The sequence below is a fragment of the Kitasatospora sp. NPDC051702 genome, from assembly GCF_040681575.1.
Taxonomy (GTDB): Bacteria; Actinomycetota; Actinomycetes; order Streptomycetales; family Streptomycetaceae; genus Kitasatospora.
Map to the genome: position 1 here is coordinate 1 of NZ_JBFAZB010000021.1, position 56,138 is coordinate 56,138.

At 74.4% G+C, this 56,138-nt stretch carries 49 protein-coding genes, 2 tRNA genes and 1 pseudogene (1 of these 52 running past the window's edge); 28 read left to right on the top strand and 24 right to left on the bottom strand.

The window, feature by feature from the left end:
• Positions 1-129: 129 nt before the first annotated feature.
• The 3 genes and pseudogenes from AB0N04_RS18945 to AB0N04_RS18955 form a co-directional block, all read right to left on the bottom strand.
• Entirely contained in the window at positions 130-846 is a 717-nt protein-coding gene (locus AB0N04_RS18945; protein WP_360213499.1) for a hypothetical protein, read from the bottom strand.
• Positions 847-1,019: 173 nt separating this feature from the next.
• Positions 1,020-1,538: a GNAT family protein gene (locus tag AB0N04_RS18950; RefSeq protein ID WP_360213501.1), complete on the bottom strand. Its 519-nt coding sequence runs from the start codon at positions 1,536-1,538 to the stop codon at positions 1,020-1,022.
• Positions 1,539-3,188: 1,650 nt separating this feature from the next.
• A pseudogene (locus AB0N04_RS18955) lies at positions 3,189-3,584 on the bottom strand (DUF4157 domain-containing protein); the annotation flags it as partial.
• A 456-nt stretch (positions 3,585-4,040) separates the two neighbouring features.
• Between AB0N04_RS18955 and AB0N04_RS18960 the strand changes: the two are divergent.
• Positions 4,041-4,454, top strand: a complete 414-nt coding sequence (locus AB0N04_RS18960) for a DUF3052 domain-containing protein (RefSeq protein ID WP_360213503.1) — start codon at positions 4,041-4,043, stop codon at positions 4,452-4,454.
• A gap of 73 nt (positions 4,455-4,527) precedes the next feature.
• Here AB0N04_RS18960 and AB0N04_RS18965 read toward each other — a convergent pair whose 3' ends face one another.
• Positions 4,528-5,250 carry a DsbA family oxidoreductase gene (locus tag AB0N04_RS18965; RefSeq protein WP_360213505.1) on the bottom strand — a complete coding sequence of 241 codons (723 nt, stop codon included), beginning with the start codon at positions 5,248-5,250 and terminating at the stop codon, positions 4,528-4,530.
• A gap of 216 nt (positions 5,251-5,466) precedes the next feature.
• On the opposite strand from AB0N04_RS18965, the gene gcvH reads away from it, so the two are divergent.
• Complete coding sequence (gene gcvH / locus AB0N04_RS18970; RefSeq protein WP_360213507.1) at positions 5,467-5,850, top strand: glycine cleavage system protein GcvH; 384 nt, start codon at positions 5,467-5,469, stop codon at positions 5,848-5,850.
• A 54-nt stretch (positions 5,851-5,904) separates the two neighbouring features.
• Here the strand turns inward: gcvH and AB0N04_RS18975 are convergent, their stop codons facing one another.
• Positions 5,905-6,381 (bottom strand): hypothetical protein, encoded by a 477-nt coding sequence (locus AB0N04_RS18975; protein ID WP_360213509.1) that lies wholly within the window; start codon positions 6,379-6,381, stop codon positions 5,905-5,907.
• 312 nt (positions 6,382-6,693) lie between these two features.
• Between AB0N04_RS18975 and AB0N04_RS18980 the strand changes: the two genes are divergently transcribed.
• Entirely contained in the window at positions 6,694-8,673 is a 1,980-nt protein-coding gene (locus AB0N04_RS18980) for a hypothetical protein (RefSeq protein ID WP_360213511.1), read from the top strand.
• Positions 8,674-8,750: 77 nt separating this feature from the next.
• On the opposite strand, the gene AB0N04_RS18985 is transcribed toward AB0N04_RS18980, so the two are convergent.
• Positions 8,751-8,960 (bottom strand): DUF6011 domain-containing protein, encoded by a 210-nt coding sequence (locus AB0N04_RS18985; RefSeq protein WP_360213513.1) that lies wholly within the window; start codon positions 8,958-8,960, stop codon positions 8,751-8,753.
• A gap of 63 nt (positions 8,961-9,023) precedes the next feature.
• Here AB0N04_RS18985 and AB0N04_RS18990 point away from each other — a divergent pair, with 63 nt between their 5' ends.
• On the top strand, positions 9,024-9,794 hold the full coding sequence (locus AB0N04_RS18990; protein ID WP_360213515.1) for a TetR/AcrR family transcriptional regulator: 771 nt from the start codon (positions 9,024-9,026) through the stop codon (positions 9,792-9,794).
• An 86-nt stretch (positions 9,795-9,880) separates the two neighbouring features.
• Here the strand turns inward: AB0N04_RS18990 and AB0N04_RS18995 are convergent, their stop codons facing one another.
• Entirely contained in the window at positions 9,881-10,273 is a 393-nt protein-coding gene (locus AB0N04_RS18995) for a helix-turn-helix domain-containing protein (protein WP_360213627.1), read from the bottom strand.
• Between the two features lie 121 nt (positions 10,274-10,394).
• On the opposite strand from AB0N04_RS18995, the gene AB0N04_RS19000 reads away from it, so the two are divergent.
• Positions 10,395-11,249, top strand: a complete 855-nt coding sequence (locus AB0N04_RS19000; RefSeq protein ID WP_360213517.1) for an NAD(P)H-binding protein — start codon at positions 10,395-10,397, stop codon at positions 11,247-11,249.
• Positions 11,250-11,382: 133 nt separating this feature from the next.
• Positions 11,383-12,348, top strand: coding sequence for an EamA family transporter RarD (gene rarD, locus AB0N04_RS19005; protein ID WP_360213519.1), 966 nt, complete (start codon positions 11,383-11,385; stop codon positions 12,346-12,348).
• 156 nt (positions 12,349-12,504) lie between these two features.
• Here rarD and AB0N04_RS19010 read toward each other — a convergent pair whose 3' ends face one another.
• The 3 genes from AB0N04_RS19010 to AB0N04_RS19020 all read right to left on the bottom strand — a co-directional run bounded on the left by AB0N04_RS19010 (position 12,505) and on the right by AB0N04_RS19020 (position 15,835).
• The gene (locus AB0N04_RS19010) at positions 12,505-13,440 is read right to left on the bottom strand and encodes an ABC transporter permease (RefSeq protein ID WP_360213521.1); all 936 of its coding nucleotides are present in this window, start codon (positions 13,438-13,440) and stop codon (positions 12,505-12,507) included.
• Positions 13,427-14,377: an ABC transporter ATP-binding protein gene (locus tag AB0N04_RS19015; protein WP_360213525.1), complete on the bottom strand. Its 951-nt coding sequence runs from the start codon at positions 14,375-14,377 to the stop codon at positions 13,427-13,429. The genes AB0N04_RS19010 and AB0N04_RS19015 overlap by 14 nt, the downstream gene beginning before the upstream one ends.
• Positions 14,378-14,536: 159 nt before the next feature.
• Positions 14,537-15,835 (bottom strand): DUF2092 domain-containing protein, encoded by a 1,299-nt coding sequence (locus tag AB0N04_RS19020; protein ID WP_360213527.1) that lies wholly within the window; start codon positions 15,833-15,835, stop codon positions 14,537-14,539.
• 182 nt (positions 15,836-16,017) lie between these two features.
• Between AB0N04_RS19020 and AB0N04_RS19025 the strand changes: the two genes are divergently transcribed.
• From AB0N04_RS19025 to AB0N04_RS19035, 3 genes are all read left to right on the top strand, one after another.
• Positions 16,018-18,606 carry a bifunctional FO biosynthesis protein CofGH gene (locus AB0N04_RS19025; protein WP_360213529.1) on the top strand — a complete coding sequence of 863 codons (2,589 nt, stop codon included), beginning with the start codon at positions 16,018-16,020 and terminating at the stop codon, positions 18,604-18,606.
• Between the two features lie 133 nt (positions 18,607-18,739).
• Complete coding sequence (locus AB0N04_RS19030; protein ID WP_360213531.1) at positions 18,740-19,129, top strand: hypothetical protein; 390 nt, start codon at positions 18,740-18,742, stop codon at positions 19,127-19,129.
• A gap of 234 nt (positions 19,130-19,363) precedes the next feature.
• Entirely contained in the window at positions 19,364-20,479 is a 1,116-nt protein-coding gene (locus AB0N04_RS19035; protein ID WP_360213533.1) for an ADP-ribosylglycohydrolase family protein, read from the top strand.
• A gap of 129 nt (positions 20,480-20,608) precedes the next feature.
• Here the strand turns inward: AB0N04_RS19035 and AB0N04_RS19040 are convergent, their stop codons facing one another.
• The 3 genes from AB0N04_RS19040 to AB0N04_RS19050 all read right to left on the bottom strand — a co-directional run bounded on the left by AB0N04_RS19040 (position 20,609) and on the right by AB0N04_RS19050 (position 23,017).
• The gene (locus AB0N04_RS19040) at positions 20,609-20,815 is read right to left on the bottom strand and encodes a DUF397 domain-containing protein (RefSeq protein WP_360213535.1); all 207 of its coding nucleotides are present in this window, start codon (positions 20,813-20,815) and stop codon (positions 20,609-20,611) included.
• Entirely contained in the window at positions 20,815-21,675 is an 861-nt protein-coding gene (locus tag AB0N04_RS19045) for a helix-turn-helix transcriptional regulator (protein WP_360213537.1), read from the bottom strand. The genes AB0N04_RS19040 and AB0N04_RS19045 overlap by 1 nt, the downstream gene beginning before the upstream one ends.
• Before the next feature lie 601 nt (positions 21,676-22,276).
• Entirely contained in the window at positions 22,277-23,017 is a 741-nt protein-coding gene (locus tag AB0N04_RS19050) for a GPP34 family phosphoprotein (RefSeq protein WP_360213539.1), read from the bottom strand.
• 298 nt (positions 23,018-23,315) lie between these two features.
• On the opposite strand from AB0N04_RS19050, the gene AB0N04_RS19055 reads away from it, so the two are divergent.
• The gene (locus tag AB0N04_RS19055) at positions 23,316-25,628 is read left to right on the top strand and encodes a serine hydrolase (protein ID WP_360213541.1); all 2,313 of its coding nucleotides are present in this window, start codon (positions 23,316-23,318) and stop codon (positions 25,626-25,628) included.
• Positions 25,629-25,803: 175 nt separating this feature from the next.
• Here AB0N04_RS19055 and AB0N04_RS19060 read toward each other — a convergent pair whose 3' ends face one another.
• Positions 25,804-27,336 (bottom strand): glycosyltransferase family 39 protein, encoded by a 1,533-nt coding sequence (locus AB0N04_RS19060; RefSeq protein ID WP_360213543.1) that lies wholly within the window; start codon positions 27,334-27,336, stop codon positions 25,804-25,806.
• A gap of 373 nt (positions 27,337-27,709) precedes the next feature.
• Here AB0N04_RS19060 and AB0N04_RS19065 point away from each other — a divergent pair, with 373 nt between their 5' ends.
• The 4 genes from AB0N04_RS19065 (at position 27,710) to AB0N04_RS19080 (ending at position 31,505) form a co-directional block, all read left to right on the top strand.
• A complete protein-coding gene (locus AB0N04_RS19065; RefSeq protein ID WP_360213545.1) occupies positions 27,710-27,847 on the top strand; it encodes a hypothetical protein in 138 nt (45 codons plus the stop codon).
• A gap of 421 nt (positions 27,848-28,268) precedes the next feature.
• Complete coding sequence (locus AB0N04_RS19070; protein ID WP_360213547.1) at positions 28,269-29,714, top strand: hypothetical protein; 1,446 nt, start codon at positions 28,269-28,271, stop codon at positions 29,712-29,714.
• Between the two features lie 202 nt (positions 29,715-29,916).
• Positions 29,917-31,203 (top strand): transglycosylase family protein, encoded by a 1,287-nt coding sequence (locus tag AB0N04_RS19075; protein ID WP_360213549.1) that lies wholly within the window; start codon positions 29,917-29,919, stop codon positions 31,201-31,203.
• A 229-nt stretch (positions 31,204-31,432) separates the two neighbouring features.
• Positions 31,433-31,505 (top strand) — tRNA-Arg (locus AB0N04_RS19080).
• A gap of 131 nt (positions 31,506-31,636) precedes the next feature.
• Here the strand turns inward: AB0N04_RS19080 and AB0N04_RS19085 are convergent.
• Positions 31,637-32,521 carry a carbon-nitrogen hydrolase family protein gene (locus AB0N04_RS19085; protein WP_360213551.1) on the bottom strand — a complete coding sequence of 295 codons (885 nt, stop codon included), beginning with the start codon at positions 32,519-32,521 and terminating at the stop codon, positions 31,637-31,639.
• A gap of 244 nt (positions 32,522-32,765) precedes the next feature.
• Entirely contained in the window at positions 32,766-33,575 is an 810-nt protein-coding gene (locus AB0N04_RS19090; RefSeq protein ID WP_360213553.1) for a phosphatase PAP2 family protein, read from the bottom strand.
• 424 nt (positions 33,576-33,999) lie between these two features.
• Between AB0N04_RS19090 and AB0N04_RS19095 the strand changes: the two genes are divergently transcribed.
• Both AB0N04_RS19095 and AB0N04_RS19100 read left to right on the top strand, forming a co-directional pair.
• Complete coding sequence (locus AB0N04_RS19095) at positions 34,000-34,971, top strand: sigma-70 family RNA polymerase sigma factor (protein WP_360213555.1); 972 nt, start codon at positions 34,000-34,002, stop codon at positions 34,969-34,971.
• Between the two features lie 188 nt (positions 34,972-35,159).
• Entirely contained in the window at positions 35,160-35,381 is a 222-nt protein-coding gene (locus AB0N04_RS19100) for a hypothetical protein (protein WP_360213557.1), read from the top strand.
• Positions 35,382-35,470: 89 nt separating this feature from the next.
• On the opposite strand, the gene mscL is transcribed toward AB0N04_RS19100, so the two are convergent.
• From mscL to AB0N04_RS19120, 4 genes are all read right to left on the bottom strand, one after another.
• Entirely contained in the window at positions 35,471-35,890 is a 420-nt protein-coding gene (mscL, locus tag AB0N04_RS19105; RefSeq protein ID WP_360213559.1) for a large conductance mechanosensitive channel protein MscL, read from the bottom strand.
• A gap of 674 nt (positions 35,891-36,564) precedes the next feature.
• On the bottom strand, positions 36,565-36,894 hold the full coding sequence (locus AB0N04_RS19110) for an FmdB family zinc ribbon protein (protein WP_360213563.1): 330 nt from the start codon (positions 36,892-36,894) through the stop codon (positions 36,565-36,567).
• Between the two features lie 157 nt (positions 36,895-37,051).
• Positions 37,052-38,416, bottom strand: a complete 1,365-nt coding sequence (locus AB0N04_RS19115; protein WP_360213565.1) for an MFS transporter — start codon at positions 38,414-38,416, stop codon at positions 37,052-37,054.
• A 388-nt stretch (positions 38,417-38,804) separates the two neighbouring features.
• Positions 38,805-40,289: a potassium/proton antiporter gene (locus tag AB0N04_RS19120; protein WP_360213567.1), complete on the bottom strand. Its 1,485-nt coding sequence runs from the start codon at positions 40,287-40,289 to the stop codon at positions 38,805-38,807.
• A 310-nt stretch (positions 40,290-40,599) separates the two neighbouring features.
• On the opposite strand from AB0N04_RS19120, the gene AB0N04_RS19125 reads away from it, so the two are divergent.
• A complete protein-coding gene (locus tag AB0N04_RS19125) occupies positions 40,600-43,314 on the top strand; it encodes a penicillin acylase family protein (protein ID WP_360213569.1) in 2,715 nt (904 codons plus the stop codon).
• A 132-nt stretch (positions 43,315-43,446) separates the two neighbouring features.
• Here AB0N04_RS19125 and AB0N04_RS19130 read toward each other — a convergent pair whose 3' ends face one another.
• Positions 43,447-44,022 carry a 5-formyltetrahydrofolate cyclo-ligase gene (locus AB0N04_RS19130; protein ID WP_360213571.1) on the bottom strand — a complete coding sequence of 192 codons (576 nt, stop codon included), beginning with the start codon at positions 44,020-44,022 and terminating at the stop codon, positions 43,447-43,449.
• Between the two features lie 75 nt (positions 44,023-44,097).
• Here AB0N04_RS19130 and AB0N04_RS19135 point away from each other — a divergent pair, with 75 nt between their 5' ends.
• The 8 genes from AB0N04_RS19135 (at position 44,098) to AB0N04_RS19170 (ending at position 50,446) form a co-directional block, all read left to right on the top strand.
• Positions 44,098-45,024, top strand: coding sequence for a GGDEF domain-containing protein (locus AB0N04_RS19135; protein ID WP_360213573.1), 927 nt, complete (start codon positions 44,098-44,100; stop codon positions 45,022-45,024).
• 51 nt (positions 45,025-45,075) lie between these two features.
• Entirely contained in the window at positions 45,076-45,996 is a 921-nt protein-coding gene (galU, locus tag AB0N04_RS19140; RefSeq protein WP_360213575.1) for a UTP--glucose-1-phosphate uridylyltransferase GalU, read from the top strand.
• A 25-nt stretch (positions 45,997-46,021) separates the two neighbouring features.
• The gene (glp, locus tag AB0N04_RS19145) at positions 46,022-47,362 is read left to right on the top strand and encodes a gephyrin-like molybdotransferase Glp (protein WP_360213577.1); all 1,341 of its coding nucleotides are present in this window, start codon (positions 46,022-46,024) and stop codon (positions 47,360-47,362) included.
• A 153-nt stretch (positions 47,363-47,515) separates the two neighbouring features.
• Positions 47,516-47,956 (top strand): cyclic pyranopterin monophosphate synthase MoaC, encoded by a 441-nt coding sequence (gene moaC / locus AB0N04_RS19150; RefSeq protein WP_360213629.1) that lies wholly within the window; start codon positions 47,516-47,518, stop codon positions 47,954-47,956.
• Entirely contained in the window at positions 47,953-48,471 is a 519-nt protein-coding gene (locus AB0N04_RS19155) for a MogA/MoaB family molybdenum cofactor biosynthesis protein (RefSeq protein WP_360213579.1), read from the top strand. Before moaC ends, AB0N04_RS19155 begins: the two co-directional genes overlap by 4 nt.
• Complete coding sequence (locus tag AB0N04_RS19160) at positions 48,468-49,094, top strand: GNAT family protein (RefSeq protein WP_360213631.1); 627 nt, start codon at positions 48,468-48,470, stop codon at positions 49,092-49,094. The genes AB0N04_RS19155 and AB0N04_RS19160 overlap by 4 nt, the downstream gene beginning before the upstream one ends.
• A gap of 150 nt (positions 49,095-49,244) precedes the next feature.
• Complete coding sequence (glpR, locus tag AB0N04_RS19165; RefSeq protein ID WP_360213581.1) at positions 49,245-50,291, top strand: gephyrin-like molybdotransferase receptor GlpR; 1,047 nt, start codon at positions 49,245-49,247, stop codon at positions 50,289-50,291.
• Between the two features lie 81 nt (positions 50,292-50,372).
• A tRNA-Ala gene (locus tag AB0N04_RS19170) sits at positions 50,373-50,446 on the top strand.
• A 130-nt stretch (positions 50,447-50,576) separates the two neighbouring features.
• Here the strand turns inward: AB0N04_RS19170 and AB0N04_RS19175 are convergent.
• The 3 genes from AB0N04_RS19175 to AB0N04_RS19185 all read right to left on the bottom strand — a co-directional run bounded on the left by AB0N04_RS19175 (position 50,577) and on the right by AB0N04_RS19185 (position 53,355).
• On the bottom strand, positions 50,577-51,002 hold the full coding sequence (locus AB0N04_RS19175) for a universal stress protein (protein WP_360213583.1): 426 nt from the start codon (positions 51,000-51,002) through the stop codon (positions 50,577-50,579).
• Positions 51,003-51,154: 152 nt separating this feature from the next.
• A complete protein-coding gene (locus AB0N04_RS19180) occupies positions 51,155-52,030 on the bottom strand; it encodes a peptidase (protein ID WP_360213585.1) in 876 nt (291 codons plus the stop codon).
• Positions 52,031-52,032: 2 nt separating this feature from the next.
• A complete protein-coding gene (locus AB0N04_RS19185; RefSeq protein ID WP_360213587.1) occupies positions 52,033-53,355 on the bottom strand; it encodes a VWA domain-containing protein in 1,323 nt (440 codons plus the stop codon).
• Between the two features lie 329 nt (positions 53,356-53,684).
• Here AB0N04_RS19185 and AB0N04_RS19190 point away from each other — a divergent pair, with 329 nt between their 5' ends.
• From AB0N04_RS19190 to AB0N04_RS19200, 3 genes are all read left to right on the top strand, one after another.
• Positions 53,685-54,578 (top strand): ABC transporter ATP-binding protein, encoded by an 894-nt coding sequence (locus AB0N04_RS19190; protein WP_360213589.1) that lies wholly within the window; start codon positions 53,685-53,687, stop codon positions 54,576-54,578.
• On the top strand, positions 54,557-55,240 hold the full coding sequence (locus AB0N04_RS19195) for an ABC transporter (protein ID WP_360213591.1): 684 nt from the start codon (positions 54,557-54,559) through the stop codon (positions 55,238-55,240). The genes AB0N04_RS19190 and AB0N04_RS19195 overlap by 22 nt, the downstream gene beginning before the upstream one ends.
• 216 nt (positions 55,241-55,456) lie before the next feature.
• On the top strand, positions 55,457-56,138 hold the 5' portion of the coding sequence (locus tag AB0N04_RS19200; RefSeq protein WP_360213593.1) for an FtsW/RodA/SpoVE family cell cycle protein. The gene runs 674 nt beyond the window's last position; only the first 682 of its 1,356 coding nucleotides appear in the window; its start codon is at positions 55,457-55,459; its stop codon lies beyond the right edge, outside the window.

A 56,138-nucleotide genomic window follows, 5' to 3' on the forward strand; every position in this document is an offset into this window, starting at 1 on the left:
GACGAGGCGCGGACCCTGCTGGTCGAGGTGTTCGGGGTGGTCTTCGAGGGGGGTCTGACCGCGGAGGACTGGGAGCACGCGCTGGGCGGGATGCATCGTGGCCGGCCCGCCGCCCGGACCCCGGCCGGATCACTTCCAGTTGACGCCCTTGCCGAGGGTGTACGGGTCCCCCCAGTACTCGGCGCCGGCGACCTTGGAGGCCGACGGGGACAGCGCCACCGCGCAGGAGGTGGCGGACTGCCCGGCCGTGAAGCCCGAGGGCAGCGAGCTGCTCGGGCACTTGGCGAAGGTGCCGATGATCATCAGGTCCTGCGCCTCGGTGCCGTCCGCCAGCAGGCCCTTCACGTGGTCCACGCTGGTGAAGGACAGGTCGGTGGAGCCGGCGTTGGTGACCTTGTAGTGGATGTAGTACGGCACCAGGCCCTTGGCCTTGTCGCCGAGCTTGAGGGCGGTCAGGTCGGCCGGGTCACCCTGGTCGATCGAGGTGACCGCCAGCGAGATGGTGCCCTTGGTGCTGCCCGAGGAGAAGGGCAGCGTGACGGCCTCGCCGACCTTGACCGTCGTACCGGGCGCCGCGGTCGCCCCGCCTCCGGCCGCCGGCGGGGCGCTGGCGGCCGGTGTGTTCGCCGGGGCCGCGGCCGTCGCCGCGGAGGTGGCCGGCGCGGCCGGGGTGGTGGCCGGGCCGGTCGGGGCCGCGGCCGGGGTGGTCGGTGCCGCGGCCGCCGGCGGGGTCTTCGCGGTGTCGGACGAGGCGGCGTCGTCGTTGCAGGCCGTCAGGGTCAACGCGCCGACCGCGACGAGTCCGGCCAGGACCGCCGCGTTCCTACTGCTGCCGATGGACTTCATGGGTGTCCCCCGTGTCTCGGGACGGCCGGACGGCCGCCCTTCCGGGGACGTTCATAGCGCAGGGCGCGACCGCTGCACCATCGGTTTGGCGGCGTCTTGACCCGGCCGTGACGAGTCCCGCGCGCAGCCGTGACGGAGGCCGCACCTCCGTGACGGGCCGTCCGCCGGTGCGGTCAGTGCTCCCGTTCGCCGGCGAGCAGGCCGAGCACCGCCTCGTCGGCGAAGGCCCCGTCGGCCCAGCGGGCGGCGCGCAGGGTGCCCTCCAGGGTGAAGCCGGCACTGCGCGCCGCCCGCAGCATCGGTTCGTTGTCGGCCAGGGTCTCCAGCTGGAGCCGCCGGAGGCCGAGCACGCGGAACCCGTAGTGGCAGAGGGTGCACAGGGTGTCGGTGGCGAGCCCGCGCCCGCGGTGCGAGGGCCGCAGCGCGATCCCCAGGTGGGCGCACCGGTTGTGGGCGTCGACGCCCCAGAGCAGCGCCTCGCCCGCGAGTTCGCCGGTGGCCCGCTCGACCACGGAGAAGAGGGCGGCCTCCTCGCTCGGCTCGGTGACGGCGTACGGGGATCGGTCGGGCACGGGCGGGACGGGCCGCCACGGCCGGGAGTCGGCGCGCGAGCGGGTGGGGACGTCGTCGTACAGCTCGGCCTGGAGGACGGGGACGTCGTCGTGGTGCCGGGCGCGGAGGGTGACGTGCAAGCCTTGTAGCATGTCACATTGTCTATCAGGGGGCAGGGGTGGCGCGCCCCCGGGTTTCCGGACCGCGGGCCGGGTCCGGGCCGGGACGGCGGGCGGCCGCCCCGGCCGGGAGGGCCGCCGGGGCTACTCCTCGTACGCCTCGTCGCTCTCGTTGGAGAGCCGGCCGCTGAGGAGGAGCTGGGCCCGCTGCCACGTCCCGCCCTGGTCCTGCCGGCACTCGTGGACCTCGTAGGCCAGCGTGGTCGGCACGCCGTCCATGCCGAACTGCTCGTCACTGCCCAGCATCCGCACCTCGAAGCTCAGCACCCGGCCCTCCTCCAGCACCCACCGCTTGACGGGCGACTCGACCTCGCGCTCGAACTGCTGGTTGAGACTGGCGCTCATCGGGACGAGGTTGCGCGCCTCGGCGGGGCCGTGCAGGTGGTGGTTGAGCAGGTGCCCGCGGATGGCGCCGAGCCCCCAGGCGCCGCCCTCCGGCTCGAATCCGGACTGCCCCGGGGGCGCCAGCAGGGTGAGCGGTTCGGCGAGCATCCGGACGCCCATGACCTCGTCGACCAGGTCGCCGTCCTCGTCGATGGTCTGGAAGTTGCCGGTCTCGAACACGACCTGGGTGCGGGGCAGGTTCGCGAGGCTGGTGCCGCCGTACTGCTGGGTCTCGAAGCTGCCGACGGCCTGGTGGGCCGTCTCCAGCACCTCCCGGACCACGTCGCCGTACTCCCTGGTCCAGGGGAACCTCAACTGGTTCCACAGGATGGCGAGTTCGTCGGGCACGCCGTCCTGCTCGACCCGGCCGAAGTCCAGCGGCTCGCTCCGGTCCGGCCCGTCGGTCGTGCGGTTGACCAGGTAGTTCACCCCGCCCTGCTGGTCCAGTTCGACCTTGAGCTCGTAGCCGCCGGCGATCTGCTGGAGGGTGTCGTCGAGTTCGACGACGTGGCAGGTGATCGAGTAGGGCAGGGGGGAGTTGGGGTCGCCGTTCACGACCACCTCGTAGCCGAAGGTGCCGTTCTCGTTGTAGACCATCTTCTTGAGCGGCTCCTCGACCTCCTTGCTGTGCTTGCTGTTGAGCCTCTTCGAGAAGGGGGCGAGGTTCTCCGGGGTGGCCGGTCCGTGCAGGTGGGCGTTGAGCAGGTGCCCCTCCACGGCCCCGCCGAGCCCGGCGTAGGCGCCGGTCGTGGCGTCCGAGCCGGCCGCGCCGCGCGAGGTCAGGGGGTAGGCGCGCATGGCGGTGCCGCGGAGGACGCCGCCCGCGTTCACCACCGGGCCGAAGGTGACGACGGTCTGCGGCACGTTGTTGAGCTCGCCGTGCCGGTTGCTGAGCGCCTGCTGCACCTCGCCCATGCCGCTGCTCCAGCCGTTCGACAGCTTCTGGTAGGTCAGCAGGATCTGGTGGACGTCCAGCGCGCTCGGCTGCTGGGCGGCGTTGCGCAGGGTGTCCCAGTCCCGCAGCGGCGTGGTGTCGTCGGGGAGGGGGTCGTGGCCCTTGAGGAGTTCGATGCCCGGGCCGGGAGCCCGCTGGACGGCCGTTCCGGCGCCGGCGGTGGCAGGGGCGGCGGGGGCCCGCTGCACCCCCTCCTCCTCCTCCTCGTGGTGGGTGTGCCCGGAGTGGTCGTCGTGGCCAGCGTGCCCGCTGTGCTGCGCGGGCGTCGGACCGGACATCACCCGGTGGGCGTTGGCCTCGGCCTCGCGCTCGAAGCGGTCGGACGGGTCGCTGACGTTCAGTCCGGAGCCGTTGTCGGAGCCCGAGACGGGGCCCTGCCGCTGCTGGATGACATGGGTGAGCTCGTGGGCCAGGGTGTGCTTGTCGCCGCCGCCGTCGCCGATCACCACGTGGCTCCCGGAGGTGTACGCGCGGGCGCCGATGCCGGCGGCGGAGGCCCTGGCGGCACCGTCGTCGTGGATCCGGACGTCGGAGAAGTCGGCCCCCAGGCGGGCCTCCATGTCGGCGCGGACGGCGCCGTCCAGGGGGCGTCCGGGCCGCCGCAGCACGTCCCGCACCGACGACGCCTGCCCGGGCTCCTCCAGCAGCTCGCCGGCCTGACGCAGCATCTGGACGACGGCGGCGTTCCCGGCGGTGGCCTGCAGGCCGAGCAGGGGGGTGGCGGCGGCGCGGGCGGCGACCGGTCGGGCGACCGCCTGGTCCTGGGCGGTCTTCTCGCTGTCACGCGTCCGCATCGGCGTCCCCTCGGGTGTTCGGATCCAACACTCCTGAATACCCCTCGGATCCGCCGCACGGATAGGGCCCTCCGGGCAACGTCCCTGCCCCGGGAGGCAGTCCGGAGGGCCACCCGGTGCTCCGGGGCGGGCGTTCCGGGGCGGGCGTCCCGGTGGATCCGCGGAACGCTCCTCCGCCGGACGCGCCCGGGAGGGGACGGCACGGGTGGGGCTTGCGCCGGTCCTTCCGCGGCCGGCCGCGACGGGCGTGTTCCGGGCCCCACACGCTGCGCGTCTGGTTGGCTACCCGCACGCGGGGCGGCAGGCGCCTCCGGACGAAGGGAGACCGCCATGACGACGTCGGAGGAGGAGCGCACCGGCCCGGCGGCCCGGCTCGGGTTCGAGCCCGGCCAGGTCGTCCAGGAGGTCGGTTACGACGACGACGTCGACCTCGCCCTCCGCGACGGCATCGAGTCGCTGATCGGCCAGGACCTGGTGGACGAGGACTTCGGTGACGTGGCCGACGTCGTCCTGCTCTGGTTCCGCGAGGAGGACGGCGACCTCGCCGACGCGCTGGTGGACGCCGTCGGGGTGCTCGACGAGGGCGGTGCGGTCTGGCTGCTCACCCCGAAGTCCGGCCGGGACGGCCACGTCGATCCCGCGGACCTGCAGGAGGCGGCCCGGACGGCCGGCCTCGTCCAGGTCAGGAGCATCAGCGCCGCCGTGGACTGGTCCGGCACCCGGCTCGTCGCCGCAGGGCGCTGACCGCTTCGGGAGCAGGGGTGGGAGCGGGGCGTCGGCCCGTCCGACGCCCCGCGCCCGCCCGCCGGATCCCGGCTCACCGCTGCGGCAGCTCACAGCCCTCCGGCCCGCAGGCCTCGCCGGACGCGCCGGCCCCTCCGGCCTCGACCAGGAGCGGCACCGCCACCCGGCTCTCCCAGGCCTGCTCCAGCGCCGCCGTGAACGTCGCGGACGGTTGGGCGCCCGAGACGCCGAGCCGTCGGTCGAACACGTAGAACGGCACGCCCGTCGCGCCCATCGCGCTCACCGTCGCCTCGTCCTCGCGGACGGCCTCCGCGTAGGCCGCCGGATCGGCCAGCACGGCCGCCGCGGCTCCGCCGTCCAGCCCGGCCTCGACGGCGATTTCCAGCAGGCGGCCGTCCGCGAAGGCGGAGCCCTCGTCGGCGAAGTTGGCCCGGTACAGGGCGTCCAGGAGCTGGGCCTGGCGCCCGTGCTCGGCGGCGAAGTGCAGCAGGCGGTGCATGTCGAAGGAGTTCGCCGCGTCGCGCCCCTCGCTGAGGTAGTCCAGGCCCTCCGCGCGGGCGTTCGCCGCGATCCCGGCCTCGGCGGCCTCGGCCTGCTCCAGGCTGATCCCGTACTTGGCGGCGATCAGCGGGACGACGGGCCGGGCCTCCGCGGGGGAGCGGGGGTCGAGCTCGAAGGAGCGGTGGACGACCTCGACGTCGGCGCGGTGGGGGAAGCGCTCCAGCGCCTTCTCGAACCGGGCCTTGCCGATGTAGCACCACGGGCAGTTGATGTCGCTCCAGACCTCGACGCGCACGGCGTTGCTCCTGTCATCCGGCCGCGCGGGTCCTTCCCGCACGCACCCCGGGGCCAACGCGGGCGGCGACCTGAATATTTCTCATCATGAAATATTCAGGTCCACCGTCAATGGCGGTCAAGGACCAGCGCCCGTTCGAGGGAACGGAGGCCTGCCCGCAGTCGCTTCTGGGCACGATCGGCGGGCCGGCCGTCCACCACCCCGAACGGAGAAGTCATGACCACCATCCCCGCCGACCTGCGCTACACCGACTCGCACGAATGGGCACGCCTGGAGAGGGACGGCACCGTGACGATCGGCATCACCGACCATGCGCAGAAGACGCTCGGCGACATCGTCTTCGTCGAGCTCGCCAACGTCGGCCGGACCCTCCAGGCCGGGGACCCGGCCGGAGTGGTCGAGTCGGTCAAGGCCGCGTCGGACTTCTACACGCCGATCGGAGGGGAGGTCGTGGCCGTCAACGAGGAGCTGAACGACAGTCCGGAGCTGATCAACGAGGACGCCTACGACTCGTGGATCTTCAAGCTCAAGCCCGCCAAGAAGGCGGAGCTGGACGGGCTCCTCGACGCCGCCGGGTACCGCGCCACCCTCGGCGAGTGAGCTGATCGACGGGGCCCGGTGCCGGAGCCGACCGGCCGCCCGTACCGGGCCCGTTCACAGGCAGATCCAGCAGTACAGCCGCTCCCCGGCCGCCCGGGCCCGCCCGGCCAGGGCGACCAGCTCCTCCGCCACCGGCAGCAGCTCCGCCGGATCGGCGCCGCCCCACTCCTCCGCCACCGCCCACGCGGCGACGGCCGGCGGCAACCGCTCGTCGCCGGCCCCGGCCAGGGCGTCCCGCGCGTCGTCACCGAGTTCCGTCACCCACGGGCCGGTGGCCCACGGGTCGTCCTCGTCCGCCGGCCCCCCGGGGCCGGGGAGCGGGGCCGTCGGCCAGACCGGCGTCTCGGTGACCAGGCCGGCCCGCCACGGCTCCTGCCGGACGGCCGCGACGAGCTGCCCCAGCAGCACGGTCGGGTCGATCCGCTTCGCCCGGACCCCGTCGAACTCCGGCGACCCGCCGTCCGTCCGCTCCAGCTCGCGCACGACCGCCGCCGCGTCCGGCGCCCGGAAGTAGTCCGTCAGCACGCCCATCCCCGCCGTCCTCTCCGCCTCGTCCTCGTCCCGGCCCGTTCTCGTTCCGGTTCGTGATTCCGGTGGCAGCAGACCAGACGCCGCCGACACCGGCGCCGGGGGGCGGCCCGCGGCGGCACGAGGGCGGCACGGGAGGTCGGGCCCGCCGGCTTCCCGTGCCACCTCCGGGTGCGTCCCGGGTGCGTCCCGCGCGGGCGAAGGCCTCGCGCCACCCCGCCTGACGGGCCATCGGGGTGATCATGCGGTCGTCATATGCACGGGATACCCTCTTCGCCGCACATCGGAGAACGGCACGACCAGGGGGGACGGCACATGGACCACGCGGACGGCGAGGGAGACGCACGACTCGCGGCCGAGGGCGAGGTGGCGGTGGCCCGGCTGGCGATCGACTCCGGGGACCTCGCGCACGCCGCGGACCACCTGGCCGACGCGATCCTCTCCGACCCGCAACTGCCGGAACTGCACGAGGCGTTGGCCGAGCTGTGCGCGGCCGCGGGCGGCCCGGCGGCCGCGCGGGAGCTGTTCCCGCTGGACGGCCAGGTGTTCCTGGGCACCGTCGTCTGCCGCGCCCACGTCGAGGCCGCGGCCGGGGACTGGGACACCGCCGTCGGGCTGCTCGCCTCCGCGATCCAGTACGAGCCGGCGAGACCCTGGGCGCACACCGCCTGGCTCGCCCGCGAGGACCTGCCCTCCCTGGTCGACCCGGACGCCGTCGCCCAGGCGGTGGCCCGGGCATCGGGCGGACTGCCCGACCCGCTGCCGGCCGAACTCGTCGACGCCGTCGGCCCCTTCGAGGACTTCGTGCAGGCCGTGGTGGACCTGCACGGCGACCACGCGCTGCTGCTGGCGATGGCCTCCGGCCTCACCCGCCGCGTCGGCGCCACCGCCCGTGCCGTCGAACTCGCCGAACTGGCGCACCGCCTGGCCCCCGGCTACATGCCGTCCGTGATGCTCGGCAACGCCCTGCGCGCCCACGGCCGGCCCGAACGGGCGCTCGCCGTCTGGGAGGCCGAACTGGCCCGGGTCGCCCCGGACCGGGACAACTCCAGCAGCTACCTCGCGGTCGACGTCGCGGAGTTGTACGGCGACCTCGGCCGCCCCGCCGACGGCCTGCCCTGGCTGGACCGGGTGCTCGCCACCGAACCCGACCACCCCAAGGCGGCCCCGGCGCGGTACGGCCTGCGGCACGCCGTCGACGGCGACCCCGTCCACCTGCTCGCCCTCGCGGACCACCACCGCGCCCACCCCGACCACGACTACGCCCAGGACCTGCTGGAGCGGCTCAGCCACCGGGAACCCTGGCTCGGCATGGTCCCCGGCGCGACCGAGGCGACCGTCAACGTGCTGCACCAGGTGCTGGCCGCCCCCGGCACCACCCGGGAGAGCGAGATCGAGTGCAGCGCCTCCGCCGTCGAGCCGCCCAGCTCGCTGCTGGCCGTCCGGCTCGCCCTGCCGCGGGCGACCGTCGGATACCAGTCCGTCGGTGAACCCGACCCCCGGGTGCCGCTGGCCGAGCCCGCCACCCGGATCTGGGCCTGGGACGGCACCGACCCGCGCCCGGTGGTCGGCCCGCCCGCAGCGCACAGCGCCGAACTCGTCCAGGCCACCGCCGAGATCGTCTGGGCGACCGTGCCCGCCGCCTACGACCACGCCGTCCGGCTGGCCGGGCTGCCGCTCGACGACCTGCTCGGCGTGCTCGCCCACCCGCCGATGCCCCGCGAGGACGAACTCGGCCGGGCCCTGCTCGCCCACCAGCCGGAACTCTGGGTGCGGGCCGTCCAGGTCTTCGCCTGCCTCGGCATCGCGCACCACCGCACCGACCAGCCGTGGGCGGAGTCCGACCGTCGCCGGGTGCTGGTCGACCTGCTGCTCGGGCCGGAGGACTGGGTGGTGGAGGCGGCCGGCTTCGCCCTGGTGGCGATCGGCTGGACGGAACCCGACACCCGCAGCGACGTCGCCGAACAGCTCGGGCAGCGGCTGCACTACAGCGTCCGGGCGTACGGCACCCGCGTGGTGACGGTGCTGCGCTCGGTGTCCGCGCTGGCGCTCGCCGCGCCCTGGCTGCCGAGGGCCGACCTCGACCTGGCCCGCCGCTCGATCGACCGGCTGGACGCCCAGCAGGCCGAGCAGGCCCAACGGGCCCAACAGGCCGAGCAGGCGGGGAAGGCGGGAAAACCGGGACGGGCGGGGCAGAGCGGCACCGCCGAGGAGACCGCAGCACCGGTGCCGGCGGCCGACGGGCGCCCGGAACCCCGCCCCGGGCTGTTCCGGCGTCTCTTCCGCCGCGACTGACGGCGCGGCTGACGGCGCGACCGGCGGCCGGGGCGGTTCGGCCCCGCAGGCCGGGCGGTGGGCCCGCCCGCCGGCGGTCAGCCCACGCCCGGCAGCGGATCCTGGTCGACGTCGAAGCGGGCGACCCGGTCCGCCGGGTCCCGGCACTCCGGGCCGAGCCGCAGGATCCGCGACTCCGGGTCGTGCAGCGGCCGGTGGCAGCGGCGGCAGGTGACACGGGGGCGGACGGCCTCGGGGGTGTCGGTGCCCGGAATCGGGTCGGGGCCGTCGGTCGGGGCACTGGTCATGGAAGGAGACGGTAACCCGGGCGGGCCGGGTGGGCCCCGTCGCGGCCGTGAAACGATGGCGGCATGGCCACGGACCGCAGCAGCGCAGGAGACCCGGCGCGTACCCTCGCCCTGCTCTGGGGGCTGACCGCCGAGGAGAAGCCCGGCCGGCGCGGCCCCAGGCAGGCCCGGTCGACCGGCGAGATCGCCGCGGCCGCCATCGCGCTCGCCGACGCCGAGGGCGTGGACGCCGTCACCATGCGCCGGGTGGCGCAGGAGCTGGGGCTGTCCCCGATGGCGCTCTACACCTACGTGCCCGGCAAGGCGGAACTGCTGGACCTGATGCTGGACACCGTCTACGCCACGATGCCCCGCAGCACCCCGGCCGACGACGGCTGGCGGGCCGGGGCCACCGCCGTCGCCGACGACAACCGGGCGCTCTACCGGGCCCACCCGTGGGTCGCGGCGGTGTCCACCAGCCGCCCGCCGCTCGGCCCGGGCCTGATGGCCAAGTACGAGTACGAGCTGCGCGCCCTGGAGGGCACCGGCCTGCCCGACGTCGAGCTGGACGCCGCCCTCACGCACCTGCTCGGCTTCGTGCAGACCTGCGCCCGGATGGCCGCCGACGAGCGCGCCGCGCAGCAGGACAGCGCGCTGACCGACGCCCAGTGGTGGGCGGCCAACGCCGAACTGCTCGGCAAGGTCTTCGACGCGGAACGCCACCCGGTGGCCGCCCGCGTCGGGGCCGCCGCGGGAGAGGCGCACGGCGGCGCCTACGACCCGGACCACGCGTACGCCTTCGGCCTGGCGCGGGTGCTGGACGGGCTGGCGGCACTGATCAGGGCCGAGGACTGACCGCGCCCGAGCACTGACCGCGCCCGGGGATCGACCGCCCCGGGGGATCGACCGCCCCCGCGGACCGATCCGGCGGACGGGACCGGTCAGGCGCGTGCGGCGCGGGCGTCGTACCCCTCGCGGGCGTCCCGGACCGCGCACATCCGGGCCTCCACCCAGTGCGCGAGCGCCGACACGTACTCGGCGGCCTCCAGCCCGAGCGGGGTGAGGCTGTAGTCGACCCGGGGCGGGATCACCGGATGGGCCTCGCGCAGCACGAAGCCGTCCCGTTCCAGGGTCTGCAGGGTCTGCGCGAGCATCTTCTCGCTGACGCCCGACACCCGGCGGCGCAGCTCGCTGAAGCGGTAGCCGCGCTCGCGCAGGGCGATCAGCACCAGCACCCCCCACCGGCTGGTGACGTGCTCCAGCACGCCCCGGGACGGGCACGTGCGGTCGTACACGTCGGGCGCCCGGTCGAGGAAGGACAGACCGTTCTCCATTACCTCCATGTCAGTACCCTACTTCGAAGTGCGTACTATCCAGGAGTTAGTGCCGTTCCTAGGGTGAGTGTCGAAGTCGGTGCGGCCCGCGAAGGCCGCGGAATCACCCCAGGGAGCGCACATGTACGTCGTCACCGGAGCCACCGGACAGCTCGGCCGGCTGGTCGTGGAGGGGCTGCTGGCCGCCGTGCCGGCGGAGCGGGTCGCCGTGGTGGTCCGCGACGCGGCCCGGGCCGCGGACTGGGCGGACCGCGGCGTGCGGGTCCACGTGGCCGACTACGACGACCCCGGGACGCTGGCCGGAGCGTTCGGCGCGGGCGACCGGGTGCTGCTGATCTCCGGGAACCAGATCGGCAGCCGGGTCGCCCAGCACGGCGCGGTGATCGACGCGGCCGCGGCCGCCGGCGTGGCGCTGCTGGCGTACACCAGCGTGCTGGCCGCGCCGACCGCGACCTTCCGGATCGCCGAGGAGCACCGGGCCACCGAGGAGCTGCTGCGCGCGTCCGGGCTGCCCTTCGCGCTGCTGCGCAACGGCTGGTACACGGAGAACTACCTGGCCGCCGCGGCCGCGAACGTCGCGAGCGGCGAGGTCTTCGGCAGCAGCGGTGAGGGCCGGGTGGCGAGCGCCGCGCGCCGCGACTACGCGGACGCGGCCGTGGCCGTGCTCACCGGTGAGGGGCACGAGGGCCGGGTGTACGAGCTGAACGGCGACGCCGACTGGAGCATGGCGGAGTTCGCGGCCGAGCTCGCGGCGGCCTCCGGCAGCCCGGTGGCGTACCTCGACGTCGCGCCGCAGGAGCAGGTGCGCCGGCTGGTCGCGGCGGGGCTGCCGGAGGGCTTCGCCGGGCTCTTCCCGGACACCGACGCGGCGATCGCCCGGGGCGAGCTGGCGCGGCGGGGCGACGACCTGGGCCGGCTGATCGGCCGCCCGACCGTCCCGCTGGCCGAGTCGGTCCGGGCCGCGCTCGGGGCCTGACGCCGGCCCGGGCCGCCCGACGTCTCCGCAGGTCAGCGCCTGTCATGACCAAAATGCGGAAACGGAGATGACAGTCTGCCCTCCCGCCCGCTACCGTCACCTGGACACACGTGCGCGCGGAGGGCAGGCGGCCATGCCGGAGACAGATCAGGACAGCGGAAGAGGCCTCTGGTACGGCTTCGCGGCCTACGGCATCTGGGGGCTCTTCCCGCTGTTCTGGCCACTGCTGGAGCCCGGCGCCGCCGACGACATCCTGGCCAACCGGATGGTCTGGTCGCTGCTCGCCGTCGTCCTCTTCCTGGTCGCCCAGCGGCACTGGAGCTGGATACGCCCGCTGCTGCGCCAGCCCCGCCGGCTCGCCATGCTGGCGGCCGCGGCCGCGGTGATCTCGGTCAACTGGGGCGTCTACATCTGGGCCGTCAACGCCGGGCACGTCGTCGAGACCAGCCTCGGCTACTTCATCAACCCGCTGGTCACCATCGCGTTCGGCGTCCTCGTCCTCAAGGAGCGGCTGCGCCGCGGGCAGTGGGCGGCCGTCGGCATCGGCGCGGCGGCCGTCGCGGTGCTGAGCGTCGCCTACGGGCGGCTGCCGTGGATCGCGCTCACCCTCGCGTTCTCCTTCGCCACGTACGGCCTGCTGAAGAAGAAGGTCGGGCTGAGCGGGCTGGAGAGCCTGGCCGCGGAGAGCGCCTTCATGTTCCCGTTCGCGCTCGGCTACCTGATCTACCTGGAGGTCAGCGGGCGCGGCACCTTCGGCCACACCGTCGCCGGCTCGTACGGCTGGGGGCACTCCGCGCTGCTGGTGCTCAGCGGGCTGATCACCGCCGTCCCGCTGCTGTTCTTCGGCGCGGCGGCCGTGCGGGTCCCGCTGACCGTGCTCGGGCTGCTGCAGTACCTGGCGCCGGTGTTCCAGTTCCTGATCGGTGTCGCGGTGTTCCACGAGTCGATGCCGCCCGCCCGCTGGGCCGGTTTCGCGCTGGTCTGGGCCGCGCTCGCGGTGCTCACCTGGGACGCGCTGCGCCAGCTGCGGGCCGACCGCGCGGGGCGGGCCGCGGCCGTGCCGCCGCCCGCCACCGCCCCGGCCCTGCTCAAGGGCTGAGGCCCCGCTCGAGGACTGACGTCCTGCTCGAGGACTGAGGCCCGCCCGGCTCGGGCGCGCCCGGTTCCGGGTGTCCGGCCGGGTGACACACGGCCGCGTGTGTCACCCGGCCCGCTGCTACGCCGAGCCCGGGGCCGGGCCGGCCCGGCGCGCCGCTCAGGCGCTGATGTCCCGGCTGGTGAACCGCGACCAGGCCGCCGCGCCGAACACGGCCACGTAGGCCGCCTGCAGACCGAGGTCCTTCCACACGGAGTCCCAGTACATCGGCTCCCGCAGCAGGTCCGCGAAGCTGAGCCAGTAGTGGGTGAACAGGAACGGCCGTACGGCGTCCAGCTGCGGGAAGGCGTCCAGGATCTGCACCGTGACCACCAGCCCGACGGTGGCGGCCATCGCCGCGATGCCGCTGCCGGTCAGCGTGGAGACGAACAGGCCGATCGCCACCAGCCCGGCCAGCGAGACCGCCACCACGCCGGCCACCAGGACCGCCCGCAGCAGCGCGTCGCCGAAGCCGATGGTGTCCCCGGAGATCAGCGTGACCTCGCCCAGCGGGAACAGCGCGGCACCGGTGGCCAGCGCCGCCAGCGCGACCGCCGCGGTGGCGGCCAGGCAGAACACCAGGCCGGCGGTGAACTTGGCGGCCAGCAGCCTGGTCCGCCCGGCCGGCGCGACCAGCAGGTAGCGCAGCGTCCCGGTGGCGGCCTCGCCGGCCACCGAGTCGCCGGCGACCACGCCGACCGTCATCGGCAGGAACACCGGCAGGGCGACGGCGAGCGCCGTGAACACCAGGAACAGGCCGTTCTGGGTGGTCTGGGCGATGAAGTTCACGCCTCCGCCGCCCTCGTGCGGGCTGTCCGTGTTGAGCTTGACGACCACGCCGATCAGGACCGGCAGCACCGCCAGGATCCCCAGCAGCACCTTGGTGCGCATCCGGCGGAAGGTCAGGTGCAGCTCGTTGCGGAACAGCGCCAGGAAGCCGGCCGCGGTCTGCGGGCGCCGCCCGACGGCGACCGCCGGCACCCCGGAGGCCGTGGACCCGGACGCCGTGGCCCCGGGCAGCGTCGCCCCGGACGGCGCCGTCTCAGCCTGCGACATCGAAGCCCTCCCCGGTCAGCGCCACGAAGGCGTCCTCCAACGTGCCCCGCTCCAGCCCGAACCCGTGCACCCGCACCCCGGCCTCGACCAGCGCCGCGCACAGCTTCGGCAGCGCCTCCTCGACCGGCGCACCGGCGGCGCCGGTCGTGCCGAGCTCGCCGTCCACCCGCCCGTCGCCGGGCACCAGGGCCAGCACGCCGCGCGCGGCCAGCACCTCGGCGGCCTGCGCCACGTCCGGCGTGCGGACCACCAGCCGGCCCTGGGCCCGGGCGGCCAGCTCGGCGACGGTGCCCTGCACCAGCAGTCGGCCGCGGGACATCACCGCCGCGTGGGTGCAGACCTGCTCGATCTCGTCCAACAGGTGCGAGGAGAGGAACACCGTGGTGCCCTCGGCCGCGACCTCCCGCACCAGCGCCCGGATCTCGCGCATGCCCTGCGGGTCCAGCCCGTTGGTCGGCTCGTCCAGCACCAGCAGCTCGCGGGGCTGCAGCAGGGCCGCGGCCAGGCCGAGCCGCTGCTTCATGCCGAGCGAGTACGCGCGGGCCTTCTTGCCGGCGGCGGCGCTCAGCCCGACCCGTTCCAGCGCGTCGTCCACCCGTCCGCGCCGGGTCCGCGGGTCCGCGGTCGGGTCGGCGGCGTCGAAGCGGATCAGGTTGTCCCGGCCGGTGAGGAAGCCGTACAGCGCGGGGCCCTCGATCAGTGCGCCGACCCTCGGCAGCACGGTGGCGACGGACTGCGGCATCGGCTCGCCGAGGACGGCCGCCGAGCCCGAGGTGGGGGCGATCAGGCCCATCAGCATCCGGATGGTGGTGGTCTTGCCGGAGCCGTTCGGGCCGAGGAAGCCGAAGACGGAGCCGCGCGGCACGGTCAGGTCCAGGCCGTCCACGGCGAGCTGGCCGCCCCGGAAGCGCTTGGTCAGGCCGCGGGTCCTGATCACGTCGTCGGTGCCGGTGCCGGTGCCGGTGTCCGAAGGGGCCGGTGAGGCGGGGGAGGAGGGGGGAGCGGGGGAAGCGGGAACCGGGGCCGGGCGCTGCTCGGCGCCCGGGCCCCCGGCCGACTCCGTAACGTCCCCCGTTACGGGAGCCTTGGTCATCCGTCAGTTCACCCCGGCGGCGTGCTGCAGCACCGGCAGGGTCACCGCACCGGCGAAGACCCGGCCGTCGTCGGTGACCAGGACGTTCACCACCTTGGTGCTGATCAGCGTGCCCCCGTTGACGGGCTTGCCGAGCGACTTCACCAGCGCCTGCGGGTTCAGCGCCGGGCCGCGGTCGCCGTGCTTGCCCTGCTTGCCCTGCGTGCCGTCGGTCTTCGGCGCCTCGACGGTGCCGTCGGGAAGCTTCGCGGACACCACGGCCGTCCAGCCCTCGCCGACCACGTTCACGCCGTCGTGGCCCCGGCCGGCCTCGCCCTTGCCGGCGTTCTCCCCGCCGGCCCGGCCCTTCCCGGCGGCGTCCTCGCCACCGGCGCCCGGGGCGGATCCCCCGCCGGCCTTCTGCTCCGTCACCTTGGCGCCCTTGGGCACGGTGAAGTCGAAGGTCTTGCCGGCCGGCTTGGCGAAGGACACGTCGGTGAAGCGGACGTCCAGCACCGTCGAGCCGTCGACGCCCTTGACCACCACGGCGAGCGGCACGCCGTTGTCGGCGGCCACCGAGATCCGGACCTCGGCGACGGTCGAACCCGGCTGGGTGGGCTTGACGCTCAGCTGGTACGCCTTCTGCCCGGCCACGTTGGCGGTGCCGGAGACGGTGACCGCGGTGGTGCCCGCGCTCCCGGTCAGGAACTGCCGGGCCGCCTCCTGCGGGGTGGTCGGCACCCCGGTCAGCGGCGCCCCCGGGTGCGCGCCCCCGGTGCCGGCGGCGTGCCGGGCGGCCTGGCCGGTCAGGTGCAGGGCCGTGTTGGTGGTGCTGTCCCAGGCCCAGGCCTGGTCGCCGTTGTGCACGACGGTGTAGCCGGACATGTTCTCCAACAGGTCCACCCGCTGGCGGTCCGGGCCGTCCACCGCGATCCGCAGGGTCTGGTCGCCGCCGAGCAGCCCGAGCAGCTTGGCCTGGGGATCGGCCGCGGAGGAGTCCCCGCCGCCGCGCCCGGCCGCCGCGCCGATCCCGCCCGCCGCCGCCCCGAGCAGCTGGGTCGGCAGGCCGAGGTCGGTGGAGACGGACACCGTGCCGGAGAGGGTCTGCGCCTCGGAGCCCAGCGCCTTGGCCACCACCTGTTCCGCGGGCAGGGTGGGCAGGTCGGGCGGGGAGTCGGCGGCCAGCGCGGGCACCAGCCCGATCCCGGTGGCGATCACCGCGGCGATGGCCAGCGGCACCCCGGCCCGGATCGCGGTGCGCCGCCGCGAGCGGTACGGCACGCCGCCGTCCACGCTGTCCCCCGCCGCCGTGTCATTGGTCATGGCGTCCTCAACTCCTCTACGAACGCGAGCGATTGGCTGTACCCCTCCATTAGAGGGCGCACCACCGGCGCCGTCATCGCCCTGCAGGGCCAGTTCGGGGTAAACCTCCCGGGTACATCGACCCTGAGACGCCCTCAGGGTTGACTCCTCCCGACGTACCACACCTGGCGTAGGGTCGCGCCATGGACGGAACCGCCGTGGACGCAAGCACCCCCCCGACCGCGAACGCGATGCGCCGTGCCCTGCGCCGCGCCCGGGACGGCGTCGCCCTCGACGTGACCGAGGCCGCCGTGCTGCTCCGGGCCAGGGGCGAGGACCTGGCGGACCTCTGCGCGAGCGCCGCCCGGGTCCGCGACGCCGGACTGGCGGCCGCCGGTCGCCCCGGCGTCATCACCTACTCCAAGAGCGTCTTCATCCCGCTCACCCGGCTGTGCCGCGACCGGTGCCACTACTGCACCTTCGCCACCGTCCCCGGCCGGCTGCGCCGGGACGGCCACGGGATGTTCATGTCCCCCGACGAGGTCCTGGACGTCGCCCGGCGCGGGGCCGAACTCGGCTGCAAGGAAGCCCTGATCACCCTCGGCGACAAGCCCGAGGACCGCTGGCCCGAGGCCCGCGAGTGGCTGGACGCGCACGGCTACGACGACACCATCGCCTACGTCCGGGCGATGTCCGTCCGCATCCTGGAGGAGACCGGCCTGCTGCCGCACCTCAACCCCGGGGTGCTGAGCTGGACGGACTTCCAGCGGCTCAAGCCGGTGTCCGCCTCGATGGGCATGATGCTGGAGACCACCGCCACCCGGCTGTGGAGCGAGCCCGGCGGCCCGCACCACGGCTCGCCCGACAAGGAACCGGCCGTCCGGCTGCGGGTGCTGGAGGACGCCGGGCGCAGCTCCGTCCCGTTCACCAGCGGCCTGCTGATCGGCATCGGCGAGACGTACGCGGAGCGCGCCGAGTCGCTGTTCGCGCTGCGCCGGATCTCCCGGGCGTACCACGGCGTCCAGGAGCTGATCCTGCAGAACTTCCGCGCCAAGCCGGACACGGCGATGCGCGGCATGCCCGACGCCGAACTCGACGAGCTGGTCGCCACGGTGGCGGTGGCCCGGCACCTGATGGGCCCGACCGCCTGCCTGCAGGCGCCGCCGAACCTGGTGGACGGCGAGTACGAGCGGCTGATCGCGGCCGGTGTCGACGACTGGGGCGGCGTCTCCCCGCTCACCCCCGACCACGTCAACCCCGAGCGCCCCTGGCCGCAGATCGAGCGGCTCGCGGAGCGCTCCGCGGCGGCCGGCTTCGAGCTGCGCGAGCGGCTCGCGGTCTACCCCGAGTACGTGCGGCGCGGCGAGCCCTGGCTCGACCCGCGGGTGCTGCCGCACGTGCGGGCGCTGGCCGACCCGGACACCGGGCTGGCGAATCCGGACGCGGTGGTCCGCGGCCTGCCCTGGCAGGAGCCCGAGGACCTGCCCGCCTCCTACGGGCGGACCGACCTGCACACCGCCGTCGACACCGAGGGCCGCACCGGTGACCGCCGGGCCGACTTCGAGGACGTCTACGGCGACTGGGAGGTGCTGCGCGAGCAGGTGCTCGCCGAGGGCGCGCCGGAGCGGCTCGCCGGGGACCTGCGCGAGGCGCTGGCCGTCGCCGCCGACGACCCGACGCGGCTGACCGACGACCAGGCACTGGCCCTGTTCCACGCCGACGGCCCGGCCCTGGACGCGCTGTGCCGGATCGCCGACGACGTCCGCCGCGCCGCCGTCGGGGAGGACGTCACCTACTGCGTCACCCGGAACATCAACTTCACCAACGTCTGCTACACCGGCTGCCGCTTCTGCGCCTTCGCCCAGCGCCGCACCGACGCCGACGCCTACACGCTGTCGCTGGAGCAGGTCGCCGACCGGGCCGCGCAGGCCTGGGAGGTCGGCGCCACCGAGGTCTGCATGCAGGGCGGCATCCACCCGGACCTGCCGGGCACCGCCTACTTCGACATCGCCCGTGCGGTGAAGGAACGGGTGCCCGGCATCCACGTGCACGCCTTCTCGCCGATGGAGGTGGTCAACGGCGCGACGCGCACCGGGCTCTCGGTGCGCGACTGGCTGCAGCGGGCCAAGGAGTCCGGCCTGGACACCATCCCGGGCACCGCGGCGGAGATCCTGGACGACGAGGTCCGCTGGGTGCTCACCAAGGGCAAGCTGCCCGCCGCCACCTGGGTCGAGGTGGTCACCACCGCGCACGAGCTGGGCATCCGCTCCTCGTCGACCATGATGTACGGGCACGTGGACACCCCGCGGCACTGGCTGGGGCACCTGCGGCTGCTCGCCGAGGTCCAGCAGCGCACCGGCGGCTTCACCGAGTTCGTGACGCTGCCGTTCATCCACACCAACGCGCCGGTCTACCTGGCCGGGATCGCCCGGCCCGGCCCGACCGCCCGGGACAACCGCGCGGTGGTCGCGATGGCCCGGCTGCTGCTGCACCCGCACATCCCCAACATCCAGACCAGCTGGGTCAAGCTGGGCGCCGAGGGCGCGGCGGAGATGCTGCGCTCGGGGGCCAACGACCTGGGCGGCACGCTGATGGAGGAGACCATCTCGCGGATGGCCGGTTCGGCGTACGGGAGTTACAAGTCGGTGCGGGACCTCCAGGCGATCGCCGAGGCGGCCGGTCGGCCGCACCGCCAGCGCACCACCACCTACGAGGAGGTGCCGGCCGAGCGCCGGGCCGCGGCGCTGGCCTCGGACGGGCACCTGCCGAAGCTGCTACCGGTCCTGGACTGACGGCCGTCCCCGGCCCGCCCCGGGGTCCCCGGCCCGCGGGGCCGGCCGGCGGCCCCCGGAACCCGGGTCGGCACCGGTGGCGTCCACCGGTGTGACGGCCGGGGGCCGGCCGCCACGGCCGAGGGGGGGCGCGGTGGGAACGCCAGGGGGCACGAAGGACGCGGTGGAGCGCCGGGCCGACCGGGACGGCGCCGGCTGGTGGTGGGCGGTGGCGGCGGCGGTGCCGGTGGGGGTGCTGGCGTTCGCGCTCACCACCTACGCGGACGAGGCGGGCCGGGACGTCTCCTGGGACCCGTGCCACCCGGTGGGCCCGCCCGGGTCGATCGTGGCCGCGGCGATCGGCGCCCCGGTGCTGAGCCTGGTGGCCACGGTGGCGACGGTCCGGGCCGCGGTGGTCTCCGAGCGGCGGCCGGGCCTGCGGCTCTCCGCGGTCGTGGTCGCCGGCATCGTGGGCTTCCTCGGGCTGCTGGAGACCATCGCCGTGGTGGGCGTCCTGGGCCAGGACGGCACCTGCCCGCGCTGAACGGCCGCGGGCGTACCGCTCGCCGAGCACGTCGGCGTCCACGGCGGAGGCACCGGCCGGGAGGCGGTCGAGGGTGGCCGGCCGTGGCCGCGGGACGGCTGATCGGCAACAGTTTGTTGAAGTGCTGGTGTGCGAGGGATCCCGTCGATACGTTCGGACCTTCGAATACAGTGCCAGGGCGCGACCGGCCGTGCCCCGCGCAGCCCCCACCCCGAGGAAAGGCGCCCCGTCGTGATGCCACTGTGGTCACGCGCCCAGCAGCAGGACTTCCGCAGCCGGGTGCGGGGCTGTCTGCTCGGCGGCGCCATCGGTGACGCGCTCGGCGCCGGCGTCGAGTTCGAGCCGCTCGAGAAGATCCGCGCCCAGTACGGGGCCGCCGGCGTCACCGGCTACGTCCCCGCGTACGGGCGCACCGGCGCCGTCACCGACGACACCCAGCTCACGCTGTTCACCGTCGACGGCCTGATCCGCGCCCACATCCGCCGCGACACCGGCAGCTGGCACCCGCCCACCGACCTGCACCTGGCCTACCTGCGCTGGGCCGCCACCCAGCACGACTGGGGCCCCGACGAGCGCCGCCCCGACCTCGGCTGGCTCGGCCGCGAGGAGTGGCTGTACGCCCGGCGCGCCCCCGGTCAGGGCTGCCTGACCGGCCTCACCGGGCCCGACGGCGAGCGCCTCGGCACCGTGGAGCGGCCCAAGAACCCGCACTCCAAGGCCTGCGGCACGGTGGTCCGGGCGGCGCCGTTCGGGCTGCTCACCACCTGGGAGCCCGGCCTGGTGTTCCAGCTCGCCGTGGAGTGCTCGGTGCTCACCCACGGCCACCCCACCGGCTACCTCGCGGCGGGCGCGTTCGCGGTGATCGTCCAGAGCGTCGCCCGCGGCGGCACGCTGGAGGAGGGCGTCCACCTGGCGCTGGCCCTGCTCTCCGAGCGGCAGGCGCACGAGGAGACCACCGCCGCGCTGCGGGCCGCGCTGGACGCCGTCCGGGCCGGCGAGCCGTCCGCGGACCGGGTGGAGGCCCTGGGGGAGGGGTGGGTCGCCGAGGAGGCGCTGGCGATCGCGGTCTACTGCGCGCTGGTCGCGCACGACGTGCGCTCGGGCCTGCTGCTGGCCGTCAACCACTCCGGGGACAGCGACTCCACGGGGGCGGTCTGCGGCAGTCTGCTCGGAGTGCTGCACGGCGACACCGCGCTGCCGCCCGGGCTGGTGGCCGGGCTGGAGGGCCGCGGCGCGATCCTCGAACTCGCCGACGACTTCGTGCTGGAACTGATGCACGGCGCCGAACTGCACGACCCGCGGAGCCCGGAGGGTTCGGCCTGGGCGGTCCGGTACCCCGTGGTGCGCTGACCCCGGGTCGGATGCGGCCCCGCGGTGGGGCGTCGCGGGCCGCCGGGAACGGCAGTTGCCCGTAGCGTCGGCCGCCGCCGCCGGGCGACGGGCACCGCTACGGGCAACTGGGCCGAGCACGGAGCCGGATCAGAACCCGCCGAACACCCCCGCCGCCGCGGCGCTGGCGAACGCGTTCCAGGCCTCGGTGGAGAAGTGCAGACGTGGTCCCTGAGGGTCCTTCGAGTCCCGTACCGCCACCGCCCCCGCGGCCGGCGTGGCGATCTCGACACAGGCGCCGTTGCCGCCGCTGTGACTGCTCTTGCGCCAGCGGGTTCCGTGCTCGGAGGTGCTCATCAGTGGTATCCCTCTTCAATCTCAGCTATCAGTGACCGGCTCTCCGCCACGCCGAGCGCCGCCGCCCTCAGGTAGTCGTACAGACCGGTATAGCGGCGCACGTCGGCCTCCTTCTCCAGGTAGAGATCGCTCGTCACCCCTTCGAAGTAGACAACCGTGGAATCGGCTGACTCGGGGAACTCGAGCAGGGAGAATGTCCCGGTCATGCCGGGATGGGCGCCGTGCGAGAACGGGATCACCTGGATGGTGATGTTCGGACGCTGGCTCAGCTCCATCATGTGCTTGAGCTGCTGGGCCATCACCTCGCGGCTGCCGACCTCGCGCCGCAGCACCGCCTCGTCTATGACGGTCCACAGGCTGCCCAGCTGGTTCTCGCCCTGGACGCGGTCCTGGCGCTTCATCCGGACCTGCACCCTGCGCTGCACGGCGAGCGCGTCGGTGTCCGGCTGGGTGCCCTCGACGACGGCCTGGGCGTACTGCTCGGTCTGCAGCAGCCCGGGGACGAAGGAGGACTCGTAGGCGCGGATCGAGGAGGCCTCGGCCTCCAGCCCGATGTAGACGCTGTACGGGGTCGGCATGTCGTTGAAGTCGTGCCACCAGCCGCGCTGGCGGGACTCCTTGGCCATCTCCATCAGGCTGGAGCGCATCTGTTCGTCGTTCACGAGGTAGACGTCGCAGAGGTCGCGGACGTCCCGCTGGCTGATGCTGCGGCGGCCGTTCTCCAGGCGGCTGATCTTCGACTGGGAGACCATCAGCCGGCCGGCCACCTCCTCCGCGGTCATCCCGAGCCCCTCGCGGAGCTTGCGCAGTTCCGAGCCGAGACGTCGGCGGCGCACGGTGGGATTGATGTTGGCGGACACGTCGACCTCCGGCCGGACCTCTGGTGATCGTTGGAACGGCAGCCCTCGGAACACTTCGGACATTGGGACCAACCCCCCTGACTCGGAGCAGCATGTCACCTTGGGCCAGGTCGGCGCCGGGGAATCACAGCAGCGCAGTAGAACAGATCGTCGGAAAAGCACTTCTGTGAGACGGCGAGGGCCGGCCCGTGGTAATGCGGCTCAACGGCTCGGACTCATCTTGCTACTTGTCTACCCCGGCGGTGCACGTGCCGGTGGCACATGCGAGGACAGACTCCGCCGGACGTCCCCCGGTGCGGGCCGTGGCGGGCTCGCCGGGGGACGGCAGAGGGGCGGTCACCGCGCGACTTCCGTCGCGGGGCGACCGCCCCTCCGTGCTCTCTGGTGGCGCGGGTGGTGCGGGTGGTGCGTCGGGTCGCTCAGCGCCGTCGGGCGGCGTGTGCGCGGTGGCACGCGCCGCCGGGCGCGAGGCCGGGCGTGTCGTGCGTGTGGTGCGGGCCCTGCGGATGGTGCGTGCGCCGCGGACGGTGCCCGCCGCGCACCGGGCCCGGACCGGTCACCGCCCCGGGCCGCGTGCCGCCCGCCGGGGCGGCGGACCCGCTCAGCGGACGCCGACCCTGGACGCGGCGACCCGCCCGCCGGAGCCCCGGCCCGCCGCACGGGCGGTGGAGCGGCCGGTGGCGGTCGCGGAGCCCTGGGACGAACGGTTCTGCTGAGCCGGCAGGCCGTTCTGCACGTCCATCACGGCGTGCGCGACCATACCGCCCAGCGGGTCGTACCGGATCAGGTCGCGCAGCCGCGACCGCGACGAGCGGCCCTCGTTGCCCGGGTACAGGTGCTTGCCCAGGCCCACCGAGTGCGCCAGCGCGGCCAGCGCGGCCGTCCGCGGGTCCGGCGGCACGCCGGTCCGGATCGCGGTGTCCAGCCGTTGCTTGATCGCGGCGTTGGTGCAGTCCTCCGACGCCTGGTAACGGGTCGTCGGCAGCACCCCGCACACCTGGCCCGGCACGGCCGTGACCATGCCGCAGCGCTCCAGGTGCGCCAGGTACGTCTGCCGCAGCCCCAGCCGGGGCCCGCCGATCCAGTGCGCCGCACGGACCGGACTGCCGCGTCGGCGCAGCAGCTCCAGTGCGTGGTCCAGCGTCGGGTCGCCGGTCGGCCGTGCGAGCACGACGGCGATCCGGTCTCCCTCAGGTACGATCCGTCCGGCCAGGGACAGCTCGACGAGCTGCGCCCCGGCGAGTCCGAGGTCGAGGGTCTGCGGCTGCGCCGTGGTACCCGTGGTCGGGTCCAAAGCGAGCAGCAAGAGTTCCTCGGGAACAGTTCTGCGGCTCTTGCCCATCCAAGCCTCCCCGCGTGGATGAGAGACAGGGTGACGCCTCTCACACGGGCTTGTCGAGTACGCCTCCGAATCGTGACCTTGCGGTGAAGGCGGGGAACCGGGAACGGCGGGCCCTGCGTCTGACCGGTGAACAGACCGCGGTACGGCCGTGCGGCGGCAATAAGGGCCGGTCGGGCGGGGTGTGCGCGGCGGGATCGGCCGCCGGTGGCGGAGACTGTACAGGTACACGGGGCGGGGCGTCGGCTTCCCGAAATCGGGTCTGCCGGTGCCCCGCCGGGCGTTGAGGAGGCTGGGATACGTGGGCGAGTCCCCCGACAGGGTGCTGAGGGACGGCGAGCGGGCGCAGGAGCGCGAACGCGAGGGGGCCGGGGCGGCCGCCGGCACCGGTGCGGACCCGGACGGCAGCACCGACCGGGAGGCCGCCCCCGCGGCGGGTGACACGCCCGGGGCGGGGGCCAAGCGCGGCTCGACCGTACAGCTCCGTGTCCGGGATGTGGACAGCAGGACCACGATGCTGCGGCTCCCGGTGGACAACGCGACCACCGCGCTGCGGCTGCCCCCGGAGCCGGCCGAGCCCTCGGACGACGGGAGTTCCGGAGACGGGGCCCGGGAGACCGACGACGCGTCGGCCGAGGGCGCCACGGAGGAGAAGGCCGGGCGCCCGGCCGGCGCCGACCCGCGTCTCGCCATCCGGACGGGCGCGACGAAGCCCGCGAAGGCGGCTTCGAAGCCGGCGGAGCCGGTCGCGGAGTCCGCGGCGGAGGCCGGAGCGGAGGGCGACACGCCGAACCCCGGCGCGCCCGCCGGGGCCACCCGGGCCGCGGAGCCGACGGCGGCCGAGGCCGACGGGGCCGACGCGGCCGCTCCGAAGGCCGAGACCGACGGGGCCGCCGCGGCGACCGAATCCGCCGGGGCCCCCGAAGCCGACCGGGCCGCCGGACCCGCCCCGAGCGCGGTGCCCGCCCGGCCGGTGCGGCTCGCCAAGCCCGCCAAGCCCGCCGAGCCCGCCCGGGCCGAGGAGCCGGAGAAGCCCGTGCCGCTGCGCGCCGCGGGCTCCTCGGCCGGCACCGTGCCCGAGCCCCCGGCGCCCGGCCCGCTGCCCGAGCCGGCCCCCGTCCCCGAACCGGAGCCCGAGCCGCACCCGGCGCCCAAGCCCCTGCCGGAACCCGAGCCGGCCCCGGAGCCGCTGCCGAAGCCGGCCCCCGCCCCCGCGCCCCGGCCCGCCCCGGCGCCGAGCCCGCTGCCCCGGCCCGACCCGCAGCCGGTGCCGCCCGTCCCGCCGCTGCCGGGGCCCGAGCCGCTGCCCGCCCCGGAGCCGCTGCCCTCGCCGGAGAACACCGCCGAGGCGATGGACGTGCTGGCCACCCTCAACGCGCGCCCGGTCTCGCCGCTGCGCCGCGCGCTCAAGCGGGTGACCATCTGGACGGTCTTCCTGGCCGTCGTGCTCGGCGCGGTCGTGGTGGCCCAGCTGCTGCGCCCGCTGCCGGACGCCAAGGTCCGGATGAGCGTCGCGGGCAGCTACGGCTTCTCCGGCGACCCGCTCGACCTCGCCTGGCCCGCCAAGGGCCAGTCCGCGGCCGAGGTGGTCGGCGTCGGCAGCCTCGGCAGCTCCGGTCAGGAGACGCCGGCGTCGATCGCCAGCGTCACCAAGGTGATGAACGCCTACCTGGTCCTGCAGAAGTTCCCGCTGAAGAAGGGGGAGAGCGGCCCGAAGATCACCGTCGACAAGCAGGCCGCGCAGGAGTCCGGCAACCTCGACGAGTCGCGGGTGCCGCTGACCGAGGGCCAGGTGCTGACCGAGTACCAGGCTCTGGAGCTGCTGATGCTGCCGTCCGCCAACAACGTGGCCCGGCTGCTCGCCCGCTTCCACTCCGGCTCCGAGGAGGCGTTCGTCAAGCTGATGAACGACACCGCGGCCAAGTTCGGGATGGGCAACACCACCTACGCCGACCCGGCGGGCTACAACGCGGACACCAAGTCCACCGCCAAGGACCAGCTGAAGCTGGCCGAGCAGGTCATGCAGGACGAGATCTTCCGGCAGATCGTGTCCACCCCGGACACCACCTTCGGCAACCAGAAGATCAACAACACCAACAACCTGATCAACCCGAAGACCGGTGTCATCGGCGTGAAGACCGGGTCCAGCACCCCGGCCGGCGGCTGCCTGATGTGGGCCGCCTACAAGGAGGTCGGCGGGGTGAAGCGACTGATCCTCGGCGTCACCCTCGGCCAGCCGGCCACCTCCGCGGCTCCGGGCGACGGCATCCTGCCCACCGTGCTGAAGGTCAGCGGCAAGCAGATCCAGGCCGCGCAGACCGGGCTGACCGGCCAGACCGTGGTGAAGAAGGGCGACGTCGTCGGCACGGTGGACGACGGCCTCGGCGGCAAGGTCCCGGTCGTCGCGACCAAGGACCTCGTGGTGGCCGGCTTCCCCGGCGTCACCGGCACGGTCACCCTGGACACCGGCAAGGTCGGCCACACCGCCAAGGCCGGCCAGCAGGTCGGCACGCTGCGGGTCGGCGCCGGCGACGACCGGGTGGAGGTCCCGGTGGCCCTCCAGACGGACCTCAACCCGCCGTCCATCCAGTCCAGGCTCGTCCGCGTGCTCTGAGCCGCCCGCTCCGGGCCGCGCCCCGCGCGGCGGTCCGGGGCCCACGAGACGCCCGAGGAGGAGCCGGTCGGTCCGGCTCCCCCTCGGGCGTCTCCACACGGCCGCGGCCCGTCGCGCCGGACGTCCCGGCGTGGCGCAGGCCCGGCGCGCTATGGCGTGATCCGAAAGACACGCGCTAGCTGTCGCGGTCGAGCAGCGCGACGGTGAACCCGCCGACCGGCGTCACCTGGTCCGGTGTGCCGTACCGGGCCCGCAGCGCCTGCGCCTCGTCGTCCGGGACGGCCGTGAGCGGGTCCCGGGTGTCGCCGAGCACCAGCAGCCAGATCCGCGCGCCCTGCCCCAGGCAGGAGGCCGGCAGGTCGCAGACCGCGGGCGACAGGTCCTCCGCGTCGTCGGCGCTCTGCGCGACGAACACCGGGTACGGGTGCACGTCCGACGGGAGGTAGTAGCTCACCCCCGGCCAGACCATCGCCCAGGACTGGTCGCCCAGCGGGGCCGCCATGCCGTCCCCGGCGCGGTAGCCGGCCGCGATCACCGCGGCGGCCGCCCGGAACGGCTCCTCCGAGCCGTTGTGCGAGCCCACGTAGCGCACCGCGGGCTGCTTCGGCAGCGCCGCCGCGGCCGGGACGGCCAGCATTCCCACGGCCAGCGCCCCCGCAGCCACCCGGGCCCCCGAGCGGAGGCGCAAGCGCCCGGCCAGGCCCGTCGCGAAGCCGTACGCCGCGCCGACCCCGCCACCGGCCAGCACCGCCCAGGCCGGCATCGTGAAGAGCAGGTACCGCTCGATGAAGTACGAGGTGTCGCCCTGCGACACCACCCACACGCCCACCACCGGCAGCTCCGCGAGCAGCAGCGCCTGCCAGGCCTGCACCCGCCGGCCGGGCAGCAGCAGCGCGGGCAGCGCCAGCACCGCGAAGGCGTAGAACACCAGGTGCGAGCCGAACAGGTGCTCGCCGAAGTGCAGCAGGCCGCCCGCCGACGGCTTCTCGATCCAGCCCAACTGCCGGTCCGACTGCCGGCTGCCCAGCAGCACCACCGGCAGCACCGGCAGGGTGGCCACCAGCACCGCCAGCGGGTACCGCCACAGCAGCCGCCGGTCCACCGACCCGCGGGTGCGCCACAGGTGCAGCAGCACCAGCGCGGCCTGGCCGGCCACCGTGCTGAACGAGATCAGGTGGCCGGCTCCGGCCAGCGCCATCGCCACGCAGTACGGCGCCCAGCGGCGCCAGGTCGGCTGCTCCAGGGCCCGCAGCAGGAACCAGGTGGCCGCCGCGATCGCGCAGGTCACCAACGCGTAGGCGCGGGCCTCCTGCGCGTACCGGGAGACCTCCGGCGGCACCGTGAACAGCAGCCCGGCGCCGACGGCCGCCACCCGGTTGCCGAACATCCGCTCGGCGGTCAGCGCCACGAACGCGGCCGCCCCGGCCATGGCCAGCACGGACGGCATCCGCAGCGCCACCGTCGAGTCGCCGAACACCGCCGTCCAGACGTGCATCACCAGGTAGTAGGCGCCGTTGCTGGCGTCTATGTGCTGGAGCAGCCGCAGCAGGTCGCCCAGCGACCGGGTGGCCACCGTCCAGGTCGCCATCTCGTCCCGCCACAGATCCGGCGTCCCCAGCCGGTACCCGCCCACCGCCAGCATGACCACCGCGGGCCACAGCCACACCTGCCCCAGCAGTCGGACCACCGGGCGCCCAGCAGGTCTCATCGGGTCCTTCGTCTCCTTCGTACGGCGGGCCGGCGGATCGAACACTTTCCCGCAGGCTACTTGACCCGCCCTGACGCCCCGTCGGCACCCGCGCTCACGGCCGCGCCGGCGCCGGCCCGGTGACCGGGCCGTCACGGACCGCGCGCGCACCGGACGCGCTCGGGACGCGCAGGGCGACTCCAGGGCACCCCTGGCCGGAACGGTCCAGGGACGTTTCCGGCCAGCCGGATTCCCTTCCACCGCCGCTGAGCTGCGACGAAGCTAGTGATCGCCGCCAGGGAGCACCGCTCCGGACGGCGCCGGAGGATCCGTCACCGCGGGACGCGACCACCGGACCCACCCAGCCGTCGCACCCGTAGAAGAGGACACCGTCATGCTCCGCACCGTCATCGCCAAGGCCGCCGCGGTCGCCACCCTCACCGTCGTCGCCCTCGGCACCGCCGTCGCCGCCCAGGCCGCGACCGCCCCGCCGACCACCGCCGTGGTCGCCGGCGACATGATCTGGGGCTGACGGTCCGCGAGGACCCAGGAGCCCCGGGCCCCCGGAGGACCCGAGGGGCCGTGACGGCCGGCAGGCCGTAGGGCCGCACCACCCCGCCGCACCGCCTCGCCGCACGATCCGGAAGCCCCGGACCCCCGGAACCCGTCCGGACCCGACCCGACCGGCTGCTCCTGCAGGGCAGCCGTCCCCCGGGTCCGCACCCGGGCGCCGCACGCCGGTCTCCCGGCACCGCCGCGCCCCGAAGTCCCGGCACCGCCGCTCCGCGGCGTCACCGGTCGGCCGTTCCCGCAGGCCGGCCGACCGGACGCCCCGCACACAGCGCACCGCACGCCGCAAGCCGCGCGCACGGTCGCCCTCCGTCGTCGGGCCCCACCGCCACCGAGGCCGGGCCCAGTCACCAGCCTCCCCCCGCTCCCTCTGGAGATCCGTCATGCCCGTGAACCGCACCAAGCTCGCCAACGTCGCCATGGCCGGTGCCCTCGCCCTCGGCGCGGCCGTCTCGACCGTCTCGCTGACCACCCAGGCGCACGCCGTGGGCAGCTCCTCGGTCAACGGCGCGATCAGCCGGGACGAGATCATCGCCCGCGCCCAGAACTGGGTCGACCAGGGCGTGCCGTACAGCCAGAGCCTGTGGCACAGCGACAGCAACGGCTCCTACCGGCAGGACTGCTCCGGATTCGTCTCGATGGCGTGGCACCTCGGATCCAGCCGGGTCACCTCCACCCTCGACGACGTGTCCACCAAGCTCGGGAGCCTCGACGACCTGAAGCCCGGCGACATGATCGACAACATCAGCACGCACGTCGTGCTGTTCGCCGGCTGGACCGACGGCAGCCACAACACCGCCGTCATCTACGAGGAGCCGAAGCCCGGGCTGACCGCGCGCAAGACCACCTACTCGCGCAGCTACCTGATCTCCGGCGGGTACATGCCGTACCGCTACGACAACACCGTCGACAGCGCCCCGCTGCCGCCCAAGCAGAACGCCGTGGGCTGGGGCGCCCAGGTGGTGGTGAACGGCGGCGGCAACGTCTTCCACAGCACCCGCTCCTCCAACGGCACGTGGACCGGCTTCGGCAACGTCGAGAGCGCGGCCGGCGACATCGGCGGCGTCCAGTCCATCGCGGACGCCGGCATCAACGGGGACACCCACGTGCTCGCCGTCGGCGGCGACGGGAACATCTACCACACCATCCGCCACTCCGGCGGCTCCTGGGACCGCTTCAGCGACATCGGCCCGCAGACCAACCAGCTCGGCAGCGTCACCAAGGTCTCGGCGGTCTCGATCGGCGGCGACCTGCACGTCCTCGCGGTCGCCAACGGCAGGCTCTTCCACACGGCGCGCCTCGCCAACGGCACCTGGATGCACTTCGGCGACATCACCCCGGCGGGCGGCCCCGTGACCAGCGCCTCGGCGGCGAGCGTCAACGGCGTACTCCAGGTCGTGGCCGTCTCGGACGGCACCGTCCTCCACACCGTGCGCGCCGTCGACGGGAACTGGTCGGGCTGGGGCAACGCCTACGATGCCGCCGGGAACATCGGCCCCGCCCAGGACGTCGCCGTCGCCGGCACCGGTGCCGACGCGCAGATCGTCGTGGTGACCAACGACGGCCGGCAGTTCCACGGCGTCCGCTACGGCAACGGCAGCTGGCAGCAGTTCGCCGAGCTCGCCCCCGTGATCGGCTCGTTCACCGCCAACCGGGTCAGCGCCGCCAACGTCGACGGAGAGTTCCAGGCCGTCTTCATCACCAACGACGACCGGATCATGCACACCATCCGGGACGGTGCCGGCAGCTGGGACCCGGCGGCCCCGATCCAGCTGAACGGCGTCAGCGGCAACCACTACGCCGTCTCCATCGGCGGCACCTACAACTGACCGTCCCGCCCGCCGGACCCACCCGCCGGCCCACCGCCGCCGCTCACCCGCGGTGGGCCGGCACCCCGCCGCCCACGCTCACCGTCGCGCCGCTCGCCGCCGCTCACGCCCCGCCGCGCGACGCCGCCGCTCAGGCCCCGCCGCTCCGCCCGCCCCCGGCTCCGTCCCGCGCGAGCCGTCCCCCTCCGAGAAAGAGGACCCGATGTCCCGCGCACCCCGCCGCCGCGCAGCCGCGCTCACCCTCACCGCGCTGGCCGCCCTGACCCTCTCCACGGTCGCCACCGGCTCCGCCCAGGCCGCCTCGGTGGCCACCTGGGAACGCGTCGCACAGTGCGAGAGCAGCGGAAACTGGAGCTACTACAAGGCCGGTTGGCAGTTCTACGGCGGCCTGCAGATCACCAAGAGCACCTGGGAGGCCTTCGGCGGCACCCAGTACGCACCGCTGCCGCACCAGGCCACCAAGCAGCAGCAGATCATGACGGCGGAGCGGATCCTGGCCGGCCAGGGCACCGGCGCCTGGCCGAGCTGCAACGCGGGCCTGGGCAGCGACCACGCCGACCCGTACCCGGGGCCGACCACCCCCGTCAGCAAGGCCGGCGACCTGTACCACGCGACCCGCCTCGCGGACGGCAACTGGACGTCCTTCAGCCCGCTGAACGGCTACGGCGGCGCCGCCTTCTTCAACGGCACCCAGGACGCCATCGCGGCCACGCCGGACGGGTCGACCCAGACGCTGGCCACCGGCGCGGACGGGAACCTGTACCACACCGCCCGCTACACGAACGGCTCCTGGACGGGCTGGGCGCCGGTGGACGGCTACGCGGGCGCCGCGCGGTTCGCCGCCCAGGGCGAGGCGATCGTCGGCATGTCGAACGGCGACAGCCAGCTGATGGCCATCGGCAAGGACGGGAAGATCTACCACAACGCCCGCTACGCCTCCGGCAGCTGGCAGGGCTGGGCGCAGGTCGGCGACTGGGGCGCCCAGAAGATCGCGGCCGCCAGCCTGCCGGACGGCAGCATGCAGGTGCTGATCGTCGGCTACGACGGCAACGTCTACCACAACGTCCGTTCCGTGAGCGGCTCCTGGCAGGGCTGGAACGCCGTCGCCGGCTTCGGAGCGGACACCTTCCAGGCGAAGGACGTCGCGATAGCCGGCCTGCCCAACGGTGACGCGCAGCTGCTGGCCTCCGGCAGCGACGGCAAGCTCTACCACAACATCCGCCTCGCGAGCGGCTCCTGGCAGGGCTGGGGCGCCGTGGACGGCTTCGGCGGCGCGGCGGGCTTCCAGGCCACCAGCTTCGCGATCACCGGCATGCCGAGCGGTGACACCCAGCTGATCGCGGTCGGCAACGACGGCAAGGTCTACCACAACGCCCGCTACGCCTCCGGCACTTGGCAGGGCTGGTGGAACACCGCCTTCGCCGGGCAGAAGGTCTCCATCGCCGGCATGCCGGACGGCGGGGCCCAGATGGTCGTCTCCCGGGGCTGACCCGCCCCGCGGTGGCCCGTCGGGTACGACCGCAGACCGCGGCGGCCACCGGCCGCGGCGACCCGCCCGGGCCGCCGCGGCCGGTGGCACGCCCGGACCGCCGAGCGCAAGATCACGTACCCGCCGCCCGGCCGTCGCCCGACCCGCTACACTGGCCCCGTGACGGCTTGCCCTCGGGCCGGCCGCCAAGGATCCGCCAACGGGACGCAGCCGCTCCCCGGCGGATCCCGCCTCAGTAGCTCAGGGGATAGAGCACGGCTCTCCTAAAGCCGGTGTCGCAGGTTCGATTCCTGTCTGGGGCACGACGCAGGACGCAGAAAAGGCCCAGGCCGGAGGGTGAATCCCCTCGGACCTGGGCCTTCGCCGTTCCGTGCCCCCGTCGTGCCGTGCCCCAGTCGTGCCCCAGCCGTGCCGGTCCGGTCCGGCGGACGGTTCAGGCCAGGGTGAAGCGGTGGCGCGCTGCGGCGGGGCGTCCGCCGGCCAGGGCGAGGTCGGCCAGCAGCGTCTCGGTCTCCCGGACGGTCCGCAGCACCCCCGGGTCGAGGTCGACGACGACGAGTTCGCGGCCGTCCTCGCCCGCCTCGGCGAGCAGTCGGCCGTCCGGCGCCCAGACCGCGCTGCCGCCGCAGGTGTGCCAACCGCCGGTGTGGCCGATGTGGTTGGCGAGCACGGTGTAGAGCGTGTTGTCGAGCGCGCGGGCGGGGAACCAGGTGCGGGACTCGTGGTGGCCGTGGCCCACGCTGAACAGGGCGCCCACCAGGTAGGCGTGGCAGCCGTCCAGGGCCGCGGCGCGGGCGTGCTCGGGGAAGCCCGAGTCGTAGCAGACGCCGAGGCCGAGCCGCCAGCCGTCCAGCTCCAGCGTGCAGCCGGTCGTCCCGGGGCGGAAGTGGTCGCGCTCGGCCTTGAACAGGAACTGCTTGTCGTAGCGGGTGACGAAGCCGCCGTCCGGGCCGATGACGAGGGCGGAGATGTGCAGGTCGGCACCGTCCTGCACGGCGGCGCCGACGATCGCGGCGGTGCCCGTCGCGCGGCAGGCGTCGGCGACCGGCGCGAGCCGCGGGTCGGCGGGCTGGACGGCGTGGGTGAGCGGGTCCGAGGTGATCAGCCCGATCTCGTAGCCGGCGAGGAACTTCTCGGCGAACAGCACCAGGCGGGCGCCGGCCCGGGCGGCCTCGCGGATCAACTCGGCCGCCTGGGCGGCGTTGGCGGCGATGTCGCCGGCCACGGCCCGGGCCTGGACGGTGGCGATCCGCAGCGGCCGCTCCGGGTACCCGCCCTCGGTGGGGTGGCTGGCGGGGGCGGCGGGCGCGGCGTTCATGACCGTCACGCTAGCGGACGGTGGCGTCCGGATTCCGGACGAGGTGCCCGCGTGTGCCGGCGGGTCGGCGCGGTGGTGGCGGGGTGGGCCGGCGAGGGGGCGGGCCGGTGGCCCGGTGGGGGATCGGTGGCGGGCGGTGGGCGGCCGGCGTGCGCGGGTGACGCCGGGGTAGCGGCACCACCACCCGCACACCGTGACGTGTGCTCAGCGGCCGGGCGTCAGCGGCTTCGCCCGGGCGGGTGCGTCAGCGGACGGCCTCGTCGGGGTGGTCCGCCGGGTCGCCCTGCGGTTCGGCTCCGCGCGGCGGCCGGACGGACGGCACGATGATCCGCTGGACCCGGGGCCTGGTGCGCCAGTTGACCCGCCGGACGTCCCGGGCCAGCGCGCCCGGGCGCCACAGTTCGACGAGGGCGGTCACGGCGCCCAGCACGATCCCGGCAGCCAGCCAGCCGGCAACCACGTCGCTCGGCCAGTGCACCCCGAGGGCGATCCTCGTCCACCCGATGGTCAGCACGCTGACCGCGGCCACCGTGCAGGCGGCGGTCCGGCCCCGGCGGTGGACCCGGTACCAGACCAGGCCGACCAGCACCGCGCAGGTGATCGCCGAGGCCATGGCGTGCCCGGAGGGGAAGGCCGGGCCGCCGGCGTGCGAGACCGGGTCCCCGAAGGACGGCCGTCTGCGGTCGACGGCCAGCTTCAGTGCCCACAGGGCGCCCCAGCCGACCAGGGTCTGGGCGGCCACCCAGCCGGCCAGCACCCGGGCGCCGATCAGCCAGAGCCAGGCGGCCGCGATCCCCAGGAGGGCACGCATCGTGATCGTGCCGCCGATGTCGGAGAGCGTCTGCACCGAGGCGGTCCAGATCCGGTGCTCCCTGGCGAAGATGTGCAGTTCGTCGATCCAGCTCTGGTCGAGCTGTTCAAGGGGGTGCCAGTGCCCGGTCACCAGGACGGTCAGCAGGCCGAACAGCGCGGCGCAGCCCACTGCGAGCGCCGAGTCCCGCAGCAGGCGGCGGTGACGCGCAGTGACTGAGGTCGCGCTGTTGGTCAGGTGCATGGCTGACACCTTCCCAGTGTCCCGGGTCGATCGGGACGTGGAGTGATAGCGATTCGGCATCGTTTGTGCGGAGAACCTGCGTGCGCCGGGGTGTGAGCGCGGGTGATCGCCGGGGGCGCGGGGAACGACCGTGCCCGTCCGCCGGTTCACCCTGTAGGGCGGTGGTCGTGTGCACGGGGCGTGAGCGACCCGCTCGGAAGCGGTCGCAGAATCGGCACCGGAGGTGCCCGGCCGGTCACCCAGCGTCCAGAACCGGGGTGAAAACCGGCAGGATACTGCATGGCGCGGAAGAATCTGAGTGACTTGGGAATGTTGTCCGGAATCTGTTCGTTGGATCGTTACGTGTGAGCCCCGCGGGGCCCGCACTTCTTGCCCTCTCGGGGCAGGCAGGCAGAGCTCGGCAATTCCAGCAAAGGGAGCAAGCATGGCCACCCGTGCCGTCGTTCGCGACAGGGCCGACCGGACTCGCGCGGCCCGCCCGACCAACCTCGAGGCCGACCGTGACCTGGTCGGCATGTACCTCGACGAGATCGCCAGGACGCCCCTGCTCGATGCCGCCGAGGAGGTCGAGCTCTCGCTGCGGATCGAGGCCGGCGTGTACGCCCAGCACCTGCTGGACGAGGGCGGGTTGCCCGACGGCGTCTCGCGCGAGGAGCTGGAGGTGATAGCCGAGGACGCGGAGCGCGCCAAGGACGTCTTCATCCGCTCCAACCTCCGACTCGTCGTGGCGGTCGCCCGCCGGTACCCGCGCAGCGGCCTGCCGCTGCTGGACCTCATCCAGGAGGGCAACGCCGGCCTGGTGCGCGCCGTCGAGAAGTTCGACTACGCCAAGGGTTTCAAGTTCTCCACCTATGCCACCTGGTGGATCCGGCAGGCGATCACCCGCTCGATCGCCGACCAGTCCCGCACCATCCGGCTGCCCGTGCACCTGGTCGAGGAGCTCGGGCGGATCCGCCGGGTGCAGCGCGAGAAGTCCAAGGAGCTGGGCCGCGAGGCCGACCCGGCGGAGATCGCGGCCGAGCTGGACACCACCGAGGCCCGGATCAAGGACGTGCTCGACTGGGCCCGTGACCCGGTCAGCCTCAACATGTCGGTCGACGACGAGGGCGAGACCCAGTTCGGCGACCTGGTCGAGGACACCGGGGCGACGTCCCCCGAGGACGCCGTGATGGTCATGCTGCGCCGCGAGGAGCTGGACGACCTGATCGGGCGGCTGGACGACCGCACGGCCTCGATCATCCGCTCCCGCTACGGGATGGAGGACGGCCGCGAGCGCACCCTCACCGAGGTGGGCAAGCAGCACGGCCTCACCCGCGAGCGGATCCGCCAGATCGAGAAGCACGCGCTGGCCGAGCTGAAGAAGATCGCGGACCACGCGGGCTTCGAAGCGGCCTGACCGAGCGGCCTGACCGAGCGGCTTGGCCGACCGACCCGGCCCACCGGTCCGAGCGAGCCGCCCGGCCGTGGCACGCGACCGGACCGGCCTCCCGGGCCCCGGTGCGGAGAACTCCGCACCGGGGCCCGCGGTTCGCGGAGCCTAGGCTTGAGGGCGGAACGATCCGGGCGAGCAGCGGAGTGAGCAGGGTGGAAGAGCAGGAGCAGGAGCAGGAGCAGGACCGGGGCCAGCGGAAGCGCGAGGAGCAGCCGGCCGCGGCCAAGGCCCGGCTGGTCTTCCGTGACCCGCTGGACCAGCAGTCGAGCGACGACACCGACGCCGGCTGGGGCGACCGCCCCGGGGCGGGGGAGAGCGGTGGGCGGGGGCTGGACTGGTACCTGAACCAGCGCCCGCCGCACCACGGGGACTGAACGGCGCCGAGCGGCGCCGAAGGGGACGGGAACGGACGGGACGGGAACGGACGTGGCGCGGACGGGGGCCGGGCGGGTGGTGCGGCCCGTCAGCTCCGGGCGGTGACCAGCGCGTCGCGGATCTCGGTGAGCAGCAGCACCTCCTTGGCCTCGGCCTCCGCGGTGGACTCGGCGAGGGTCTTGCGCCGCGCGGTGAACCGGTTCATGGGGACGATCAGGCAGAAGTAGACGACGGCCGCGGTGATCATGAACTGCAGGACGGCGCTGAGCACCGATCCCCACAGGATGAAGATCCCGGACACGACCTCGCCGGTGGGGCTCACCTCGCAGGGGCCCTTGAGGCAGGAGCTGTAGGACGCCAGGTCCTTGGCCCCGAACACGCCGACGATCGGGTTGATCACGCCCTTGACGAAGGCGTTGACGATGTTGGTGAAGGCCGCGCCGATGACGACGGCGACGGCGAGTTCGACGACGTTCCCGCGCAGCAGGAATTCCTTGAAGCCTTTCATGCCGCCGTGAACGACGAAGTCGTCGCCCGGTTACGGGTGATCTTCCAGTGCTCCGGATTGACAACCCGTCCGGCCCACCGCGCCGCCCGGAGGGGGCGGCAGCCCGGCCCGGGCGGGCCCGACCGCGAGTGCCGCGGCCACGGCGAGCAGCACCGCCGCGGGCACCCCGGCCCGCCGCCGTACGACGTGCCGCCAGCGGTGCCACCGGCCGGCGCCGCGCCGGATCGGCGGGAACCGGGGCACCTCCTGCCGGGGCGGGACGGTGGGCGCGGGCAGCGGGATCGAGAGGATCGGGGAGGACATCGGCACCACCGGGGTCGTAGGGCGCCGGCCCCTGCCGGGCCGGCCGCGTTCTGCTGACCCACACGATGGGCGCCCGGCGCCGCCGCGGGAAGCCGTTATCCGCAGCCTGTGGACAACCCGGCCCCTGTGGACGAATCCGTACACCCGCAGGAGTGAGTACGGCCGGCCGGATTGACGACCGGGCCGGTCCGGGGCCACCAGAAGGGCCTGGAACCACGAGAAGGGCCTGGGACCACCAGAAGGGCCCGGAACGACGAAGGAGGCCCGGAACGACGCCCGGGAACGACGAGAAGGCCCGCCGCCCCCGCGCGGAGCGGGGGTGACGGGCCTGTCCCGTGTCGTCGACGGTGCCGGCCGGGCCGGCGCCGTGATCAGCTCGCGGCCGGAGCCGGGCTCGAAGCGCTCGAGGAGCTCGAAGCGGAGGACGTCGAGGAGGACGTCGAGGTCGAGGACGAGCCGTTCGAGGACGTCGAGGACGAGCCGGTCGACGCCGAGCCGCCGGAGCCCACCGAGCTGCTGGAGGACGAGCGGCTGTCGGTGCGGTAGAAGCCCGAGCCCTTGAACACGACGCCCACGGCCGAGAAGACCTTGCGCAGTCGTCCCTGGCAGTCGGGGCACGTGGTCAGCGCCTCGTCGGTGAACTTCTGCACCGCCTCCAGGCCGTTGCCGCACTCGGTGCACTGGTACTGGTACGTGGGCACTTGTCTTCCTCCTGGCACTCTCGCCTGATGAGTGCTAACGATGGTCAATGATGCGGCATTCCGCGGGATCAGTCCAGCGACTCCGGTGTGAGATGAGCCGGGTTGAACGCCCGCGCCGTTCCGGGGTGGTGGTCCGGCGCGGACCGCGGGTACCGGCTCAGCCCTTGGCCGCACCCACCAGCTGCCGCGCCGCGGCGTGCTCCGACGGGGCCGCGTCCGCCGCGGTCGCCCCGTCCGCACCGCCGGCGCCGACCGCGCCGCCGGGCGCGACCAGCAGGTGTCGCAGCGCGACCAGCGCGACCAGGCCGAGGCCGGCGCCGATCACCGGCACCAGGAAGCCCGCGGACGGCCCGTTGGCGTCGATCAGCTGGCCGGCCACCATCGAGCCGACCGCCAGGCCGAGGCCGATGGCGCCGGTCAGCCAGGTGAAGGCCTCGGTCTTGGCGCCGTCCTCGACCAGCGTCTCGACCAGGGTGTAGCCGCTGATCAGGGTCGGTGCGATGGCCAGGCCGCAGACCAGCCCGGCGACGGAGAGCGCGACCAGGTTGGGCATGGCCCACAGCGTCGAGCAGCCCAGGACCAGCAGCGCGTAGCTGGCGATCATCCGCTGCTGCACCGCGTGCCGCCAGGCGATCACGCCGTAGAGCACGCCGGCCACCATCGAGCCGCCGGCGAAGATCCCGTACACGGTGCCGGAGGCGTCGTGCTGGCCGACCGAGTCGGCGAAGGCGTTCACCGAGACCTGCATGCCGCCGAAGACGGCGCCGACCCCGAGGGTGACGCCGGCCAGCAGCCGGACGCCGGGCGAGGAGAGGGCGGAGGCGCGCCGGGCGCCGGGGCGCGGCGTGATCCGGGCGGGCGCGGTGCGCCGCTGGGTGGCGAAGACCAGGCCGCCGACGAGGGTCAGCGCGGCCTCGGCGATCAGGCTGGCGGAGGGGTTGACCGAGGTGGCGATCTTGGCTGCCACGATCGGGCCGACCACGAAGGTGAACTCGTCCGTCACGGACTCGAAGGCGAACGCGGTGCTCACCTTGGCGGCGGAGGTGGCGGACGCGCCCTCGGCGCCGAAGGTGGCGACCCAGCGGGCGCGGACCATGGCGCCGATCTGCGGCACGCTCGCACCGGCCGGGACGGCGGCCAGGAACAGGGTCCAGGCCGGGGCGTGCCCGAGCGCGAGGGCGATCAGCACGCCGACCGACAGGGCGTGCACCAGGACGGTGGGGACGAGCACGGTGGCCTGTCCGTACCGGTCCGCGAGGCGGCCGGTCTGCGGGCCGATCAGGGCCTGCGAGACGGCGGCGACGGCGGTCACGGTGCCGGCGGTGCCGTAGGAGCCGTGGGTGTCCTTGACGAGCAGCAGGATGCCCATGCTGAGCATCGCGTAGGGCAGCCGCGCGACGAACGCGGGCACCAGGAACGTCCAGGCGCCGGGCGTGCGGAGCAGCGCCCCGTAGCCGACGCGGGCGGGCGCGCTGGTGGCGCCGGCGTCCTCGGCGTTGTCGACCGTTCGGCGGGCCGTCACGGTCGGTCCTTCCTGCTGCCTGGTAGCGCGGCAGGGCATGGTGTGGCCCCGACGGCGCCGAGAGTCGTCCTCTCGCGCGTCGACCGGGGTAGATACCGGGCCGGTCCGGCGTGTGGGCCGGGGCCGGACCGCGGCCGCCGAGCGGTCGCGCCAACTCTGCGTCAGGCAGATGCTGGGTGTGGTGTATCCATCATACATATACGCGCGTAGATGTCGCGCTGGCCACCACACTACAGGGCAAATCCAAAACTGTCCTGCCTATTGAAGGTGAACGGCGCGTTAAGCCTTGAAAGCCACCCTCAACCCGCCGCCGCCCGCCGCCGCCACCCGGCCCGGCCCCGCCGCGAGACCTCCGCCGCGAGACCCCGCCGCCGCACCCCGCCCGGGCTCACCGCCCGTTCAGCCACCCCGCGAGCTTGCCACCCCGGTCCACGGCCCGCAGGCGCCGCTCGGCCGCCTCGCCGACCGCGTCCGTGGTGACCACCAGCAGCTCGTCCCCGCCGCGCAGCACCGTCGCCTTGTCCGGCACGAAGGAGTTGCCCTCCCGCACCACCAGGGTGACCGCCGCCCCCTTGGGCAGCCGCAGCTCGCTGATCTCCACGCCGGACATCCGCGAGGTCGGCGAGAGCGCGACCGACAGCAGGTGGCCGTGCAGCTTCTCCAGCGGGGCGGACTCGATGCCGAGGTCCTGGCCCATGGCGCCCTCGCCGACCCGCAGCCGCTTGGCCACCCAGGGCAGGGTCGGGCCCTGCAGCAGGGTGAAGACGACGACCAGGATGAAGACGATGTTGAAGACGTCCTCGGCCCGGTGCGCGCCCGACACCACCGGGATGGTGGCCAGCACGATGGGCACCGCCCCGCGCAGTCCGGCCCAGCTCAGCAGCGCCTGCTCCCGCCCCGGGACCTTGAACGGGGTCATGGTGAGCACCACCGAGAGCGGCCGGGCGAGGAACACCAGCACGCCGCCGATGACCAGCGCGGGGGCGACCGAGGAGCCCATGGTCTCGGGCGTGCAGAGCAGGCCGAGCAGCACGAACATGCCGATCTGCCCGATCCAGGCCAGTCCGTCGGCGAAGCCCCGGACGGCCGGGCCGTGCGGCAGCTTGGCGTTGCCGAGGATCACCGCGCAGATGTAGACGGCGAGGAAGCCGGAGCCGTGCAGCAGCGCGCCGCCGGCGTAGGCGAGCACGGTGAGCGCCATCACGGCGATCGGGTACAGGCCGGAGGACGGCAGTGCGACGTGCTTGATCCCGTACGCGCCGATCTTGCCGACCGCGAACCCGACGGCGGTGCCGATCGCCAGCTCGGCGACGATCGTGCCGACCAGGACGTACCAGGAGTCCAGCTCGCCGACGGTGGCGAAGGCGACGACCAGGATGACGACGGGGGCGTCGTTGAACCCGGACTCGGCCTCCAGCAGGCCGGTGAGCCGGTGCGGCAGCGGGACCATCCGCAGGACGGAGAAGACGGCGGCGGCGTCGGTGGAGGAGACGATCGCGCCGAGCAGCATCGAGGTGCGCCAGTCCAGGCCGACCAGCCAGTGCGCGCCGGCCGCGGTGACGAACACGCTGATCCCGACGCCGACGGTGGCGAGCGCGGTGGCGGCCGGCATGACCGGTCTGACCTCGCGCCAGCTCGTCTTGAGGCCGCCCTCGGCCAGGATGACCACGAGCGCCGCGTAGCCGAGCACCTGGGTGAGCTCGGCGTTGTTGAAGGTGACGCCGATGCCGTTCTGGCCCAGCGCGACGCCGATCCCGAGGTAGATCAGCAGGCTGGGCAGGCCTGATCGGGTGGAGATGCGCACGGCGACCACTGCGACCAGCAGGATCACGGAGAACTCAAGGAGCAGCTGGTTCAGGTGGTCGATGTTCACGCAGTGGCACCTCGGGCAGGCAGGGGCGGGCGGGGTGTCGGTCGTGCTGGCGAAGGGGGGCCCGTTAAGAAGTCGTCAATGCTCCCCTTGCGGATCGTTACGCAGTCTAACATTTTGCCATATCTTTAGTTTCCTGTCCTCCCCGGGCCCCCACCAGCCCTTCCGGGACTCCCCGTTGACCTCCTCCGATCCCGTGCGGAGCGTCCCCCGTGCACGGTGCTCGGCCGACTCGGCCTAATGTGGTGCCCTGTCACGGCCCCAGGCCCTGGACACGCCCGCCCGCCCCGAAGTCAGGACCGCAAGGACCCAGATGCCCCGCTCGAAGAAGTTCCGGCGCGCCCGTCTGTTCGTGATCGTGCTGGTCGTGCTGCTGGTGGCCGGCGTCGGCTACGGCGGCTACCGCGGGGTCACCGCGGTCCGCGCGTCCTTCCCCGAGGTCGACGGCAGCGTCAAGGTGGCGGGCCTCAGCGCGCCGGTCGACGTCAAGCGGGACGCCAACGGCATCCCCCAGCTCTACGCCGACACCTCCGAGGACCTCTTCCGCGCCCAGGGCTACGTCCAGGCGCAGGACCGGTTCTGGGAGATGGACGTCCGCCGGCACATCACCGCCGGGCGGCTCTCCGAGATGTTCGGCGACGGCCAGGTCGACACCGACGCCTTCATCCGCACCATGGGCTGGCGCCAGGTCGCGCAGAAGGAGTTCGACACCAAGCTGTCGCCGGAGACCAAGAAGTACCTGCAGGCCTACGCGGACGGCGTGAACGCCTGGCTCGCCGAGCACCCCGGGGGCGAGAAGGCCTCCCTGGAGTACGCGCTGCTCGGTGCCGTCAACGGCGACTACAAGCCCGAGCAGTGGACCCCGGTCGACTCGGTGGCCTGGCTCAAGGCGATGGCCTGGAACCTCTCCGGGAACCTCCAGGAGGAGATCGATCGCGCGCTGCTGGCCCAGGACTTCGGGCCGGACAAGATCGCCGAGCTCTACCCCGAGTACCCGTACACCCGCAACGGCACGATCGTGAAGACCGGCACCGTCTCCGGGGACACCTACCGCCCCGCCGACGGCAACCCGCCGACCGGCTCCGCCCCCGCTGCCACCGCGCAGGGCGCGGCCACTACCAAGGCGCTGCTGCAGGGGCTCACCGACCGGGTCGACGGCATGCCGCAGCTGCTCGGCCGCCCCGGCCAGGGCATCGGCTCCAACTCCTGGGTCGTCGCCGGCAGCCACACCACCACCGGCAAGCCGCTGCTGGCCAACGACCCGCACCTCGGCCCCGGCCTGCCCTCGGTCTGGTACCAGATGGGCCTGCACTGCCGCACCGCCTCGCCGGCCTGCCAGTACGACGTCTCCGGCTTCACCTTCGCCGGGATGCCCGGCGTGGTGATCGGCCACAACAAGGACGTCGCCTGGGGCTTCACCAACCTGGGCGCCGACGTCACCGACCTCTACCTGGAGAAGGTGACCGGCCCGGACACCTACCAGGTCGACGGCAAGGACGTGAAGTTCGACCTGCGCAAGGAGACCATCAAGGTCGCCGGCGGGGACGACCGCACCATCACCGTCCGCACCACCCAGACCGGCGCCCCGCTCATCTCCGACCAGAGCACCGAGCAGCAGAACGTCGGCAAGTACGCGCCCAACGGCAGCGCGGCCCCCGACCGGGGCACCGGCGGCTACGGCGTCGCGCTGCAGTGGACCGCGCTCAACCCCGGCAAGACCATGGACGCCGTCTTCGCCCTCGACCGGGCGAGGAACTGGGACGACTTCCGGGGCGCCGCCAAGGACTTCGCCGTCCCCGCGCAGAACCTGCTCTACGCCGACGCCAAGCACATCGGCTACCAGGCTCCGGGCGACGTCCCGGTCCGCGCCAAGGGCGACGGCACCCTCCCGGCCCCGGGCTGGGACTCCGGGTACCAGTGGAAGGGCTCGATCCCCTTCACCGCGCTGCCCTACAGCCTCGACCCGGCCGCGGGCTACATCGTGACCGCCAACCAGGCCGTGGTGGACCCGAGCTACAAGTACTCGCTCACCAAGGACTGGGAGTACGGCACCCGGGCCAAGGAGATCACCGACCAGATCGAGGGCCTGCTCAAGAACAACGGGAAGATCTCCCCGGACGACATGCAGTCCATGCAGCTGGACAACACCAGCATCATGGCCAAGACGCTCGTCCCGCTGCTGCTCAAGCAGCAGATCGACGACCCGTACGTGCGCGAGGCCCAGGACCTGCTCAAGGACTGGAACTACCACCAGGACGCCGACTCGGCCGCCGCCGCCTACTACAACGGCGTCTGGCGCCAGCTGCTCACCCTCGCCTTCGGCCAGAAGTTCCCGGCCGACCTCCGGGCCAAGGGCAACTGCCTGCTGGTCCGCCAGCAGGACGACCCGACCAAGCCGGACAGCTCCAGCAAGATCGTCACCGAGTGCGGCACCCGTGACCCGGGCAAGGCCCAGCCGGACGGCGGCGACCGCTGGACCGAGGTGGTCCGCCAGCAGCTCGACAAGCCCGACAGCTCCTGGTGGACGTACATCGACTCCGACCACAAGGAGCAGAAGGGCCTGGACAACCTGCTCAAGGAGGCGATGAAGAACGCCCGGCAGGACCTCACCGCACTGCTCAGCAAGGACGTCTCCACCTGGAGCTGGGGCCGGCTGCACAAGCTGACGCTGCGCGAGCAGACCCTCGGCACCGACGAGTCCTCGATCGCCTCCGGCGTGGTCCACCGGCTGCTCAACCGCGGCCCGTACCGGCTCTCCGGCGGCTCGGCGGCGGTCGACGCGGCCGGCTGGAACGCCGCGGCGGGCTACCAGGTGGACTGGATCCCCTCGATGCGGATGGTGGTCGACCTGAGCGACCTGGACTCCTCGCGGTGGGTCAACGTCGGCGGTGCCTCCGGCCACGCCTTCCACGACAACTACAACGACCAGACCGACCTCTGGCTCAAGGGCAAGCTGCTGACCTGGGCCTACACGCCGGACGCGGTCGAGAAGGCCACCAAGCACAAGCTGGTGCTCACCACCGGCTGACCCGGCACGACCCGACGGCCCCGCTCCTCAGGAGCGGGGCCGTCCGTCGTCCGCCCCGGGCCCCGGCCCTACCGGGCCGGTCCCGAGCCCCGAGCCCCGGGCACCGCCCCACCCCGCCCCGCCCCGCCCCGCTCACCCGAGCCGCTGCGGCCCCGACGGCACGACCGCCAGGTCCACCGAGCGGTCGTGCGGCTCGGCCGGCACCCGCGCCAGCAGCTCGTCCTCGTACAGCAGCACCGCCAGCACCGGCCGCGCGCCCGCCCGCTCCAGCCGGGCCAGCACCCGGTCGTACGACCCGCCGCCGCGGCCCAGCCGCAGCCCCCGCCGGTCCACCGCCAGGCCCGGCAGCAGTACCACCGAGGCGGCCGTGACGGCCTCCGGCCCGAGCCGGGGCCCGACCGGCTCCAGCAGTCCGCGCCCGGCCGGGGCAAGTTCCCGCGGGCCGCCGTACTCGGCCCAGTCCAGGTCGTTGTCGGGCAGCAGGACCGGCAGCAGCACCCGCACCCCGCGCTCCCGCAGCGCGTCCAGGAGCGGACCGGTCCCCGGCTCGGAGCCCACCGAGACGTACGCGGCCACCGTGGCGCCCGGCTCCGCGAGGGCCCCGGCGTGCCCGGCCAGCGCCCGCGCGGCCGCGGACCGCTCCCCGGCGGTGAGCGCGCGCCGCCGCGTCAGCAGCCGTGTCCTCAGCTCGCTCTTCTCGTTGTGCATCGGATCCTCCGCAACTCTGCCCCGCCGGCCGCTGCCGTCGACCCGCAGAGCCTGACACGGGAAAGGGCGCCCCGATTGTCCACCCCGCTGCTGGTCCAGGCCCTGGCCGCGCTGAGCGCCCCGGCGCTGGCCGGTGCCGCCGTGCTCGGGCTGCGCCTGCGCCGGGGCCGCGGCGACGCCGCCGCCCGGGAGGACGGGCTGCGCGAGCGGATCGCCGAGCTGGAGGCGCACTGCGCCGACCTGGAGCGCACGGCCTCCTGCGACCCGCTCACCGGGGTGTGGAACTACCGGCACCTGCAGCTCACCCTGGACCGCGAGATCGAGCGGGCCCGTCGCGCCGGGCGCCCCGACCAGCCGGACGGGCCGCGTCCGCTGGCCGTCCTGCTGCTGGAGATCGCCGGCTTCGACGCGGTCGTCGCCGAGCACGGGCGGGGCCGCGCCGGCGCGATACTGCGCGACCTCGCCCAGCGGCTCGGGATGGAGATCCGCCGGTCCGACACCCTCGGCCGCTACAGCGGGGAGGAGTTCCTGGTGGTGCTGCCGGACACCGGCGCGGAGGGCGCCGCCCAGGTCGCCGAGCGGCTCGTCTGGTCGGTGCGCCGGCACCTGCTGCTCGACTGGTCCTCGGGCCCGCGGGAGCCCCGGCCGGCCGGCGGCAACGGGCTGACCGCCGCCGTAGGGGTCGCCGTGCTGCCCGAGGACGGCACCCACGCCGCCGTCCTGCTGCGCGCCGCCGACCGGGCGCTGGCCGAGGCCCGGTCGGCCGGCGGCGACTGCTGGCGGGGCCGGCCGGGACCGCTCCCCGCGCACGGCGGCGGCACGCGCCCGGCACCCCCCTGCGAGCAGCCCGGTTCCGGTGCGGGGCAGGCGAACAAGGCGGAACCTGACTGTTCGGGAAAGCCGGGTAGTGTGTCCGCCTGTGCCGGAGGTGACTCCCTCGCCCATCCGGTCGCTTCCCATACGCCTGCCACCGTGGCCGGGCCCCGTGACGTGCTGTCCTAGCCGTCCGACCGTGCTCGGCCCGGGCAAAACGTGCCTGAGTAAGGTAAACGCATGACGACGACCAACTCCCGAATTCCGGTAACCAAGGCCGTGGTACCCGCGGCCGGACTGGGCACCCGCTTCCTCCCGGCCACCAAGGCCACCCCGAAGGAGATGCTGCCCGTCGTCGACAAGCCGGCCATCCAGTACGTCGTCGAGGAGGCCGCCTCCGCGGGCCTGTCCGACATACTGATGGTCACCGGCCGCAACAAGCGCGCGCTGGAGGACCACTTCGACCGCGCCTACGAGCTGGAGGAGCTGCTCGCCCGCAAGGGCGACCAGGACCGCCTGGCCCGCGTCCGGGAGTCCGTCGAGCTGGCCAACATGCACTACGTCCGCCAGGGCGACCCGAAGGGCCTCGGCCACGCCGTCTCGGTCGCCGAGCAGCACGTGGCCGGCCAGCCCTTCGCCGTCCTGCTCGGTGACGACCTGATCGACCCGCGCGACCCGCTGCTCTCCCGCATGATCGAGGTGCAGCAGGAGCTCGGCGGCTCGGTCGTCGCCCTCATGGAGGTCGACCCCTCCCAGATCCACCTCTACGGCTGTGCCGCCGTCAAGGCGAACGGCTTCGGCGAGGACGTCTTCCAGGTGACCGACCTGGTCGAGAAGCCCGAGACCGACGAGGCCCCCTCGAACTACGCCGTCATCGGCCGCTACGTCCTCGACCCGCTGGTCTTCGACGTGCTGCGCGAGACCCCGCCCGGCCGCGGCGGCGAGATCCAGCTCACCGACGCCCTGCGCGAGCTGACCACCCGCGAGCCGGAGGCCGGCGGCCAGGTGCACGGCGTGCTCTTCAAGGGCCGCCGCTACGACACCGGTGACCGCGCGGACTACCTGCGCGCTATCGTCCGTCTGGCCGCCGAGCGCGACGACCTGGGCCCGGAGTTCCGCTCCTGGCTGCGCGAGTTCGTCGCCTCCGAGCTGCAGGACTGACACGACGACAGGGAGCGAGCCGCCGATGACCGGGTCCACCGAACACCCCACCGGATCCGCCGCAGCCTGCTGCGACGGGTCCACGGACCCGGCACCGGCGGCCCGCCGCCTCTGGACGGTGGACGAGCACCTCGCCGACGTGCTGGCCGCGGTCGGCCCGCTGCCCGCGATCGAGCTGCGACTGCTCGACGCCCAGGGCTGCCGGCTCGACGAGGACGTGGTCGCCGGCGGTGACCTGCCGCCCTTCGACAACAGCTCGATGGACGGCTACGCCGTCCGCACCGCTGACACCGACGGCGCCACCGGGCAGTACCCCTCGGTGCTCGCGGTGGTCGGCGACATCGCCGCCGGCGCGGGCGAACTTCCCCGGGTCGGGCCCGGCCAGGCCGCCCGGATCATGACCGGCGCCCCCCTCCCGCCCGGTGCCGAGGCCGTCGCCCCGGTCGAGTGGACCGACGGCGGCACCGGCACCGGCGTGGCCGCCGACGCGATGACCGCCCCCGTCGAGGACGAGGAGGTCCGCGTCCTGCGCCCGGTCGCCGGGGGCGCGCACGTCCGCCGGGCGGGCAGCGACGTCGCCGCCGGCGCGAAGGTCCTGGAGGCCGGCACCCGGCTCGGCCCCACCCAGCTCGGCCTGCTCGCCGCGATCGGACGCGCCGCGGTGCGGGTCCGCCCGCGCCCGCGGGTCGTGGTGCTGTCCACCGGCAGCGAGCTGGTGCAGCCCGGCGAGCCGGTCGGCCCCGGGCAGATCTCCGACTCCAACAGCTTCACCCTGACCGCGGCCGCCCAGGAGGCCGGCGCCATCGCCTACCGGGTCGGTGCCGTCCCGGACGACGCCGACCGGCTCCGGGCCGCCCTGGAGGACCAGCTCGGCCGGGCCGACCTGATCGTCACCAGCGGCGGGGTCAGCGTCGGCGCGTACGACGTGGTCAAGGAGGTCTTCGAGTCCTACGGGGGCGTCGACTTCCGCAGGCTCCGGATGCAGCCCGGCAAGCCGCAGGGCTTCGGCCGGATCGGCGGCGGGGACGGCGTCCCGCTGCTCGCGCTGCCCGGCAACCCGGTGAGCGCCTACATCTCCTTCGAACTGTTCGTCCGCCCGGTCATCCGCACCATGCTCGGCGCCGCCGACGTCCACCGCCCGGTGGTCCGGGCGCTCTGCCCGGCGGAACTGCGCTCCCCGGCCGGCCGCCGGCAGTTCCTGCGCGGCCGCTACTCGGCCGCGGACGGCACCGTCGAGCCGGTGGGCGGCGCCGAGTCGCACCTGGTCGGCGCACTGGCCCGGGCCGACTGCCTGATCACCGTGCCCGAGGACGTCACCGCCCTGCCGCCCGGCAGCGAGGTCGACGTGGTGCTGCTCGGCTCCTGAGCCCGTGTCCCGGCCCCCGGCCCCTCCCGCGTGGCGGGGCGGGGGAGCTGTACGGTAGCGCGGTATTCGATCTGCGCGCCCCTGGAGCCCCCCGTGACGACACCTCCCCCCGGCGACCGCCTCACCCACGTCGACGACCAGGGCGCCGCCCGGATGGTCGACGTCTCCGAGAAGGCCACCACCGCGCGGACCGCCGTCGCGGCCGGCCGGGTCCGGGTCTCCCCCCGGGTGGTCGAGCTGCTGCGCGGCGAGGGCGTGCCCAAGGGCGACGCCCTCGCGGTGGCGCGGATCGCCGGCATCATGGGCGCCAAGAAGACGCCCGAGCTGATCCCGCTCTGCCACCCGATCGCCGTCTCCGGCGTCAAGGTCGACCTCGTGGTCGCGGACGACGCCGTCGAGATCACCGCCACGGTGCGCACCGCCGACCGCACCGGCGTCGAGATGGAGGCGCTCACCGCCGTCGCGGTGGCCGGCCTCACCGTCATCGACATGGTCAAGGCGGTCGACAAGGGCGCCACCGTCGAGTCCGTCCGGGTGCTCGCCAAGACCGGCGGCAAGAGCGGCGACTGGTTCGCGCCGGAGGCCGGCGCGTGAGCGGGCGGGCCGGGCGGGCACTGGCCGTCACCGTCTCCAACCGGGCCTCGGCCGGCGTCTACGAGGACAAGGGGGGCCCGCTGCTGGTGGCCGGGCTGACCGCGATGGGCTTCACCGCCGACGGCCCCCGGGTCGTCCCGGACGGCGAACCGGTGGAGGCCGCGCTGCGCGAGGCCGTCGCGGCCGGCTACGACGTGGTGCTCACCACCGGCGGCACCGGCATCTCGCCGATGGACCTCACGCCCGAGATGACCGCCCGGGTCATCGACCGGCAGGTCCCCGGCATCGCCGAGGCCGTCCGGGCCCACGGCCGGGAGAAGGTGCCGACCTCGGCGCTCTCCCGCGGGCTCGCCGGCCTCGCCGGACGTACCCTGATCGTCAACCTGCCGGGCTCGACCGGCGGCGTCAGGGACGGCCTGGCCGTCCTGGAGCCGCTGCTCGCCCACGCCGTCGACCAGCTCGGCGGCGGGGACCACCCCCGGCCCGACGCACCAGAGTCCGGGAGAGCGCACTGAACGCCGGCTGGCCGGTAGAGCTCCACGAGGGGGACGTCGTGCTGCGCCCGATCCGGGCCCGCGACCAGCGCGAGTGGCAGGAGGTCAGCCGCCGCAACCGGGACTGGCTGCGCCGCTGGGAGGCCACCGTGCCGCCGGGCCCGGCCGGGCAGACCGCCGGCCCGCGACCGACGTACCGGCAGATGGTCCGCTTCCTGCGCGGCGAGGCCTCGGCCGGGCGGATGCTGCCCTTCGTGGTGCTCCACAAGGGCCAGCTGGTCGGCCAGCTGACCGTCGGCGGCATCACCTGGGGCTCGATGTGCTCGGCCAACGTCGGGTACTGGATCGACGAGGCGGTGGCCGGGCGGGGCATCATGCCGACGGCCGTCGCGCTCTCGGTCGACCACTGCTTCCGCACCCTCGGACTGCACCGGATCGAGGTCTGCATCCGCCCGGAGAACGGGCCGAGTCGGCGGGTGGTGGAAAAGCTGGGCTTCCGCTCGGAGGGAATCCGCCCGCGCTATCTCCACATCGACGGCGACTGGCGCGACCACCTGGTGTACGCGCTGACCGACGAGGAGATCCCGGAAGGGTTGCTGGGGCGGTGGCGGGCGCTCAGTTCCGGTCGCGATCCGAGTAATTGAATATATGTTCGAATCAAATATCGATATGGCATCGGCACGCCCGTGGACCGGCACAAATGCCGGCAAAATAGTCGGAGAATCAGCTTGATCACACGACACGCCGCGCCAAATTGCTGCCAGGCCTTCCCCGGCGCCCGTACGGTGTGAATCGTGAGCAGTAGCGGCCTTATCTACGCCGTCATCGTAGGGGCCTGGGCCGCCTATCTGGTGCCGATGTGGCTCCGCAGGCAGGACGAACTCAACGAGGCACGTCCGACGGAACGCTTCAGCACCGCCATCCGCCTGCTGGCCGGGCGATCGGCACTGGAGCGGCGGGCAGCCCGGGCCCTGGGCGACGGACCGCGTGACGACGAGCAGGACGGCGACGGCCCTCCCGGACGGGACGAGGCCGCCCCCGGCGACCCCGCGGACACCGCGGAACCCGGCGCGGAGCCCGCGCCCTCACCCTCGCCGGTGCCCTCGCCCGCGGCCTCGCCGGAGCGCGCGGCCCGGGCCGAGCGGCCCGCGGTCGCCCCGCAGGGCGGGGCCCGGCGCCGGGCACAGCTGCTGGCCCGCCGGCGCCGGATGGTCACCGGCCTCTTCCTGGCCTTCGCGCTCGGCGCCGTCGTCGCGGCCGTCGCCGGACTGGCCTTCCTCTGGGTCCCGGCCGTCCCGGCACTCCTCCTCACCCTCTACATCGGCCACCTGCGCAAGCTGGAGCGCCAGCGGTACGAGGTGAAGCTCGACCGCGACCGCGCCGCCCAGGCCGCCGAGCGGCTGCGCAAGCGCGAGCAGCAGCGGGCCGCGGCCCCGGAAGCCGCGGCCGCTCCGGCCGAGGCCCCCGCGGCCCCGGACCGGGCCGCCGGTGAGCGCACCGGGCGCCGCCCCCACCTGCGGCTGGCGGCCGACCCGGAGGAGGCCACCGTGTCGGTGGCGTCCGCCTCTGTGGTGGCCGAGGCGACCGAGCATGAGGAGTGGGTCGACGGCATGCGCGAGCGCGGTGCGGCCGGCCCGGACTCCTGGGAGCCGGTGCCCGTCCCGCTGCCGACCTACGTCACCGCGCCGGTCGCCCCCCGGGTGTCCCGCAACCTCGACCTGTCGGCCCCGGGCACCTGGACCGCAGGCCGCCCGGCCGAGCCCTCCCGCAACACCCCGCTCTTCGACCAGTACGCCGAGGCCCCGGCCCCCGAGGCGCGCCCCCGCGCCGCCAACGAATGACCCCTCCGGCCCCCGACCAGCACCGGGCCGCCGGGGGTGGTCACGGACCCCCTCCGAAAGGTGCTAGAGTTTCTTCTCGTTGGGGCTGTGGCGCAGTCCGGTAGCGCACCTCGTTCGCATCGAGGGGGTCAGGGGTTCGAATCCCCTCAGCTCCACCCAACGGAAGCCCCGCCCGGTCGTCAGACCGGGCGGGGCTTCTGCGTTGTCCACGGGTACTCCGCCCGGGGGTGCGGGAGTTGGCGGCGTGACGAGCGTCACGGGGGTGGTCCGGCGGTGGCCTGACGGTCAGTCGCGGACGATCGTCACCGGGCAGGGCGCGTGGTGGAGGCAGTACTGCGCGACGGTGCCGAGCGGGGCGCCGGCCGCGGAGGAGCGGCCGCGGTTGCCGAGGACCAGCAGGGCCGCGCCGGCCGCGGCGGCCACCAGGGCGGGCCCGGGCGCGCCGGCCCGGAGCCGGCGGTGGACCGGGAGCGGGCAGCCGGCCAGGGCCTCGTCGAGGATCTCGGCCGCGCGGTGCTCGGACCCGAAGCCGTCCAGGGCGGGCAGGACGGGGCCGTGCTCGCCGTGGAGGCAGGGGAAGTCCCAGACCGACACCGCCTCCAGCGGGCCGCCGGTGAGGCCGGCCAGGCGGGCCGCCCAGCGGACGGCGGCGCGGGAGGGCGGCGAGCCGTCCACGCCGACCACGATCCTGCCCTCCGGCTGCCGGGTCATGGTCCGAGCCTAAGCGGGTGCCCGGGCGCAGGCAGGCGGTGGCGCCGTCCGGGCCGGCGTGGGGCGGGTCCGGGCGTCGGCGTGCGGCGGGGGGAACGGCCGGGGGCCGGCCGGAACGGATCCGACCGGCCCCCGGGTGGGACGGGTGCGCGTCAGGGGCGCTGGGAGCCCGCGTAGGGCCCGGGCTGCGGGGCGCCCGGCTGGGGCGGGACGGCCCCGTAGCGGGCCTGGCGGTAGCCGCGCGGGTGCCGGGTCAGCCGGTAGCCCAGGACGCCCGCCAGGGCGGCCAGGAAGCCGCCGCCGATCGTCCAGTACCAGCGGCTGTTCCAGCCGGAGAACCAGCCGGTGTACCAGTGCTCCTCGGGCTCCACCGGGGCGGCCGCCTTGGCGGTGCTCGCGCCGCCGCCCGCCGGCGGGACCAGCGGGGCCTTCAGCTCGCCGCCCTCCGGCTGGGCGTTGTCCGCGTCGCCCTTGGCACTGACGTGCAGCTGGACGGAGGCGGCCAGGCCGAGGTCCGGCTGCGGGGCGTCGCTGACCGACAGCCGCACGTAGTAGGTGCCGGGCAGCGGGTCGCCGGACCACGGTTCGGCCCAGGAGCGGACCTCGCGCAGGGTGCAGCTCAGCGCGAGCGTGGTGGCGTTCTGGTCGCCGGTGGCGTTCTGGGTGCCGGCGGTGCAGGCCTGGCGGCGGCGCAGCCCGTCGAAGACCTCGACGGACCAGGTCTGCGGGCCGTGCCGGTCGGTCGCGGGGGCCAGGTTGACGGTCAGGCCGATCGTCGGGGTCTGGCCCTCGGAGGCGCCGAACGCCCAGTACAGGTAGTCGCCCGTGGAGGCGGCGACGTTGGCGTCCTGGCCGGGGGACAGGTTGGTCGCGGTCAGGAAGGACGTGCCGGCCCTGGTGGCCGGGGCCGGGGTGCCGCTCGCGCTCGCCGAGGGCGACGGCGAGGCGGCGGAGGCGGCCGGGGCGGCCAGCGCGAGGGCGGGCAGCAGGGCGAGGGCGGCGAGGGTGCCGCGCAGGGTCGTACGCATGGTCAGTTCTCCCGCCAGACAGCGATCCGCCAGCGCGCGATCCAGCCGAACAGCAGGCCGAAGACCAGGCCGGCCAGGGTGAGGGTGAGCAACAGGATCCAGCCGCGGCCGAGGCCCATCGCCGCGCCCTCGGGGGCCGGCGAGGCGGTGGCCAGGTCGACGGTCAGCTCCAGCGGCATGCCGGGGTCGGCCAGGACGCCGGACTGCGGGGCCAGCGCGTTGCTGACGACCAGGCAGACCGTGGTCTCCGGCTTCGCGCTCGGCGAGGAGGTCGGGCTCGTCGTGACGTACCCCTTGGAGTCGCTGGTGGACCAGCGCAGCCCGGTGGAGATCACGTCGGTGCGGCCGCTGCCGGCGTCGGTGCCGCGGACCAGCTCCTGGCCGGTCGCGCTGGTCGCCTGCAGCAGGACGCCGTAGTCCCGGGCCACCGCGCGGTCCAGCCCCACGCTGACCGAGGCGCGCAGTTCCTGGCCGGACTTGACCGGGACCTTGTAGACGCGGTGCTCGGAGAACTTCTCGCGGTCGGTGTAGACGCCCGGGGCGAGCACCGGGGCGTTCTCGCACTTGTCGGTGCCGGCGGTCTTCACCGGGGTCACCGTGTAGGTGTCGTTGGAGCGGTCGACCAGCTGCTTCACCTTGTCGGTGAGCTGCTCCTGGGTGCGCACGTCGGTGTAGGTGCCGCCGGTCGCGTTGGCGATGCACAGGAGCTGCTGGCGGGTCTTGTCGTCGTGGGCCAGGCCGAGCGTGTCGACGACCAGGTGGATGCCCTGGGAGGCGAGTTCGCGGGCGACGTCGCACGGGTCGGGCGGGGTGCAGGTGTCCTCGCCGTCGGTGATCAGCACCACCCGGCGGGTGGTCTCGCCCTTGCCGAGGTCCTGGGCGGCACCGCGCAGCGCCAGGCCGATCGGGGTGAAGCCGGTGGGCCGCAGGGTGGCGACGGCCGTCTTGGCCTCGACCTTGTTGGTCTTGCCGACCGGGAACAGCTGCTTGGTGTCCTGGCAGCCCTGCGTCTTGTCGTTGCCGGGGTAGTTGGCGCCCAGGGTGCGGATGCCGAACTCGGTCTCCGCGGGCAGCGCGTCGATCACGTCGTTCAGCGACTGCTGGGCCACCGAGATCCGGCTCTTGCCCTGGATGTCCCGCTCGTTCATGGAGCCGCTGACGTCCAGGACCAGGTCGACCCGGGGGGCCTCCTTGGGCGTGGCGGCGGATCCGGCTGATGGTTCGTCGGCGTGGGCGGGCAGGCCGAGGAGCAGTGAGGCGCCCGTTATCGCCAGGGCGGCCAGCAGGCCGCCGAGCCTGGTCTTTGGTCGTCGTCCGGTAGTCACCCGGCGATCCTAGGGCGTGTCTTGCGGATCTTTGTCGGGGCCGCGACGCCAGGGCACGCACCTCGCCGCGTTGTCGTCAGTCGCCGATGCTCCGCATGGACTCCATCCTCCGCCTTGCGATGCACGCACCCTGACGCCGCGTCCTGTCCGACAAGACCCACAAGACACGCCCTGGGGATCATCAGTTGGCGATGGCCAAACGAGTCCGGATCGCGCGACGGCCGGGCTCGGGGTGAACTCCGGCGCGCGGCCGGGGGATCCGGTGCAGCGCTCACGCCGTCCTTACGCCCGCCGGATAGCCTTCCCACGGCGCGGACGGGAGGGGCGGGATGGAGCTGGCGGCCGTCGGCAAGCGGTACGGGCGGGGTGGGCGATGGATCCTGCGCGGGGTCGACCTGGCAGCCGGGCCGGGCGAGTTGGTGCGGATCGCGGGCGCGAACGGGAGCGGCAAGTCGACGTTGCTGCGGCTGGCCGCCGGGATCGAACGGCCGACCGCCGGGCGGGTGGTGCGCCCCGGCGCGACCGCGTACGTGCCCGAACGCTTCCCACCGGCGCTGCCCTTCGACGCGGCCTCCTACCTGCTGCGGACCGGCCGGGTGCACGGGCTCCCCGCGGCCGTGGCACGGCGGCGGGCCGGGGAGTGGCTGGACCGCTTCGGCGTCGCCGACCGGGCCGGCACCCCGCTGAGCCGGCTCTCCAAGGGCACCTGCCAGAAGGTCGCGGTCGTCCAGGCCCTGCTCGCCGAGCCCCGGGTGCTGCTGCTGGACGAGGCCTGGACCGGACTCGACCCGCAGGCCCGGGCGGTGCTGGACGAGGCGGCCGTCGAGCGGGCCGCCCGGGGCGGCACGGTGCTGTTCGTCGACCACGACCCGGCCCGGCTCGCCGGGGTCACCGGCGCCGTCTACCGGGTCGGCGCGGACGGCGGGCTGCGCCCCGACGGGCAGCCGGCCCCCGGGACTGCCCCCGGGACGGCCGCCGGGGTGGAGACCGAGAGTGCGGCCGAGATGGAGATCGAGGTGGACGTTCCGGACGGCACCCCGCTGCCGCCCGGGCTGCCCGGTGCGCCGCGGGCGACTCCGCTGGCCGGGACGGCGGTGCGGCTGACCGTCCCCGCCGCGCAGTCGGACGCCCTGCTGCGCCGTCTGCTGCTCGGCCGCCCCGCCGTCCGGGTGCTGGCGGTGCGCCGGGGGGAGGGGGAACGGTGCGACCGCTCGGCGCGCTGACCCGGTACCACCTGGAGCTGCTGGTGCGCTCGCACGCCTGGCTGCCGCCGTTCCTGGCGTACGCGCTGCTGCTGGTGGTCGGCGTGACGGTGGGCAACCCGCTGCTGGGCGACCTCGGCTACGGCGCGGCGGCGCTGGTGCCGGTGAGCGCCTGGTACGTGCGCGGCGTGCTGGGTGCGGAGCCGCCGGCCTCCCGGGCCTGCCTGGTCGCGGCGGCGGGGCCTCCGAAGGTCCACCTGGGGGCGCTGCTGGCCGCGCTGACGGCGGGGCTGGTGCTGGCGGTGGGCCAGGTGGCGGTGCTCTCGGGGACCTTCGGGACGGTCGCCCGGCCGGGGGCCGCCGCGCAGCCGCCGGTCGGCAGCGCGCTGGCCGCCGGTCTGCTGACCGCGGTGGTCTGCGTGCTGCTGGGGGTGACGGCCGGGGTGCTGGCCGACCGGCCGGTGCCGGTGCGGGCCCCGTACGGCATCCCGGTGGCCCTGGGGCTGGCCGTGCTGGCGCTGGTGGCGCCCGTGTCGCCGGCCAACACGGCCGTCCGCGGCCTGGTGGACGCCGCCCGGACCGGCCGGGTGACGATGCCGTGGGTGCCGGCGGCGCTCGCCCTCCTCCTGCTGGCCGCGGCGGTGGCCGGGACGGCGGCGCTGGCCGGCCGGGGCGCGGAGTGATCCGGTCGACGGGGGACACACCGTCATGAAGCGCAGTAAATATGGATAGTGCTCGTTAGGGTGACGAACCGGGGCGCGGGCCCCGTCGTGCGGGTGCCCGGGCCGGCCGGCGCGTCCGACCGTCCGCCCCCGTTCGGCCTCCCCGGGCAGCGGTGACCCGCCGCAGCGCCCGGCTCCCCGCGACCCCCAGGACGGTCCGTGGCGACACCCTCCGCCGTGACGCGATCCGCCGCCCGGCCGAGCCGGCCGGTGCCGACCGGGCGTCCCGTCGAGCTCCGGCTGCTCCTGGCCGCCGTGCTCCTCGCCGTGTTCGGCTACGTCGAGGTCGGCGTCGACCTGGACGGTGAGGTGCCCGCCGACGCCGCCGGGTACGGCGCCGCGCTCGGCGTGCTCGCCCTGCTGGCGCACGTCGTGGTCCGCCGGCGGGCCCGGTACGCGGACCCGCTGCTGCTGCCGATCGCCGTGCTGCTCAACGGGATCGGCCTGGTGGCCATCCACCGGCTGGACCGGGCCACCTCCGGCGCCGGCGCGGCCTCCGCGCAGCTGCTCTGGTCGGGCCTCGGGGTGGCGCTGTTCGCCGCCGTGGTGCTGCTGGTGCGCGACCACCGGTGGCTGCAGCGGTACGCCTACCTCGGCGCGCTGGCGGCGCTGGTGCTGCTGATCCTGCCGGTCTTCTTCCCGCCGGTGTACGGCTCGCGGATCTGGATCACCGCCGGGCCGCTCTCCTTCCAGCCGGGGGAGTTCGCCAAGATCCTGCTGGCCGTCTTCTTCGCCGCCTACCTGGCGGTGCACCGTGACGCGCTGGCGCTCACCGGCCGCCGGATCGGGCGCCTGCGGCTGCCGCCCGGGCGGGTGCTCGGGCCGGTGCTGCTGATCTGGGCCGCCTTCGTCGGCGTCC

Bases quoted from the DNA above. Each gene is read 5' to 3' on its own strand.
- AB0N04_RS18945 (WP_360213499.1), bottom strand. From the start codon at position 846: ATGAAGTCCATCGGCAGCAGTAGGAACGCGGCGGTCCTGGCCGGACTC.
- AB0N04_RS18960 (WP_360213503.1), top strand. From the start codon at position 4,041: ATGACGACGTCGGAGGAGGAGCGCACCGGCCCGGCGGCCCGGCTCGGG.
- gcvH (WP_360213507.1), top strand. From the start codon at position 5,467: ATGACCACCATCCCCGCCGACCTGCGCTACACCGACTCGCACGAATGG.
- AB0N04_RS18975 (WP_360213509.1), bottom strand. From the start codon at position 6,381: ATGGGCGTGCTGACGGACTACTTCCGGGCGCCGGACGCGGCGGCGGTC.
- AB0N04_RS18980 (WP_360213511.1), top strand. From the start codon at position 6,694: ATGGACCACGCGGACGGCGAGGGAGACGCACGACTCGCGGCCGAGGGC.
- AB0N04_RS18985 (WP_360213513.1), bottom strand. From the start codon at position 8,960: ATGACCAGTGCCCCGACCGACGGCCCCGACCCGATTCCGGGCACCGAC.
- AB0N04_RS18990 (WP_360213515.1), top strand. From the start codon at position 9,024: ATGGCCACGGACCGCAGCAGCGCAGGAGACCCGGCGCGTACCCTCGCC.
- AB0N04_RS18995 (WP_360213627.1), bottom strand. From the start codon at position 10,273: ATGGAGAACGGTCTGTCCTTCCTCGACCGGGCGCCCGACGTGTACGAC.
- AB0N04_RS19000 (WP_360213517.1), top strand. From the start codon at position 10,395: ATGTACGTCGTCACCGGAGCCACCGGACAGCTCGGCCGGCTGGTCGTG.
- rarD (WP_360213519.1), top strand. From the start codon at position 11,383: ATGCCGGAGACAGATCAGGACAGCGGAAGAGGCCTCTGGTACGGCTTC.
- AB0N04_RS19010 (WP_360213521.1), bottom strand. From the start codon at position 13,440: ATGTCGCAGGCTGAGACGGCGCCGTCCGGGGCGACGCTGCCCGGGGCC.
- AB0N04_RS19020 (WP_360213527.1), bottom strand. From the start codon at position 15,835: ATGACCAATGACACGGCGGCGGGGGACAGCGTGGACGGCGGCGTGCCG.
- AB0N04_RS19025 (WP_360213529.1), top strand. From the start codon at position 16,018: ATGGACGGAACCGCCGTGGACGCAAGCACCCCCCCGACCGCGAACGCG.
- AB0N04_RS19035 (WP_360213533.1), top strand. From the start codon at position 19,364: ATGCCACTGTGGTCACGCGCCCAGCAGCAGGACTTCCGCAGCCGGGTG.
- AB0N04_RS19040 (WP_360213535.1), bottom strand. From the start codon at position 20,815: ATGAGCACCTCCGAGCACGGAACCCGCTGGCGCAAGAGCAGTCACAGC.
- AB0N04_RS19050 (WP_360213539.1), bottom strand. From the start codon at position 23,017: ATGGGCAAGAGCCGCAGAACTGTTCCCGAGGAACTCTTGCTGCTCGCT.
- AB0N04_RS19060 (WP_360213543.1), bottom strand. From the start codon at position 27,336: ATGAGACCTGCTGGGCGCCCGGTGGTCCGACTGCTGGGGCAGGTGTGG.
- AB0N04_RS19065 (WP_360213545.1), top strand. From the start codon at position 27,710: ATGCTCCGCACCGTCATCGCCAAGGCCGCCGCGGTCGCCACCCTCACC.
- AB0N04_RS19070 (WP_360213547.1), top strand. From the start codon at position 28,269: ATGCCCGTGAACCGCACCAAGCTCGCCAACGTCGCCATGGCCGGTGCC.
- AB0N04_RS19075 (WP_360213549.1), top strand. From the start codon at position 29,917: ATGTCCCGCGCACCCCGCCGCCGCGCAGCCGCGCTCACCCTCACCGCG.
- AB0N04_RS19085 (WP_360213551.1), bottom strand. From the start codon at position 32,521: ATGAACGCCGCGCCCGCCGCCCCCGCCAGCCACCCCACCGAGGGCGGG.
- AB0N04_RS19090 (WP_360213553.1), bottom strand. From the start codon at position 33,575: ATGCACCTGACCAACAGCGCGACCTCAGTCACTGCGCGTCACCGCCGC.
- AB0N04_RS19095 (WP_360213555.1), top strand. From the start codon at position 34,000: ATGGCCACCCGTGCCGTCGTTCGCGACAGGGCCGACCGGACTCGCGCG.
- mscL (WP_360213559.1), bottom strand. From the start codon at position 35,890: ATGAAAGGCTTCAAGGAATTCCTGCTGCGCGGGAACGTCGTCGAACTC.
- AB0N04_RS19125 (WP_360213569.1), top strand. From the start codon at position 40,600: ATGCCCCGCTCGAAGAAGTTCCGGCGCGCCCGTCTGTTCGTGATCGTG.
- AB0N04_RS19130 (WP_360213571.1), bottom strand. From the start codon at position 44,022: ATGCACAACGAGAAGAGCGAGCTGAGGACACGGCTGCTGACGCGGCGG.
- galU (WP_360213575.1), top strand. From the start codon at position 45,076: ATGACGACGACCAACTCCCGAATTCCGGTAACCAAGGCCGTGGTACCC.
- glp (WP_360213577.1), top strand. From the start codon at position 46,022: ATGACCGGGTCCACCGAACACCCCACCGGATCCGCCGCAGCCTGCTGC.
- moaC (WP_360213629.1), top strand. From the start codon at position 47,516: ATGGTCGACGTCTCCGAGAAGGCCACCACCGCGCGGACCGCCGTCGCG.
- AB0N04_RS19175 (WP_360213583.1), bottom strand. From the start codon at position 51,002: ATGACCCGGCAGCCGGAGGGCAGGATCGTGGTCGGCGTGGACGGCTCG.
- AB0N04_RS19180 (WP_360213585.1), bottom strand. From the start codon at position 52,030: ATGCGTACGACCCTGCGCGGCACCCTCGCCGCCCTCGCCCTGCTGCCC.
- AB0N04_RS19190 (WP_360213589.1), top strand. From the start codon at position 53,685: ATGGAGCTGGCGGCCGTCGGCAAGCGGTACGGGCGGGGTGGGCGATGG.